This window comes from Micrococcus sp. KRD128, assembly GCF_017168395.1.
In the GTDB taxonomy this organism is placed as follows: Bacteria; Actinomycetota; Actinomycetes; order Actinomycetales; family Micrococcaceae; genus Micrococcus; species Micrococcus luteus.
Window position 1 is genome coordinate 25,790 of the sequence record NZ_JABFAX010000003.1, and the last position, 42,907, is coordinate 68,696.

Sequence of the window (42,907 nt, forward strand, 5' to 3'; positions counted from 1 at the left end):
AGATTTGTATAAGAGACAGGACCAGCGCCGCATCCTCACCGCGCTGCTCATGCCGCTCTTCCTCGCTCTGATGAGCGTGTCCGTGGTGAACGTGGCGCTGCCGGCCATCGAGTCGGGCCTGGACGCCACGAGCGCGGATCTGCAGTGGGTGCTGGCGGGGTACACGCTGACGTTCGGCACCGTGCTCGTGGCCGCGGGCCGCGCCGGCGACCTGTGGGGCCGCAAGAGCCTGTTCCTGGCGGGCATCACGCTGTACATGCTCGGCTCCCTGCTCTCCGGCCTGGCCGGGGACACCCTGCTGCTCAACGCGGGGCGCCTGCTCACGGGCCTGGGCGCGGGTGTGTTCAACCCCCAGGTCATCGGGTTCATCCAGTCGAACTTCCACGGCCGCGCCCGCGGGCGGGCCTACGGGCTCTTCGGCACCGTGGTGGGCCTCGGCGTGGCCGTGGGACCCCTGCTCGGCGGGCTGTTCCTCGGCGCGTTCGGCCCCGAGTGGGGCTGGCGCTCCACGTTCCTCATGAACGTGCCCGTGGGCCTGGCCGCCGTCGCGATGGGCGCCCTCTGGCTGCCGCCGCCCACCCGCGTGCACGGCCTGCCCGCCGCCCCCGGACCGCGCGGGATCGCCGCGCTCGACCCGGTGGGCGCCCTGCTGCTCGGCGCCGGCGGGGTGAGCCTCATGGTGCCGTTCATCGTCCCGGGCACCGCCTGGCTGCTGGTGCTCGCCGCCGCGCTCGTGACGGCGTGGTGGCTGTGGGAGAAGCACGTGAAGGCCCGGGCGTCGGCCACCGGCGTGCAGCCCATGGTGGACCCGGCCCTGTTCCGGCGGCCGTCCTTCACGATCGGCGCGCTCGAGTCCACCATCTACCTGGCCACGATGCCGGCGGTGTTCGCGATCGTGGCGATCTTCCTGCAGCGCGGCATGGGGTTCACGCCGCTCGAGGCCGGCCTCGTGGGCCTGCCCGGCGCCGTCGTCGTGGCCTCCCTGTCCCCGTGGGTGGGCTCGATGGTGCAGCGGCGCGGGCCCGTGCTCGTGCTGCTCGGCGCCCTCGTGGGCCTCGTGTCGCTGGGGGTGCTGGCGCTCGCGTTCGAGCGCAGCGCGGCCGGCGCGTGGTCGCCGTGGATCGTGGGGGTGGGGTTGATCGTGCAGTCGGCCTCGCAGGCCCTGCTGCTCACCAGCACGCAGGTGCTGATGATGGACGACGTCGCCGGCCACGAGGCGGGGGCGGCTGGCGGCGTCGCCCAGACGGCGCAGCGCCTCGGCACCGCCCTGGGCCTGTCCGTGGTGACGGGCGCGTTCTTCGCGGCCCTGGCCGGCGCCGCAGCCCAGAGCGCCGGGCCGCCGTCGGCCGCGGCGTACGCGCACGCGGCCTCGACCGCCATGGGCATGGTGGCCGTGTGCTGGGCGCTCACCGCCGTGGTCGCGGCCCTGGACGTGGTCCGGCGGCGCCGCGCGGTGCGCGCGGCCTGACCGGCCCGCGGGGGCCTCAGCGCAGGAACAGCGCGCCGAGCCGGCGGGCGGCCAGCCACACCCCGACGCCGGCCATCACCACGAAGTAGAGGACGTGGCCGGCGGTCGCCCAGCTCAGCACGCCCACCGCGAGCGCGCGCATCATCTCCACCGCATGCCACAGCGGGAACACGCGGATCACCCACTGGATCGGCTCCGGGTAGACCGCGAGCGGGAAGAACGTGGCTGAGAACAGGAACATGGGCATCAGCACGATCTGGACCCAGTCCATGTGCTGGAACGTCTTCATCCAGCTCGTCACCGCCATGCCGAGGGAGGCGAAGCCCAGCGCCACGAGCAGGGCGCCAGGGATCATGAGCAGCGCCGTCCACGAGGTGACGAGCCCGGCCACGGTCATGACGATCAGGAAGCCGACCGCGTAGATCAGCCCGCGCAGCAGCGCCATCGCGATCTCCCCGAGTGCCACGTCCAGCGGGCCCAGCCGCGTGGAGAGCATGGTCTGGTACGTCTTCGCGTAGCGCAGCTTGAAGAACACGTTCCACGTGGAGTCGTAGATGGCGCCGTTCATCGCCGAGACCGCCAGCAGTGCGGGGGCGAGGTACATGCCGTACGGGACGGGGGTGCCGTCCGGGCCGGCCACGTCGCCGACCAGCGCACCGAGCCCCAGCCCCAGGGAGGCCAGGTAGAGCACGGGCTCGAAGAACCCGGAGAAGAACACCACCCAGTTGTTGGACTTCAGGGACAGGAACGCCCGCTCCATCACCGCGCGCACGTTGCCCGAGTACGCGCCGGCCAGCGGGCCGCGGCGCACGGGGATCTCGGGCAGGGGCGGCACGGCGACGGCGTGTTCCCGCGCCACCGAGGACGACGGCGCGGCAGGCTCCGCCTGCGCGGCGGCGGGTGCGACGTCGGCGCGGGCGGCCCCGGTGCGCGCGGCACGGCGGCCCAGGCGCGGGGCACGGTCCCGGCGGGCGGCCGTGACGGCGTCGCGGTCCGGGGTGCCGCGGACCCAGCCGAGGCGGCGCGTGTAGATCCGCACCGCGAGCCAGGCCCCGCCGAGCGCGAGGGACAGCAGGAACGCCACGTGCACCACGGTGAGCCAGGCCGGCTCGGCCATCCCGTAGGAGAGAATGCGGCCGAGCTGGGCGGCATGCCACTGCGGGGAGAGCCAGCCGATCCAGCGCAGCCACACCGGCAGCGCCTCGAGCGGGTAGAAGGTGGCGGAGAACAGGAACAGGGGCATGACCACGAGCCGCTGCAGGGTGGCGAACTGGCCCTTGTCCTCCTGCAGGGAGGCCGCGAACGCCATGATCGGCGCGCCGACGGCGAGCCCGCCGAGCGTGGCGGTGAGGACCTGCACCCACGCCCACGGGCTCGAGACCACGCCGAACGCCAGCATCACCAGCAGGAACACGGCGGCCTGGAACACGAACCGCAGGCTCACCGCCACGAGGTGGCCCAGGGCGATCTGCGCCGGAGACAGCGGGGTGGCCTGCGCCGCGTAGTACGTGCGTTGCCACTGGAACCCGCCCATCACCGGGTAGGAGAACTCGACGGACGCGGTCATCAGCGCGCCCGAGGCCAGCAGCGCCGGGGCGATGAACGCGACGTAGGAGACCCCGCCCAGGGCGTCCTGCGGCATCCCGCCGCCCATGAGCTGGGCTAGGCCCAGACCCATGGCCAGCAGGTAGAGCACGGGCTCACCGAGCGCCCCGACGAGCAGCACCGCGCCGTAGCGACGCATGGACCGCAGCTGGTGCTCGGCGTAGAGCAGGACGCCGCGGCGCTTCACGCGCTCCGCGGACGCCGCCGCGGTGACCGGCGGGCGCAGCGGCTCGGCGGGCGTGGTGGGGGACGGCACGGGTCAGTCCACCAGGGTGCGGCCGGTGAGGATGAGGAACACGTCCTCGAGGCTCGCGCGGCGGGTCAGCGTGGTGACGGGGGCGGGCAGGGCGCCCTCGTCGACGAGGCGCTGCACGACGTCGTGCAGGTCGTCCGCGCGTCGGGCGTAGACGAGGACGCGGTCCGGGAGGACCTCGACGCGGTGCACCACGCCGTCACCCGCGTGGGCCTGGACGGTGCGGGCCGCGGCCTCGTTGCGGTCCGCGCCGAAGCGCGCCTCGAGGACCTCGCGGGAGGCATGCTCGCGGATGAGCTCGGCGGGGGTGCCGGCGGCCATGATCTCGCCGCCGTCGACCACGACGAGCCGGTCGCACAGCTGCTCCGCCTCGTCCATGTGGTGCGTGGTCAGCAGCAGCGTGGTGCCGCGTTCCTTGAGCCGGTAGAGGCGGTCCCACAGGATGTGGCGGGCCTGCGGGTCCAGGCCCGTGGTGGGCTCGTCGAGGAGGAAGAGGGCCGGCTCGTTGACCAGGGCGCGGGCGATCACGAGCCGGCGCTTCATGCCGCCGGAGAGGTCGGTGACCTTGGCGTCCGCCTTCTCGGTGAGCTGGGCGAAGGCCAGCAGCTCCTCGGCCTTGGGCCGCAGGTACGAGTAGGGCAGGCCGAAGTAGCGGCCGTAGATCAGGATGTTCTCCCGGGCGGTGAGCTCCTCGTCCAGGTTGTCCTGCTGCGGCACCACGCCCAGGCGCGCACGGACGGCCGGCCCGTCCTCCTCCGGGTCGATGCCCAGGATGGTCAGCTCGCCCGCGGTGCGCTGCGAGGTGCCCGCGAGCATGCGCATGGTGGTGGACTTGCCCGCGCCGTTGGGGCCGAGCAGGCCGAAGCACTCCCCGGGGCGCACGTCCAGGTCGATGCCCTTCACGGCGTGGAACTCGCCGTACTGCTTGCGCAGCCCACGGGCACGGATGACGGAGGCGGAGGCCGGGGCGGCGGGCAGAGTGGTGTGACTCACAAGCCGACAGCATAGGCGCACCACCCGCCCGCACGCGTCCCGCCCCCTCGGCGGCGAACCCTGCGATATGGCCCCCATCCGGGGTGGATGGGGGCCATATCGCAGGGTTGGTCGCGGAAGTGGGAGAGGTCAGGCTCCGGCCCGCTCCCCCGCCCAGTCCTCGCCGTCGGCGGCGCGCTCGGCGGCCTCGACGACGTTCGCCAGCAGCATGACGCGGGTCATCGGACCGACGCCGCCCGGGTTCGGCGCCATCCAGGACGCCTTCTCCTTCACGGCCGGGTCCACGTCGCCCAGGACGCGGGACTTCCCGTCCTCCCCGGTCACGCGGGAGACGCCCACGTCCAGGACGATCACGCCCTCCTTGACCTGCTCCGGCTTCACCATGTGGGCGGAGCCGGCGGCGGCGATCACGACGTCGGCGCTCGCCAGCAGCTCGTCGAGGTTCGTGGTGCCGGTGTGGGCCAGGGTCACGGTGGCGTTGACCTCGCGGCGGGTGAGCACGAGGCCGGCGGGCCGGCCGATGGTCACGCCGCGGCCGATCACGAGCACGTGCTTGCCGGCCAGCTCCACACCGTGGTGGCCCAGCAGCTCGACGCAGCCGGCCGGGGTGCACGGCAGCGGCGAGTCCAGCTCGCCGCCGACCGAGGCCACGAGCCGCCCCAGGTTCATGGGGTGCAGGCCGTCCGCGTCCTTGTCCGGGTCGATGGCCTCGAGCACCTTCTGGGTGTCCACGTGCTTCGGCAGCGGCAGCTGGACGATGTAGCCCGTGCAGGCCGGGTCCTCGTTCAGCTCGCGCACGACGTCGAGGATCTGCTCCTGTGTCGCGTCCGCGGGCAGCTCACGCTGGATGGACTCGATGCCCACCTCGGCGCAGTCGCGGTGCTTGCCCGCCACGTACTTCTGCGAGCCGGCGTCCTCGCCGACGAGCAGGGTGCCGAGGCCCGGGGTGTGCCCGCGCTCGGCGAGGGCGGCCACGCGGCCGCGCAGCTCCTCCTTGATCGCGGCGGCGGTGGCCTTGCCGTCCAGGACCTTCGCGGTCATCGGCGGCTCACCAGCCCTCGAGGCCGTCGTACAGCGGGAAGTCCTCGGTGAGCTTCACGACGCGCGCGCGCAGCGCCTCCACGTCCGGGCTCGGCTTGAGGGCCTCGGCGATGACGTCGGACACCTCGCGGAACTCGGCCTCGCCGAATCCGCGGGAGGCCAGCGCGGGGGTGCCGATGCGCAGGCCGGAGGTGGTCATCGGCGGACGCGGGTCCCACGGCACCGAGTTGCGGTTCACGGTGATGCCGACCTCGTGCAGGATGTCCTCGCCCTGCCTGCCGTCCAGCTGGGACTCGCGCAGGTCCACCAGGACCAGGTGCACGTCCGTGCCGCCGGTGAGCACCGAGATGCCGTGCTCGGCCATGTCCGGGGCGGTCAGGCGCTCGGCCAGGATCTGCGCGCCGGCCAGGGTGCGCTCCTGCTTCTCCTTGAAGTCCGCGGAGCCGGCGATCTTGAAGGCCACGGCCTTGCCCGCGATCGCATGCATCAGCGGGCCGCCCTGCTGACCCGGGAACACGGCGGAGTCGATCTTCTTCTTCAGCTCCTCGGTGGAGAGGATGAAGCCCGAACGGGGGCCGGCGAGGGTCTTGTGCACGGTGGAGGAGACGACGTCGGCGTGCGGCACCGGGTTCGGGTGCAGGCCGGCGGCCACGAGGCCGGCGAAGTGGGCCATGTCCACCCAGAGCCGGGCGCCGACCTCGTCCGCGATCGAGCGGAAGGCGGCGAAGTCGAGCTGACGGGGATAGGCGGACCAGCCGGCCACGATCACCTTCGGCCGGGCCTCGAGGGCCTTCTCGCGCACCTTGTCCATGTCGATGCGGTGGGTGTCCGGCTCCACCTCGTACGCGGCGATGCTGTAGTTCTTGCCGGAGAAGTTCAGCTTCATGCCGTGCGTCAGGTGGCCGCCGTGCGCCAGGGACAGGCCCATCATCGTGTCCCCGTGGTCCAACAGCGAGGTCATCACGGCCACGTTGGCCTGGGCGCCGGCGTGCGGCTGGACGTTGGCGTGCTCGGCGCCGAACAGGTCCTTGGCGCGCTGGATGGCCAAGTTCTCGGCCACGTCCACGAACTCGCAGCCGCCGTAGTAGCGGCGGCCGGGGTAGCCCTCCGCGTACTTGTTGGTCAGCACCGAGCCCTGCGTCTCGAGGATGGCGCGCGGCACGAAGTTCTCCGAGGCGATCATCTCGAGCGTGCCCCGCTGGCGGCCGAGCTCGTCCGCGAGCGCCGCGGCGATCTCCGGGTCCACCTCGGCGAGGGGCTGGGTGTTGATGTCGGGCGTCTGCGTCACGGGGGTTCCCTTCGAACGGGGGTCTGTGCGGCCGGAAGGCTCCGGTGCCCTCCATCCTAGTGACCGGGCGCCGTCGTCCGGCCTGCGCGACGGCGGCCCGCGGCCCCGGCGGCCGACCCCGGCACACGGTTCTTTTGACTGATTCAGAAATATGCCAAGATCGGGGGTGACGCCGCCCACCGCGCCGATCGGTGCGCGGCCGACGTCGATCGACGAAGGAGAGTTCCATGACGGAGTACCAGAAGACGACCCCGCACGCGACCGGTTCCACCCGCCAGAACGGCGCCCCGGCCGTCAGCGACCGCCAGTCCCTGACCGTGGGCAGCGAGGGGCCCATCGTCCTGCACGACACCCACCTGCTGGAGACCCACCAGCACTTCAACCGCATGAACATCCCGGAGCGCCGCCCGCACGCCAAGGGCTCCGGCGCGTTCGGCGAGTTCGAGGTGACCGAGGACGTGTCGAAGTACACCAAGGCCCTCGTGTTCCAGCCCGGCACGAAGACCGAGACCCTCCTGCGCTTCTCCACCGTGGCCGGCGAGCTCGGCTCCCCGGACACCTGGCGCGACGTGCGCGGCTTCGCGCTGCGCTTCTACAGCGAGGAGGGCAACTACGACATCGTCGGCAACAACACCCCGGTCTTCTTCCTGCGTGACCCGATGAAGTTCACCCACTTCATCCGCTCGCAGAAGCGTCTGCCGGACTCCGGCCTGCGCGATGCCACCATGCAGTGGGACTTCTGGACCAACAACCCCGAGTCCGCCCACCAGGTCACCTACCTGATGGGCCCGCGCGGCCTGCCCCGCACCTGGCGTGAGATGAACGGCTACGGCTCCCACACCTACCTGTGGGTCAACGCCCAGGGCGAGAAGCACTGGGTGAAGTACCACTTCATCTCCCAGCAGGGCGTGCACGGCCTCTCGAACGACGAGGCCACCAAGATCGCCGGCGAGAACGCCGACTTCCACCGCCAGGACCTGTTCGAGTCCATCGCCAAGGGCGACCACCCCAAGTGGGACCTCTACATCCAGGCGATCCCCTACGAGGAGGGCAAGACCTACCGGTTCAACCCCTTCGACCTGACGAAGACGATCTCCAAGAAGGACTACCCGCGCATCAAGGTCGGCACGCTGACCCTGAACCGCAACCCGGAGAACCACTTCGCGCAGATCGAGTCCGCCGCGTTCAGCCCGAGCAACACCGTGCCGGGCATCGGCCTCTCCCCGGACCGCATGCTCCTGGGCCGCGCCTTCGCGTACCACGACGCGCAGCTGTACCGCGTGGGCGCCCACGTGAACCAGCTGCCGGTGAACCGTCCCAAGAACGCGGTGCACAACTACGCCTTCGACGGCCAGATGTGGTACGACCACACCGGCGACCGCTCCACCTACGCGCCGAACTCCAACGGCGACTCCTGGTCGGACGAGACCGGCCCGGTGGACGACGGCTGGGAGGCCGACGGCACCCTGACCCGCGAGGCCCAGGCCCTGCGCGCGGACGACGACGACTTCGGCCAGGCCGGCACCCTCGTCCGGGAGGTCTTCTCGGCCCAGGAGCGCGAGGACTTCGTGGAGACCGTGGCCGGCGCGCTGAAGGGCGTCCGCCAGGACGTCCAGGCCCGCGCCTTCGAGTACTGGAAGAACGTGGACGCCACGATCGGCCAGCGCATCGAGGACGAGGTCAAGCGCCACGAGGGCGACGGCATCCCGGGCGTCGAGGCCGGCGGCGAGGCCCGTATCTGACGGCTCCCTCCCCCGGCGGGCGCCCGCGCGCGCTCCGCTGAACGCACGGCGGCCGCTCCCTCACACGAGGGGGCGGCCGCCGTCGTCGTGGGGCGGTTGTTCAGGTCAGCGCTTGCCCCAGCGGCGCTCCTGCGCCTGGGCCAGCTTGTCCTTGATCACCTTCACGGCCTTGTCCTTGGCGGGCACGGCCACGTTGTCCCGCAGCGGGACGGCGACCTTGTCACGCACGGTCTCGAACGCGGAGGCCGCCACGGCCCCGGCCTGGGCCAGCTTCGACTCGCCCTCGGCGTCCGAGCCTCGGGTCTCGTCGCGGTCCGCCCGCAGGTCCGGGAGGGCGGCGCCCTCGGTGTCGTCCTCGGCGGGCTCCTCATCCGTGGGGGCGGAGGAGGTGGAGGTGTCCGGGGCCACGGTCGTGGGCGTCGACGACGTCGGCGCGGCGGTCTCAGCGGTCCCGGCGGTCCCGGCAGTCCCGGCGGTCCCAGCAGTCCCGGCGGTCCCAGCGGCTGCCGCCGACTGGGCGGCGCGGGCCTCACGGCGGGTCGCCGGGGTGGCGTCCTCCGCACGGCCGGACGGGGCCGCGGTCGGATCCAGCTCCGGGGCGCCGCCCAGGGGCGTGGCCGGCGTGGTGCCGGCGTGGGTCTCCGGGGCCTCGGCCCGTCGGGTGGCCGGGGCGGCCTCGAGGGACGGGCGCTCGGCCGCGGGCTCGACCGCCGCCGGCTGCGCGGCGTCCGCGCGGTGGTCCTCGGTGCGCGTCGACTCGCGGCCCGCCTCGACCACGCGACCGGGCACGCCGGGCGTGCCGTCGATGCGCAGGGATCCGGCGGCCGAGCGCTCAGCGCCGTCGGCGTCGTTCTGCTGGGTCTGGTCCGACTCGGCGGCCACGACCGTGACCGAGCCGTGCGCGGTGGTGGCGACCGTGTGCGTCTCGAGGTGCTCGCCCTGCGGGACGGGGATGGCGTCCGTGGCGAAGTCCTTGGTGGGGGTGTGCTCGGTGGCGACCTCGTCGGCGGGGACGGTCCCGTGCACGTGCTCGGGAGCCGGGGTGAGGTGGCTCCTGTGCTGCGGGGCCGCAGGGGCCGGTGCCGCCGGGGCGGTCGTCTCGGTCTCCGGGGACGGGGAGGCCGGGGTCGCCGGGACGTCGGCCGCGGGCGTCTGCTCGTCCAGGGTGACGCCGGAGCCGCCGGCCACACCGGCCGCGCCCAGGCCCACGGTGTTCGCCTCGCGCGCCGTGCTCGGCGCCGCCGCGGCGGGGCGCAGCGTGCCCCGGGTGGCCGGAGCCGCGGCATCGCGACGGTGGGTCTCAGCGGCGGTGGCGTCGGTGCGCGGGGCGTCCTGCTGGTCCACGGTCACCCCCGCACCGCCGGCCACGCCGGCGACGGACTCGTCGGTCTCGCGGTCCGCCGCGGCGGTGTCGAACGCAGCCAGACCCCTGGCGGGCTTCTCCGCGGCTGCGGGGCGCGCGTCCTCCTCGGCCGCCACCTCGTCCAGGCGGGAGAGGCGGGTCGGGGCCGCGGGGGCGGCCGCCTGCTCACCCGCGGTGTCCGCGGTGACGCCCCGGCGCTCGAGCCGGGTCTCGGCGGCCTCGGCCTCGCGACGACGGCGGGAGGCGATCACCGAGAGGATGATCAGGATCAGCAGCACGACGATGATCGCCGCGATGATCCAGTAGAGGGTGAACTGTGCCATGGGGTGCTCCTCGGTCGTCTGGGGCGACCGGCCGGGCCGGGCGCCGCGTCTTGCTTCCCGCGCCGCCGCGCGGCGGGGAACCTGATCTTGAGGATGACACGGGGCCCGGCCCCCCGACCAGGGATCAGCCCCGTCATCCCGCGGTTCCGTGCGGCCGGCACCGCCTACCATCGACGCCATGGACACGGCAGCCCTCTCCCCCAGCCCCTCCCCCGCCTCCGGCGCGGAGCACGCCCACGTGCTCACGCTGGCCTGCACGAACCGCAAGGGCATCGTGCACGCCGTGACGGGCGCCCTGCTGGGCGTGGAGGCGGACATCACCGAGTCGCAGCAGTACGGCTCCCCGGACACCGGCGACTTCTTCATGCGCGTGGAGTTCGTGACCCCGGCCGTGCGGGAGGACATCGAGCAGGCGCTCGCGCCGGTGCGCGAGGAGTTCGGCATGCGCATGGGCCTGTGGGACGCGGCGCACCGCATGCGCACCCTCGTGATGTGCTCCAAGGACGGGCACACCCTCAACGACCTGCTCTTCCAGCAGCGCGCCGGCACCCTGCCCATCGAGATCCCCGTGGTGGTCTCGAACCACCTGGACCTGCAGCCGCTCGCCTCCTTCTACGGCGTGCCCTTCATCCACGTGCCCGTCTCCAAGGACCCCGCGAGCCGGGACTCCAAGGAGGCCGCGGAGGACCGGCTGCGCGACCTGATCGCCCAGTTCGACATCGAGCTGGTGGTGCTGGCCCGCTACATGCAGATCCTCTCGGACGAGCTGTGCCGGGACCTGGCCGGGATGGCCATCAACATCCACCACTCGTTCCTGCCCTCCTTCAAGGGCGCCCGCCCCTACCACCAGGCGCACGAACGCGGCGTGAAGCTCATCGGCGCCACCGCCCACTACGTGACCGCCGACCTGGACGAGGGCCCGATCATCGCGCAGTCCGTGCAGCCGGTGACCCACGCCCAGACCGCCGCCGACTTCGTGGCCCGCGGCCGCGACGTCGAGGGCTCCACGCTCGCGCAGGCCGTGCGCTGGCACGCCCAGCACCGCGTCCTCACGGACGGCCGGCGGACCGTCGTCTTCAGCTGAGCCAGGGACGACGGCGCCACGCGGCGCCGTCGTCCTCCACACCTAGGCTGGTGGCATGGCCCACATCATCACCGTCGCGGGTGCCACCCCGCGCATCCACGAGTCCGTCTTCCTCGCCCCGACCGCCGCGATCACCGGCGACGTCGAGATGGCCGAGCGCTCCTCCGCCTTCTACGGCGCCTCCGCCCGCGGCGACTCCGCCCCCATCCGGGTCGGCGCGGGCACCAACCTGCAGGACAACGTGGTGCTGCACGCGGACGAGGGCTTCCCGTGCACCCTCGGCGCCGGCGTCTCCGTAGGCCACTCCGCCGTGGTGCACGGGGCCACCGTGGAGGACGACTGCCTGATCGGCATGTCCGCCACGGTGATGAACGGCGCGGTGATCGGCACCGGCTCACTCGTGGCCGCCGGCGCCCTGGTGCTCGAGGGGACGCAGGTCCCGGCCGGCTCGCTCGTGGCGGGCGTCCCCGCGAAGGTCCGCCGCCCCCTCACGGACGAGGAGCGGGAGGGCCTGAAGAAGAACGCGGCCACCTACCTGCGGCTCTCCGCCGCGCACCGGGACGCCGTCGCCGGCTGAACTCGGCCCGGAGGATGTGGGACGGTGGGCACCATGCCCACCTCTTCCGCTCTCCCCCGCACCACGCCCGACGACGTCCCCGAGCGTCTGCTCATCCTCCCCGCGGCGCAGGACGTCGCCGGCACCCCCTACGCCCACGCCCGTCGGCTGGCCGAGCAGGCCGTGGCCGACGTCGGCGGCGCCGCCGTGGCCGAGGGCGACGCCTCCGCCACAGCCCTGCTGATGGTCCGCCCGATCCCGGTCGATGCGCTCGCCGCGGCCCTGGCCGCCCACCCCCGGGTGAGCTGGGTGCAGTTCCCGTTCGCCGGGATCGAGCCGTTCGTCCCCCTCGTGCGCAGCCACCCGGACATCGTGTGGACGTCCGCCAAGGGGACGTACGCGCCGCCGGTGGCCGAACACGCGCTGCTGCTCACCCTGGCCCTGCTGCGGGACCTGCCCGCGCGCGTCCGCGCCACCACGTGGGGCCCCTCCTCCGGCCGCACCCTGAACGGCCTGAACGCCGTGGTCGTGGGCGGCGGCGGGATCGCACAGGAGTACATCCGCCTGCTCAAGACCTGGGACGTGCACGTCACCGCGGTCCGCCGACGCGCGGGAGACGTGCCCGGCGCGGACCGCACCGTCACGACCGACCGCCTCGACGAGGTCCTGCCCGGTGCGCAGGTCGTGATGATCGCCGCGGCCGCCACGGACGAGACCCGCGGCCTGTTCGACGCCGACCGCCTCGCCCTCCTGGACGAGGACGCCGTGCTCGTGAACATCGCCCGCGGGACGCTGGTGGACACGGACGCCGTCGTCGAGGCCCTCGCGGCGGGCCGGCTGCACGGCTACGGCACGGACGTCACCGACCCCGAGCCGCTGCCGGAGGGCCACCCGCTCTGGACGGAGGAGCGTGCGCTCATCACGCCGCACACGGCGGACACCCCGGAGATGTGCGTCCCGCTGCTCCACGCGCGGGTCGAGCGGAACGTGCGGGCCCGCGCGGCCGGGACGGAGCTGGAGGGCCTGGTGGACGCCGAGGGCGGGTACTGACCCGCCCCCGGCGTCCGCGGTGCCGGCTCAGCGGCGCGGCGCGTCCGCCTCGCGTTCGGCGGCATCGCGCTCGGTGGCCATCTCGATCTGGCGGCGGCGCTCCTCGGCGGCCCGGCGGGTCAGCTCCGCGCCGACCTCGGGGTCGCGGGTGAGGTTCTCACCGGTGGTCGGGTCGAACAGGTGCACGCGGGTGGTGTCCACCCACAGGCGGGTCGGCGTGCCCGGCCGGGCGCGGGACTCGCCGGAGAGGGTGGCCACGACGACGGGGCGCAGCTCGTCCGCGTCCAGGTCCTTGGCCAGCGAGGAGAGCATCTCGGCCACGGCCGGGTCCGGATCGAACTCGATGTAGCCGTACTGCTCGTGGCCGAGCCACTCCAGGTGCGTGAGCGTCGCGTCGAAGGTGGAGCCCTGGTCGCGGCGGCTGTCCTCCACCAGCTCGGCGTCCTCGAAGAACTCCGGCCGCAGGCCGAGGAACACGATGTCCCGCCCCTCGGCGGCGCGGGCCTTCTCGGGCGGCACCGGGATGTCACCGATCGGCGAGGACAGCACGTGGCCGCCCTCCTTCTGCTTCAGCGAGGCGGGCAGGAAGTTCATCGACGGCGAGCCGATGAAGCCGGCCACGAACAGGTTGAGCGGCTGCTCGTAGAGCTCGCGCGGGCTGGCCACCTGCTGCAGCTCGCCCTTCTTGAGCACGGCCACCCGGTCGCCCAGGGTCATGGCCTCGGTCTGGTCGTGCGTCACGTAGACGGAGGTGGTGGCCAGGCGGCGCTGCAGCTGCGAGATCTCCGCGCGCATCTGCCCACGCAGCTTGGCGTCCAGGTTGGACAGCGGCTCGTCGAAGAGGAACGCGTCCGCCTCGCGCACGATCGCCCGGCCCATGGCCACGCGCTGACGCTGGCCGCCGGAGAGGTTGCCGGGCTTGCGCTCGAGGTGGTCCTCGAGCTCGAGCACGCGGGCGGCGTCGCGCACCTTGCGGTCGATCTCCTCCTCGGAGGGCTTGTTCTCCTTGATCAGCCGCAGCGGGAAGGCGATGTTCTCGTACACCGTCAGGTGCGGGTACAGCGCGTAGTTCTGGAACACCATCGCGAGGTTGCGGTCCTTGGGGGCCGCCTCGTTCACGCGGCGGCCGTCGATCAGCATCTCGCCGTCCGTGATGTCCTCGAGGCCCACGATCATGCGCAGCAGCGTGGACTTGCCGGAGCCGGAGGGGCCCACGAGGATGACGAACTCGCCGTCCTCGATCTCCAGGTTCACGTCCTTGATGGCGTGGAAGCCGTCGTCGTAGGTCTTGTCGATGTGGTTCAGGGTGATGGAGGCCATCGGGGGGTCCTTTCGGGAGGTCTCGTGCGCGGGCCTCAGCCCTTCACCGCGCCGTTGGTCAGGCCGGCCACGATCTGCCGCTGGAACGCCAGCACCAGGATCACGATCGGGATGGTCACGATGATCGCGGCCGCCGAGATGGCCCCGGTCGGCGACTCGAACTGCGAGGCGCCGGTGAAGAAGGCCAGGGCGGCGGGCACGGTGCGCGCGGTCTCGGTGGAGGTCAGGGAGATGCCGAACACGAAGTCGTTCCAGGCGATGAAGAAGGCGATGATCGCCGTCGTGAAGACGCCGGGGGCGGCCAGCGGGACGATCACCTTGCGGAACGCCTCGAGCGGGGTCGCGCCGTCCACCTGCGCGGCCTGGTCGAGCTCCCACGGGATCTGGCGGAAGAACGCGGCCAGGGTCCAGATGGAGATCGGCAGGGTCAGGGACAGGTAGGGGATGATCAGGCCGATCCACGTGTCGTACAGCCCGAGGGTGCGCCACATGTTGAACAGCGGCGTCACCAGGGAGATGACGGGGAACATCGAGACCATCAGGGACACCGTGAGCACGAGCCGCTTGCCCGGGAAGTCCAGGCGGGCGATCGCGTAGGCGCACAGCGTGGCCAGGATGACGGCGATGATCGTGGCGATCACGGTGATGCCGATCGAGTTGCGCAGCGCGGTGAGGAACAGCTCGCGCGAGCCGCCCACGAAGATCTCCTCGTAGTTCACCGTGGACCACTGGGTGGGCAACAGCTTGCCGTTGGCGAGGTCGGCGGGCGTCTTGAAGCTGGTCGCGAAGATCGAGAACAGCGGGAAGAGGCACCACACGCCGATCACGACGGTGAGGATCCACCACAGCGCGGTGGCCTTCCCGGTGCCGCGACGGTGGGGCGCGCGGGCCTCGGGTCCGCGGCCCTCGGGGGCGCGGCCCTCGGGGGCGGGAGCGGATGCGGCGGTGCTCACTTGGAACCTCCTCGGTCGGCCAGGTCCACCTTGAAGCCCTTGACGGCGATGACCGCCATGAGGGCCACGCACAGGAACAGGATCACGGAGACCGCCGAACCCATGCCGATCTCGAGCCGGCCGATGGACGTGCGGTAGGCCAGCAGCGAGAGGACCTCGGTGCCGTAGGCGCCGTTGGTCATGATGTAGATGGAGTCGAAGATGCGGAACGCGTCCATCGCGCGGAACAGGACGGCCACCATGATCGAGGCCTTCATGTTCGGCAGGATGACCAGCTTCATCCGCTGCCACCACGAGGCGCCGTCGACGGCGGCGGCCTCCGTGAGGTCGCCCGGCACCTGGGCCAGGCCGGCCAGCAGGAGCAGGGAGATGAACGGCGTGGTCTTCCAGATCTCGGAGAGCATGATCACGAACAGCGCGGTGCTGCTCTGCGCGAACCAGTTCAGGTCCGCGTCGACGCCCGGCAGCCACTCGAACCAGGCGTTGATGTAGCCCGAGTCGATCGAGAACATGTAGAACCACGCGAACGCGGAGACCACGGTGATGATGCCGTACGGCACCAGGATGATCGTGCGGATCAGGCCGCGGGTCTGCTTGATGGCGTGGTGCATGGCCAGGGCCAGCAGGAAGCCGAGGATGAGCTCGACCACCACGGTCACCACGGTGATCAGCAGGGTCACCCCGAGGTCCTTCCAGAACACGGGGTCCGTGAGGATCACGCCGTAGTTGCCCAGGCCCACGAACTCGCGGTCGCCCGGCGCGGTGAGCCGGTACTTGAACAGCGAGTCGTAGAGGGCCTGCAGGATCGGGTACAGAACCACGAACAGCATCACGAAGAACGCGGGGCCGGCCAGGAGCCAGCCGAGACGCGCCTCGGACTTCGCGCGCTGGGACTTCACCCGGCGGGGGCGGCGACCCTTTACGGCGCGCGGGGTGGATGCGGCGGGTGCGGTGTCGACGTGGCTCACAGCAGACGCTCCCCTCTCAGGACTTCCTGGATGAAGTCGTCGGTCTCGGCGGGGGTGGACTCGGAGACGCCCGACGGCGGCGCGTAGCGCTGCTGGATCGCGGTGGAGACCTCGTTGTAGTACGGGGTCTGCGGACGCGGGGCGCCGAGCTCGAGGGACTCCCGGATGGTGTCCGCCATGGGGAACTTCTCAGTCACCTCGGGGGCGTCGTAGGCCGCCGGGTCGGCGGGCGGGTTGCCGTTCTCGACGAAGTACTGGCTCTGGTGCTCGGTGGTGGTGATGCAGGAGATCGCGTCCCAGGCGAGGTCCTGGTGCTCGGACTTCGCCCCCACCCCCAGGTTGATGCCGCCCACGGGCGGCGCGGCGTCCTTGTCCTCGGCGGTGCGGGGGTAGACGGCCCAGCCGATGTCCTCGGGCAGGTCCTCCGGCAGCGTGCCCTCCTCCACGGAGCCGAGGGTGGCCGGCCAGACGAACGGCCAGTTGACCATGAACGAGCCGTTCTTGCCCTGGAAGAGCAGCATGGAGGCGTTCTCGTCCTGGGTCGGCAGGCCCGCGCTGCCGAGGCCCTCCTTGCCGATCGTGGAGATGATCCGGGCGGCCGTGCGGCCGGCCTCGGAGTCGAGGTTGGTGGTGACCTCGTCCGTGGGCGCCTCGGCGTTGGGGATGATCTGCTCCCCGCCGCCCTCGATGAGCGCGTTGAGCCACACGGTCATGGACTCGGCGCGGGCACCCTGGACGGCCAGGTCCTTGTCCTGGCTGCGGGCGGCCTCGATCAGCTGGTCCCACGTGACGGGCTGGGACATGTCCAGCCCCGCGGCCTCGGCGACCGACTTGCGGTACCAGAGCAGCTGCGTGTTGGCCCAGAACGGGACCGTGACGAGCTCGTCCTTCCAGCTGGCGGCCGCGAGGGCGCCCTCCAGGGCGTTGTCCTTCGCGTACGCCTGCATCTCCTCCGGCACGGGGGCCAGGAAGCCGGGCTCGGCGAGCTCGGGGACGAACGGCGGGTCGAGGGACATGATGTCCATCGACGTGTCGCCCGCGGCGAGGCGGCGGGTCAGCTGCTCGCGCTGGGAGCCGGCGTCCGTCGGAAGCATGGACGTCTCGATCCTGTACCGCCCGTTCGCGGCGTCGGTGCATTGGGCGGCGATCTTCGCCTGCCCGCCGTCGTCGGGGTTGGTGTACCAGGTCAGGGTGGGCGTCTGCTCGGCCGGGGCACACCCGGCCAGGATGAGCGCGCCCGCAGCGACGGCGCCGGCCAGCGTGGCCCGGCGCCGTTGACGTGCCCGCGTGTCGTGTCTCACAAGTGGAACCTCATTCGATGCGAGTCGGATGTGACGGCCATCATCACGCATCGGAGCGATTCCTGCACGTTTCGCGGGCCCCTTCCTCAGCGGGCGCGGCGGTTCGTCCGGGCGGTCGGCTCCGCGGCGGCGGGATCCTCGGGCCACGGGTGCTTGGGGTATCGCCCGCGGTTCTCGGCGCGGACCTGCGCGTAGGGGCCGGCCCAGAAGGACGGCAGGTCGGCGGTCACGGCGAGTGGGCGGCCTGCCGGGGAGAGCAGGTGCAGGACCACCGGCTCACGACCGTCCGCCACGGCGGGGGTGACACGCGCCCCGAAGAACTCCTGCAGCTTGGCGGCGACCACGGGCGGGGTGTCCTCGTGGACGGCCGGGTAGTCCACGACGACGCCGCGCCCGCTCGGCACGGGCAGGCGCTCGGGGGCGAGCTCGTCCAGCCGGCCCGCCTCCGGCCAGGGCAGGGCGCCGCGCAGCAGCGCCTCGGCGTCCAGGCGAGCGAGGGGCCGTCCCGCGGCCAGGTCGGCGGCGAGCCCGTCGACCAGCGCGTCCAGGCCGGGCAGCGCCGTGTCCGAGAGGTCCGGCCACGGGGCGCCGAGGACGCGGTGGAGCAGGTGCACTCGGCGGCGCAGGTGTTCGGCCCGGCCGCGCGGGTCGAACCGGGCGAGGCCGTCGGCGGCGAGCGCGTCGCGCACGGCCTGCGCGGCGGCGTCGGGGGAGACGGGTGCCGGCGTCTCCGCCAGCACGAGCGCGCCCAGCCGGTCCACGCGGCGGCCGGTGAGCCGGTCCCCGCGCCAGTCGGCGGTGTCCTCGGTGCGCCGCAGGCCTGCGCCGGCGAGTTCCGCCAGCGGCCGGTCGATCGGCGCGGCCGCGCGGATCGCGGCACCGGTGCCAGCCGCGTCCCCGGCCACGCGGGCGACCTCGGCCACGGCCAGCCACTCCTGCCCCGCCAGGCCGCCGCCGGCGGCGTCGCGGGGCAGGGCCGCGCGGGTGCCGGAGGCAAGCAGGTATGCCCCCTCCTCCCCCGCGCGTCGGGCGATCCACGCGGGGAAGGCCAGGGCGGCCACGAAACCGGCGGGGTGCCGCCGCGCGGTCGCCGCCTCGGGCCCGGGCCCGTCCGGCCCCCGCGGCCCCGGGGAGTGCTGCGCGTGCCGACGGGCCAGGCGCTCGAGCCGATCCGCCTCCCGGCGCCACCGCCCGGCCTCCGGGTGCCGGCCGTCCCGCAGGGCCGCGACCAGCGCCTCGAGGTCGGCGCCGGGGGCGCGCAGGTCCAGGGCGAGGGCCGCCGTCGCCTCGGCCGCGGGGCGGGGCCCCGTCAGCGGTGCCGCCCGCAGGAGGGCGTGGCCGAGCGACGGGTCCAGGGGCAGCTCGGCCAGGACGGCGCCGTGCGGGGTGATGCGCCCGTCCGCGTCCACCGCGCCGAGGGAGGCGAGCGTCCGCTCGGCGGCGGCCATCGCGTCGGCCGGCGGGTCCTCGGGCAGGGTCAGCCCACGGCCGCCCGGGGCGCCCCACGCCGCGAACGCCAGGGCCACCGGCGCGAGGTCGACGACGGCGAGGGCCGGCGTCGGTGCTGCGGGCGCGGCGCCCAGGGCCGCGGCGGTGTGGCAGCGGACCACCGTGCCGGGGCCGAGGCGGGCGGCGCGGCCCGCACGCTGGCCGGCGGCGGCGCGCGAGGCCTGGACGGTGACGAGCCCGGCCATGCCCCGCCCCCGGTCCCGGCGCGGCTCGCGGGCCAGGCCCGAGTCGATGACGAGGCGCACCCCTGGCACGGTCAGCGAGGACTCGGCGACCGCCGTCGCGACGACGACGCGCGGCACGGTGGGGTCGGCGCGGCCGGCGAGCGCGGCGTCCTGGTCGGCGGGTTCCTGGCGGCCGTGCAGGACGCGGACCTCGGTGTCCGGGGCGAGCGCGGCGACGCGGCCCGCGACGGCCTCGACCTCGGCCACGCCGGGCAGGAAGACGAGGGCGTCCACGGTCGGGTCGGCGTCGAGCGCCGCGGCGTGGGCGCGCGCGGCCGTGGCCGCGACGTGGTCGAGGAACGCCCGGTCCACGCAGCCCTCGGCGGTGAGGCGGTGGCCGCGGAACGGGGCGTGCTCCTCGCGCAGCGGGTGCAGCACGGCCGGGGTGGAGACCACGGGCAGGGGCGCCTCCTCCCCCATGCCGCGGGCCCAGCGGGCCGCCAGGGCCGCCGCGTCCACGGTGGCGGACATGGCCACGAGCGCGAGTTCGGGACGCAGCTGCCGCAGGTCGGCGAGGAGGGCGAAGAGCACGTCCGTGTCCAGGTCCCGCTCGTGGACCTCGTCCAGGACCACCGCGCCCACGCCGTCGAGCCCGGGGTCGGCCAGGAGGCGGCGCAGCAGCAGGCCCGGGGTCACGAACTCGACGGCCGAGGCACCGCCGCCCGCCGCGTCGCCGCGCACGGCGTACCCGACGGCGGCGTCCGCGAGCCGAGCCCGCGCGTCGGGGCCGGCGCCGGGCTGCGCGTCGGCCGCGGCGGTCAGGACCGCCGTGCGCAGCCGCCGCCAGGCCGCGCGCACCGCGACCCGCCGCGGCTGCGTGACCAGGACGCGCCCGCCGCCGTGGTCCGAGAGCCGGACCGCGAGCGCGGGCGGGACCACGGTGGTCTTGCCCGTGCCCGGGGGCGCCTCGACGACGGCCGCCCCGCGCGCGTCCAGCGCCGCCTCGAGGTCGGGCAGGGCGGCGGTGAACGTCAACCCGGCACCGAGGCGGTCCAGGGCGGCGGCGAGGGCCGCGAGCGCGGCCGGCAGCCGCTCCTGGACGGCGACGGGATCGGCGGGGGTGGGCATCGGGTCCATTGTGCCCGCGCTTAGACTTCAGGAATGGCCCAGAGCATCTCTTTCACCGAGTTCGATCTTTCCCAGGCCGGTCACGTCAGCTGCACCGTGACGCGAGAAGGAGTGGAGGACGAGCTGTGGTTCGACCTGCCGTTCGCCGGCACGGTCGCACCTGATCTCCTCGCGGCCGGGCTGGCCACGCTCTGCGGGACGGTTTTCGACCGGGTCGAGATGGACCTGCCGCTGGGTCCCGACACCGCAGAAGTGATTCGGGTTGCCACGCGCTCCGAGCTCGTGCACAGGCCCGGTAGAGACATCGTTCGTCGAAAAGGCCGGCAGCATGCCCTGAACTTTTCAGGCGGATTCGACTCTTTGGCGGCGCGAGCCGTATTGCCGGACTGTGAACTCATCTCATTGGATTTTGGAGGTCGATTCTCTCGGGAGCGGCCCCTTTTTGAACGTTTCAGCCCCCACATCGTCAAGACGAATCTGGTCGATCTTAAACTAAACAGGAACGGCTGGTCTTTCATGGGCATTGGCAGCATCCTGTTACGTGACGAATTGGACCTGGGAGTGGTGTCCTTCGGCTCCATTCAGGCCGGATCGCTGCCTCGACTTTTCACAGGTCCCTCGAGCCCATCCACCCAGGCCATGCCATCCGCCCCCTTCCTCCAAGTCGTTAACCCTGTCAGCGGGGTGTCAGAGGTAGGGGCGATGATGATTACGGCGCGAGCTCATCCCGATGCTCTAGATGACATCCTCGCTTCCGTGGCTCACCCCGGGGAAATGAAGCATTACCGCAAGAGATTGATGCTCGAAGCCGTAAGCTCTCGCTTGGGATTGACTCCGAACCTTTCGACCGAACGTTTACCCACCTCCCGCCCCACATGGGGATCCCAGTTCGCAGATGACCTGTCGGCGCTGTATGTGATGAAAGTCCTCGGTACTGCCCGCGTGGTGGATGTGTACGACGGAGGGGTGCCTGACACCGTCTTGACCATGGTGGAAAAGACTGAGCTGACGTTCTTTGAGCGGTTCAACCCCCATGCTTTCTCGAGCTTGCACCTGGAACAGAACGCCATGCTGAGCTCCCGTTTAATCCAACTTGGCATCGTCCCTTACGAGCGGACAGATTGGCACGCCGCCAGCCTTGCAATGAAGGCAATCCGTGGCCAACTGTGATCTTGTTTATCTGAGTCAAAATATCTTTATTTAGGGACATGGAGTCTTTATGCGTAGGGCAATCGCGTTCACGGACGTGGACGTCTCGAACGACGGTGTCATCACCTGCGCCGTCCATCGCGACGGGGAGGCCCAGGAGCTCTGGTTCCGTCTGCCCTACGCCTTCACCCCGGCGCCCGACCTGATCGCCGCAGTGTTCGCCGGTCTGTGCGGTGAGGTGTTCGACGAGGTCCAGATCGACCTGCCGATCGGTCCGCGGCTGAGCGCCGCCATCGAGGAGATGACGGGCGCCCGCGTGGAGCACGCTCCGGGCACGGACCGCAGCCGCGAGCCTGGCACGGCGCAGGCGTTGAACTTCTCCGGCGGTTTCGACTCGCTGGCGGCCCGGCTCATCATGCCGGAGGCCCATCTCGTCTCCCTGGACTTCGGCGGACGGTTCGCCCGGGAGCGCCCCGTGTACTCACGGTTCCCCACGCACATCGTGGAGACCAACCTGGTGGATCTCGGCCTGAACCTGCACGGCACCGAGGCGTTCATGTCCTCGGCCGGCATCCTGCTGCGGGACGAACTGGACCTGGCCGTGCTGGGCTCCGGCGACATCCAGGCCTCGTCCCTTCCCTCGGCGTTCACCGGACCGGTACCCCAACGGGCGACCCCGGTGGCCGAGGTCCTGGGGCTCGGGCCGGCCTCCCCCGTGGCCGGCGTCTCGGAGGCGGGCACGATGCTCGTCTGCGCGCGGCGCCGCCCGGAACTGCTGCTGGACGTGCTGGCCTCCGTGGCCCACCGCGGAGAAGTGAAATACCACCGCAAGCGGCTGCTCCTCGAGGCAGTCGCGCGGCGCGCAGGGCTCGATCTCGCCCTGCCGGACCTGCCTGTGCTGGGGCAGCCGCGGCAGTGGGGCGCCGTGTTCGCCGACGACCTCGCGGCCCTGTATGTGCTGCGCGTCCTCGGGCCGGAGGCCGCATCCCTCCTCTACAACGAGGAAGGCATCCCCGGTCCCGTGCTGGAGCGCATCCCGGCCACGTCTCTGGCCTTCATGGAGCGGTGCAATCCGCAGGCCTACGCGGGACTGCCCCCGGAGCTGCTCGGCGAGTGGTACGCGCGGCTGCTCCGCCTCGGCGTGCCGCCCTACGAGCGTCAGGACTGGTTCGACGCGGCCACGGCCATGAAGGCCGTGCGCAACCAGCTCTGAGGCCGCCGTCGACGCCTCCGCCACGCTGTCCCGGACCTGTCCCACTGACTAGGCTGTGACCCATGACCACACCCGTCCAGGAGCACCTCGATCGCCTCACGTCGGCCCACGCGGGCGAGGGGGAGGTCCCGGACGGGCTGGGCGTCGCGATGCTCATGGTGGACGGGCACCGCTATGTCTCCGGATCCATGACGTCCGTGCCCCTGGCCACGCTCGCCTCGCCCCTGTTCCATGCGCAGGCCCTCGAGGACCTCGGCGCGGTGCGGGTGGGCGAGCGCGTCGGCGCCGCTCCCGTGCGCGACCTGGACCATCGGGTCGAGGTGGACGCCGTGACGGGTCTGCCGCACAACCCGCTGCAGAACGCGGGCGCGGTGGCCACCGCCTCCCTCGTGAAGGGCCGCGGCGGCCGCGACCGCACCGCACGCATGATGCAGCTGCTCTCCGCGCTGTTCGACCGCGAGGTCACCGTCACGGAGTCGGCCGCCCGCGCGGAGAACCGCGCCCAGCACCACACCCGGTCCGCTGCGTGGCTGATGAAGTCCCTCGACACCCTGGACGCCGACCCCGAGACGTTGCTCGAGGACATCGCCACGGTGCGTGCCGCCGCCGTGACCGTGGAGGACCTCGCCCTGCTCGCCGGCACCCTCGCGCACGGCGGTGTCCACCCCGTCACCGGGGACCGCGTGCTGAGCGAGGAGACGGTCCGTGGTGTGCTCTCCGCGATGGACTCCTGCGGCATGGACACCCGGGATTCCCGGTGGGCGTACGACGTCGGCCAGCCCGGCTGGGCGTCCACGCGCGGCGGCACCGTGCTCGTGGTGGTGCCGGGCCACCTCGGTCTGGCGCTGCAGTCGGACACGACGGACGAGAACGGCCTCGGCGCCGCGGCGATGGCCGCCCTGCGCACGATCGTCGAGGACTTCGAGCTGCACCCGTCGGTGGTCACCGGCTCCCCGCGCGCGGCCCTGCGCACCCACTACCGGATCGATCAGGCGCCCTCGGGCACGGTGCGCAGCGCCGCCGTCCTGGAGGCGCTCGGGCGGTTCGCGGACACCGTGCACGTGATGGAGCTGGGCGGTCACCTCGGCTTCAGCCAGGTGGATGCGATCGCCCGCGTCAGCCGCGGTCTGCCGGAGGCCCTCGAGACGCTCGTGGTGGACATGCGCTCGGTCAGCTCCATCTCCCGTCCGGCCCGGCTGCTGGTGGCCCAGTGGTTCGCCCGCGCGCTGGGCAACGGGCTCGACGTCGTCGTCGTGGACCGGGACGCCACGGAGATGAAGGAGCTGATGGCGGCCGTTGAGGAGTCCGTGGAGGTGGACCTGCCCGAGCCGCTGCAGGATGAGGTCGAGGGGGTGGACCCCGCCGCCGAGGGCGCACAGTTCGTGTTCTTCGACTCCCGCTCGCGTGCCGCCCAGTGGGCCGAGCAGCGACTGCTCTCCCGGCACGCCCCCCACCTGCTGCCGCGGGACGCGCAGGAGGCGGCCGTGGCACCCCTGCTGCAGCACCTCTCCGCGGACGACGCGCGCCTGCTCGAGTCCATGATGGACGAGCGGGTCTACTCGGACGGCCAGATCATCCGTCGTGCCGGCCAGCCGTTCGGCGGCATCTACGTGATCGTCTCCGGCACCGTGGAGCTCTCCGGGCAGGGCACGGGCAACCGCCGCGTGCGCCGCACCCTGCTCACCCCGGGCATGACGTTCGGCGAGATGGCCCTGGGCCAGCCCGGCCGCCAGCCCTCCACCGTCCGCGCGCGCGGGCCGGTCACGGCGCGCGTCCTCACCGCGCAGGTGATGGTCGCGCTCCAGGAGGGCTTCCCGCAGTTGGCCCTGGCCCTCTGGGAGGCGCTGGCCCGCGACGCGTTCACCGCGCTGAGCCAGCTCATCCGCGAGACCGGCGCGCTGCAGGATTGAGGCGCCGGTTGTCCCGCTGACATGGACGCCTCGAGTGCGGGGCCTAGGATGTCGAGGGTCTGTCACGTGACCGAAATGAGAGCCGCATGAGCCCCCAGTCTTCGCGCCCGTCGCCGTCCCCGGTGGACGTACAACCCCTCATCCGTCGGGCTCACGATCGAGGTCTCACTCTGACGGTCGCCCCGGAGGTCCCGGCAGGAGAGATCGTGAACGATCGGGTCCAGCCAGCCCAGGACGCCGCCGCGGTGTGGGTGGCCGCCACCGAAGCAGGCGAGGCGGTGCTCGCCGATGACGCGGTCGCGGCTCTCCGGGAGTTCTTGCACGGACCGGCTGACATGCGGCGTGCCGTCAGCGATCATGTATTGCTGGTGCCGGGGGCTGAGCAGCTCCCGTGGCAGGACATGATCCCTGAGGCCCAGGGTCTCGCCCTGCTGTACAACTTCTCCCCTTTCCAGGACACAGGCTCCACCGTGGCCTCTAAACGATTGCGCCAATTCGGCGCGTCCGTGGACGTGATCGCCTGCTCGTTCCTGCATCACAAGAAGGCCGACCCCACAATCGAGCGGATCTCCGCCCCGTACGTGAAGTCCAAGCACTTCCTGCCCTTCGCGCCGAACTGGGGCCACTGGACCGCCCACGCCGCCTTCGCCACCCGTGCCGCCGACATGGCGGAGCGGTACATGGCCGCCCGGCAGGACCCATATGAGTTCCTCTATACGCGCGCCATGTGGTCCCCCTCCCTGATCGCGGGCGCCCTGGTCAAGCTGCGTCATCCAGAACTGCACTGGGTGGCCGAGTTCTCAGATCCACTCTCCCAGGATGTGGAGGGCAAGCACCGCGGCGGGCCGGTGCTGGAGGACGCCTGCTCCAGAATGCTGATCACGGCGCTGGAGGAACGCCATGGTGCGCTGACCGAACAGGAGCAGACCGTCTTCGCATTGGCCGAGTTGGTGGCGTTCGCCTTCGCGGACGAGATCATCTTCACGAACGCCCTCCAAATGAAGACCATGCTGGACGGACTGGAGCGCCAGGATCTGCGGGAACGCGTCCGTGCCGTGGCCACGGTGAGCCACCACCCCGCGCTGCCACGGCCCTTTTACCGGATGGCCCACCCCGCTGTCGAGGTGAGCTCTGAATTCCTGAACATCGCCTATTTCGGCGAGTTCTACTCCTCCCGAGGACTGATCGAGGTCACCTCCGCCATGCGGAGCCTCCCCGAATACCTCCGTGAGCGCACCCGACTCCACGTGTTCACCAACTACGTACCTGCGGCGGAAGGCGGACAGCGGCCACGGAATTTCTCCCCGGCCCAGTACGACTCCCTCGTGCGCCGTGCCCTCGACGGAGTGGGGGCCCACGGAATCGAGCACCTGGTGTCCTTCCACCCCTCCCTCCCGTTCTTGGAGTTCCTCGCCGCCACGGATGCGTTCGACCTCCTCGTGGTCCGAGACGCGGCTACCAGTGAGCACCACGCAGTGAACCCCTACCTGCCGTCCAAGTGGAGCGACTACTCGGGTTCGTCCGCGGCCACGTGGGCGATCGTGGAGGAGGGGAGCTCGATGTGGGTGATGGCCCCGGCCCTGCAGTCGCCACTGGATAACGTGGGGGCGGCGCGCGAGGTCCTCTGGACCGCCGTGGAGGACAAATTCGGATCGATGGAGGCCCACGCGTGAACGACGCACCCGACGCACCCCGCACCGCGCTGGACGAGGCATTGGCTCCGACTCCGGCCGAAGACGCAGGGAGCGCCGCTGAGGGGGTGGACCTCGGCCCATGGCTACGTCTGTCCGCCGTCCACCATCACGTGGAGACCATCGTCGTCGGCGCCGTGGACGTGCTCGAAACCGTGCGGAGGGTGAGCCCCGCCACGCCCGGCATCCCGGGCGCCCTGCTACACCAGGTGTCCCTTCCGCGTGTGGACACCCTTGTCGTCGACTGGCATGCGTTCTCCTCGGGCCCCTGGATGGGCACCCTCGACACCGGTGCCACGGTGCTTCATCGTGAACTCCTTGAGGCGGCGTCGCACGTCCAGGCCAACGGCGGCAGGGTTCTGGCCCTGACCTGCGGCACGCCTCAATCCTCAGCGGAGACCGCCCTGTACGACGCATGCACCGCGGACCTTGCCGAGTCGCGGAAACCGGGCCACGGGGACGACACCGCCCACACCCCTGTGTGGGCTGCCGTACACGGCGTCGGTCTGGCCCGCGGCCGTTCACACACACCCCACGAGACGGAGGTCCGCTGACATGGCGTTGGTCCTGTTCGCCCCCGACGTACCCGTACGTCGCAGCCCTGCCGCCCGATCGTGGGTCCTCGGAATGTGTTACTCACTCCGGGAAGCTGGTCACGATGTGCTTCTGCATCCCCGCGAAGAGAATCTCGGCGGTCTCGAACGGGAGGTGGTCGACCTCGGCGTCGAGCTCCTCCCCCACGACCCAGCAGAACCGGACCACGTCAACGAACATGTGCATCTACCCCGCTTCCGAGCCCGGCGGGTTGTGGCCCATGCCCGGGCTCGCAGGGTGGACTTCGCAGTCGTGCAGGGCTGCGAGTTGTCCCTGACCGTTGCCGGCGGTGGGGCCATCAAGGAACGCCTGATCTCGATCCCGGTGGACGAGCCCCACCTTTCCGGCCCGCTTTCCCCGGCAGTGGCGCGGCGATTTGAATCGTTTGTCGAAGGCAGCCGTCGCATCCTGGTGGTGTCCGACGTCCAGCGTGCAGACCTGGAGTCTCGCTTCCCCCCCTCAGCGGCACGCGTCGGAGTGCTGCCCACGCCGGCCGAACCCGCTGCGGCCCTGTCCGTCTGGAGGGACGCATCGACCGGACCCGCCGACGTGGAAGTCTGCCTTGACTACTTCGTCTCCGGTGGGCTTCCCGACCTCGGTTCCTACGTGGACGCGACCCGCTCACTGCGACACGTCCCCCGAGTGCGGCTCACAGGCGCCTCTCCCCTCTCGGATGAGGACGCCGTGCAGTGGCGTGACATCCCAGGGTTAGTCCTCGGAGTCGGTGCTGCCCCCACAGCCGCGCCGTGGGGGCTTGTCCCGGAGCCACAAGACCGCCTGGCGCACTCCTTGGCTGTGGCATACCATCTCGCCCGCGGGGCTCGGCCGGTCCTGGTCACGCGCGCTCTTCCGCCTGGACTCGACCCGCGGGTCACCGTCGTGACCTCGGCGGCCGACCTGCTGCACCAGCCCAATCCCTTGGAACCGAGCGAAAAGACCGCTCCCGTTCGCAGCGGTATGCCCGCCGCCGGGCAGTGGACGTTGCCGAGTCCGTCCGTGTCCCTCCGGACGGAGGATGACGTCGCCCCGGTTCGATTGCTGTTCATCGGTCAGGACCTCTCATCCCTCGCGTCTGAGGCGCGGGCCCTGGCAGAGCACTCAGACCTCGAGGTGCGCGCGGTGCGGGCCGCCGAGCCAGCGCAGGACGCCCCGCGCACCCCACTGCCCGCCGAGGTGGGTGACGCGGATCTGATCGTCACCGCCTCCGCTGGCCCACTTCTGCAGGCAGTCACACGGGCTCTGCGGCCGGACCAGCGCCTCATCGCTCATGTGCCAGACGGGGTCTTCGACGACCACACTCCGGCGCTCGCCTGGGAACGCTGTGACGCCGTGGTCGTACACTCTCCGATGAGTCGGCAGCGCCTGCTCGAGGTCGAAGGCACCTCGGCGGACCGCGTACACGTCGTACCCCCTGCTCTTGACCTGGAGGGCATGACTCGCCCGAAGGCACACGAAGCGCGCTTCCACCTTGGTCTGGAGACCGCGGACCTGAGCCCTGCCGACGTGGGTGCCGCTTTGCGCCTGCTCCGTCGGCTGCGCGCCGACGACGAACGGCACGTACTTCACCTGCGCGGCCCCTTCCCGTGGGCGGCCGCCGAAACGGCAGGGGACGCGGCCACGGCAGACCAATGGCGCCGCCTGTTCGCGGACATCGGTCTCGAGGAGGCCCTGTACGGCGGCCTGGTCGTGGAGCCTGCTGTTGGCCCGTACGCCGACTGGCTACGACGCGTGGGGTGGCTGTTGAATCCCGGGCTGGAGCGCGATCCTGGTTTCTCATTCGTCCCTGCACGGGCGGCGGGCACCGTGCCCGTCCCCCTCGAGGACGAGGACGCGGCCTACGACCTGATCCGCGCCGGGGCATCAGAGGCCGACACCTTCGCCACCCGCTCAGCGGTGGCCCGCCAAGATGCACTCCGCTATGACCCCGACATCGTCGCCGACGCCTGGTTGACCGTCTTCGCTGATGTACGGCAACGCCCCGAAGGCCCTGCTGCGGCCGGCGTGGACGCTCAGGTCATTCCCGCCACCGAGGACGAAGTGCTGGCAGTCGTCGAAGATGCACTACGCCAGGGGTCCTACGAACGCGCCCTGGAGCTCTTGGACGCCGCGGTCACGATCACATCCCGTACGACGGGCCCGGTGAAGGACGCGGAACTGTGGGTCCGCGGAATCACCGCTCTGGACACGCGCCGTCTTACCCACTACCTCCCCCGCACAGACGCCGAGTTCCGCGTGACCCGGCCCCCGTTGCTGATCAGCTCCACGGATGATCACGGCACCGTCAACGCTCCCTACACCTTGGAGCTCGCGCCCTACCCATTCCGTGACCCGAGGGACGACGGGCCCGCTGGGGTATCGGCCTCTCCTGCCGGAGGCGCAAGCGCAGACGGCGCGGCGTCCCCCGGCCGAGGCCCCGTCTCTGCCCTGGGGCGTCTCGTCCGCGCCGACCGTTGGCTCGAGGCCCACGCAGGGGCCATCACCCGCCATGTGCAGAAGCTTGGGTTCGACCACATCGTGGCCCGGGGGCCCTGGTGGGTCGGTTTTGCGGCCGCCCTCGCAGCGGACCGCCTGCGCCTCCCGGCCACATGGGTGGTGACGCAGGCAGAGGACGTGCGCCGAGCCGAAAGCGCCCTCGCAACGCCCTACGGTGCGGATGTCCTGGAGCACACTGTGCTGCGCACCTTCGAGGGGATGAGCACTGTCGTCGATGAGACCGGGCTCGTAGAGAACAGCACGCTGGCGAGCCGCGTGCCCGTGGTCAAGGGGGCTTTCCCGACCCTCCCGGCCGTTCTCGGAGGCGAGAGGCAAGCCCCCATGCCGGACTATGGCGGTGTCGCAGAGGCAGTCGAGCGCAACATCACCGATCTCACCGCGCTCGTGCTGGGCGCGGAGGACTTCATTGCGTCCTGGGTGGCCACAGGGATGCAGGTGATCGCTCTGGACCCAACCGACCTCCCCTCCGCGATCGGTTTCGACGTGGACCTCGTCGTCGTCGACGGCGCACTCGCCACAGACCCTGCCTCGGCGCCTCTATTCACAGCACCTTCCGCGCGCGAGCGCAGTCGACTCGCCGTCCTCTTCGACACCGCTCGCAGCGTCGGCGCGTCGTCTCTCGTTGTCGGGCATCGGTTGCACGGGTGGCCGAACGAACTGATCCCCACGGTCCGCAAGGCGGACTTTCTGACCGTCGCCGGCCTCGACCACGCCGAGCCCGTGCTGCGACTGAACCCGCTGGCCGTGGTCCGCGTCCTCCCGTGTGTGGCGGACCGGCCATGGGAAGACACGCCCGAGCTCTTCCTGCGCGCCCTCGGATTTGCAGTGCGCGGCGCACAGTCGCCGCAAGCCACGGCACTGCAGGGGGGATCCGACACGGTACGCCCCGGCGTCAGTCTGATCCTCGCCACGCATCGCGGGGCAGAGCGCATCGGCGGGATGCTGGACTCTATCTCCGCTCAGACACTGCCCGCCCACTTGATCGAACTCGTGGTGGTGGAGAACGGTGGTGAGCCCGAGAGCCGGGCTGCCGTCGAAGAGTTCGAGGCCCGAACCGGGTTCGACGTGGTCTACCGCTTCCGGGACGAGCCGGGGGTGGGGGGCGCCCGCAACCTCGGACTGGACCTCGCGACGCGCAGCCATGTCACATTCGTGGACGATGACGACTTGCTGGGCCAAAACTTCCTGCTAGCCGCGTGGCTCGCTTCTTCGACCACCAGGGTCGTGCTCAGCAGGCTCTACGACCTGACTCCGGCCGGCGAAATCGTCCAGGAGACGCCGCAATCGAAGAACGTGGACTCCTTGCACGGCGCCTCCCAACCCCTCGAGCTTCGTCCATGGGCCCTGGGCCAGAATGCATGCAAACTCATCCCGACAGACATCGCCCGGGCATGCCGCTACCCCGAAGATCTACACTCGGGCGAGGACATCGTGTTCATGGCGCAGCTCATGGGACATGATCTGGACTTTGCGCCCGCACTGGAACTGCCCGACCCGGCCTACCTGCGGATCCGACGCGAGAACTCGGTGTCGCGGAGGGCCCTGACCTTCGACTTCGCAGTGACGGAGCGATTGGCGGTCATGGCTGCCCTCCGTCAAGTGGCTTCCGGCCTCAGCTCGGAAGAAGAGCATCAGGCCATCACCGCGCTGAGTGGAGCACAAGCCGGCTTCGTGCTGCGCTATCGCGACTCGCACCCTGACCAGGCGGACAAGGTGGACGCGGCAATCTTGACAGCGGGTCTACGTTGGCTTTTCGACCACCTACGACCCAGCTCTGCCACATGAGTAGTTCAAGATGCCCCCATCACCGCCCGAGGACGTGGCGCAACGCGCCCTCCAGTTCGGGGTCGCGCATCTCGTAGCCGGAGGCGACCAGCCGGTCCGCCACGACCTTCTGGTCCGCCGCCACGGTCTCGGCCCGGCCCTCCTCGCCCAACAGCAGACGCGGGCCGGCGTCGGGCACCGGGACGACCGCGGGCCGGCGCAGCACCCGCCCGAGCACGGTGGCGAACTCCTTTGCCGTGACCGGCTCCGGCGCCACCGCGTTCACCGGGCCGGTGACGCCGTCGTCGAGCACCGCGTGGGCGAAGGCCCCCGCGATGTCGTCCACGCCGATCCAGCTCAGCCACGGGCTGCCGTCGTGGCTCTCCCCGCCCGAGGTCGCGACCGGGCCGCCGAGACCCGCGAGGTACAGCGGCAGCACCTGCTGCAGCATGCCCCCGGCCGGGCTCAGGACCACGCCAGTCCGCAGCATCGCGACCCGGATCCCGGCCGCCTCGGCGCGCCGGGCCTCGGCCTCCCAGTCCGCGACGACCTCGGCGAGGAAGTCGTCCCCGGGCTCCAGATCCTCGACGAGGCCGCTGCCGAACGGGCCCGTGCCCGCGTCCGCCCCGTAGTACCCGATCGCCGAGCCGTTCACGAGCGCCCGCGCCCGCACGTCGTCCCCCTCCCGCGCGGCGATCCGGGCGAGCGCGTCCACGAGGGTGCGCGTGCCGCGTACGCGCGAGTCGTGCACGGCCTCCTTGTGCGCGTCCGAGAACCGGCCGGCGATGGGCTCGCCCGCCAGGTTCACGACGACGTCGGCCTCGGCCAGGGCGTCCTCGTCCACGGTCTCCCGGCCGGGGTCCCACAGCGCCGCGTCCAGCGCGCCGGCCTTCTTCGGGCTCCGCACGAGCCGGATGACGCGGTGGCCGCCGGTGGTGAGCAGGGCACAGAGCTGCCGGCCGATCAGTCCGCCGGACCCCGTCACGGCGACCGTGCGAGCCGGCCCGCCGACGAGGGGGCCGGGATGGGCGGCGTGGAAGTCCAGGTCATCGGCCATCACGCGGGCCCGATAGGCGAACTGGCGGCCCAGCTCCGCCTCGAAGGCCTCGTGGGTGCGGCGCGAGGCCGCGGCGCCCAGACCGGGCACGCGGGACACCAGGGACTCCCCCGGCAGGGCGTACTCGATGTGGTCCGTCACGACCGTGCCCCGCCGGCCGTCCGCCGTGTCCGCCTCACCGGGCGCAGCGTCGTCGAGCAGGTGCGTGTGCCGCCAGGAGGCGAGAGGGCCGGAGACCATCTCGTCCCGGAACATGCGGCCCTCCTCGTAGGCCGTGTGGCGGGCCCGCCACGGCACCGCGGGCGCGGCCCCGCCGGGCAGGCGGGAGGCGACGGCGTCCGGCAGCAGGCCGGTGAGCATCCCGTGGGCCGCGCCGGCGAACAGGCCGGCCGCCCCGGGGGCCTGGATGCGCAGCCGCGACTCGGAGCCCACGCGGAGGCCGTCCGTGGGTCCCTGGACCACCTCGCCCGCGAAGGGCGGGGTGAGCCGCTCCAGCGCGCCGGGGTTCTCCAGCCAGCGGAAGACCACCTCACGCGGGTGGCGCAGGAGGGTGCGATGCTCGAAGACGCGGATCTCGGTCATGGACGCCAGCCTGACACAGGGAGGGGACGCGCGAACACCTGTCCGGGCCGGGCCGTGCAGGACAATGAGGGGATGGACCTGCTTCCCGAGCTGCGCTGGACCGCCGCCGCCCTGCCCGCCACCGAGCTCACCCTCGTGGCCGTCTTCTCCCCCGAGGACCAGACGGTGCGCGCCTCCGGCGTGGCCGTGCCGGGGGACTCGCAGCCCCCCGCCGCCGCGATCGGGCGCCTCCTCGAGACGCTCATGGACCGGCTCGTGGCCCTGGACCCGGAGACCGCCGACCGCGAGATGAACCCGCGCCCCGTGGAGCCGCGCCCGGGCGTGTCCCAGCCCGTCGCCGACGCCCTGGCCGCCTACGCCGCGGGGGACGTGGCCGCGCTCGACGCCCTGGAGGTCACCCAGCCGGGCACCGCGTTCCGGCAGCGGGCGTGGCGGGAGCTGCGCGGCATCGCCCCCGGCTCCCCCGCGACCTACGGCGGCCTGGCCGAGCGGTGCGGGACCCCGCGGGCCGTGCGCGCCGCCGGCGGGGCGTGCGCCGCCAACCTGGTGGCCGTCGTCGTGCCGTGCCACCGGGTGGTGCGCGCCGACGGCGCCGCCGGCCACTACCTCTACGGCACCGCCGCGAAGCAGGCCCTGCTGGCCCACGAAGCGGCCCACGCGAGGCCATGAGACTACAAGCGAAATTATTGCCACAAAGCGACCAGCGCGCGGCCCTCCTGGGGTTACATTTGTAAAATTGCCGATCTGCCCGGGTGTTGGTCGCGCATACGAGAACGAGACTGATTGTGGAGGATTCGATTGAATACGCCGTACGCCGCGGTCAAGAACTTCATTCAACAAGATGTGCTCGATGCAGGCGCGGAGCTTAACCGTCTCGACATTACTCGCTCTGCAATCAAATCGATTACCGATAAGTTCGCCTCCCTTGGGTGGTCGATCGAAGATACGTCGAGGGAAAGTGAGAATTTCTCACGCCACCTCATAACGTCTCCAGATGGACGGGAAACTTTAAAAATGACTGGGGGCAAGGTGTTTCGCCATCCCATGGCGACCGAAGTTATCTGCCGCCAAAAGCTTTTGACCAAACAACTGATGTCGTTAGCCCACATCCCTCATCCTGTTGGTATTTCTTTCAGCTCGTCTGAGAGGGCGATTGCAAACGCCATTTTCCCAAGCATACCCAAGCCGGTTGTTGTTAAGCCTAGCAACGAAGGTGCGTCTAGAGGGGTGACCGTTGGCGTCACTTCCCCTGAGGAATTTTCTGCCGCATGGAATGCCGCCACGCAGAGTAAGCACGCGGATACCCGCGTGATCATCGAAGAGCTCGTGGATGGGGTTGAACTCCGCGCCTTTGTGGTCGGCGAGGATGTGGTGAGCACCCTTGTGCGGCTGCAGCCGTTTGTGGTCGGAGATGGCCAGGCCACTGTGAATGAGCTCGTGGGCCAGCTCCGCCAGGAACGCGAAATTCATTATCGGGCACGAGTCGCAAATAATGAAATTGACCCTGATTTTTTACGATCTCAGGGCGAGTCTGAGCAGTCTGTTCCCAGGCAGGGGAAAATCGTTTTATTGAACCGATTTACCCTCTCATACCGTGGGGCATTTGTCGTGGATGTAACATCCAATGTGTCCCCCGGGATCATGGACATGGCCCGCCGGGCGAAGAATGCGATCCCCGGCCTTGAGATCGCGGGTGTAGACCTCTTGGTGGGGGATATCCGCGACGCGTCCACTGCTAAAGTTGTCGAGGTGAACACTGGCGCTGCCCTCGATCTCCATCGTTATCCGACTCACGGTCCGGCGCGAAATGTCGATGAAGACATCGTCCAACATTTTCACAACGACTTTATTAGCCGGGCCAGAGTAAGTTCCGAGAAGCGCGCATTCATTTCCCGCGAGGATAACCGAAAAGGATGAGCACGTCGGCACCCCTCAGACCGCACCGCAGTCCAAGGTCTCTAACGAATAGCGGTATCACGGGAAACGTTTCTGCAGGTTCTCGCACAACTCATGCCAACCCGGTGGCCGTCGTCGTGCCCTGCCACCGGGTGGTGCGCGCCGACGGCGCCGCCGGCCACTACCTCTACGGCACCGCCGCGAAGCAGGCCCTGCTGGCCCACGAGGCGGCCCACGCGGGCTGACCGCCGCCCACGCCCCCGGCAACGCCGGTTGAGTTATCACGGGTCCGTGGGCCGAATACCCGTGATGACTCAACCCCCGTTGCGGGCACGAGAAGGGGCCGGGCCGCGCGCTCCACGCACGCGACCCGGCCCCCAGGCGCTCAGACGCTCAGACGGAGAGCTTGTCCACGATCGCGTTGAGCGTCGCGGACGGGCGCATCACCGAGGTGACCTTCTCCAGCTCCGGCGCGTAGTAGCCGCCCAGGTCCACCGGGGAGCCCTGCACGCCGTTGAGCTCGGCCAGGATGGTCTCCTCCTGGGCCTCCAGCTCCTCGGCGATCGGCTTCGCCGCGGCCGCCAGCTCGGCGTCCTCGGTCTGCTTCGCCAGCTCGCGGGCCCAGTACAGCGCCAGGTAGAAGTGGCTGCCGCGGTTGTCCAGCTCGCCGACCTTGCGCTGCGGGGACTTGCCCTCGATCAGCAGGGTGCCGGTCGCGGCGTCCAGGGTGTCCGCCAGGACTTGCGCGCGGTGGTTCTCGTTCGCGACCGCCTCGTGCTCGAAGGACACGGCCAGCGCGAGGAACTCACCGAGGGAGTCCCAGCGCAGGTGGTTCTCCTCCACCAGCTGCTGCACGTGCTTCGGGGCGGAGCCGCCCGCACCGGTCTCGAACAGGCCGCCGCCGTTGAGCAGTGGGACGATCGAGAGCATCTTCGCCGAGGTGCCCAGCTCGAGGATCGGGAACAGGTCCGTGTTGTAGTCACGCAGCACGTTGCCGGTCACGGAGATGGTGTCCTCGCCGCGGCGGATGCGCTCCACCGAGAGCTTGGCGGCCTCCACCGGGGAGAGGATGCGGATGTCCAGGCCCTCGGTGTCGTGCTCCTTGAGGTACTCCTCGACCTTCTTGATGAGCTCGCGGTCGTGGGCGCGGGTCTCATCGAGCCAGAACACGGCCGGGGTCTGGGACGCGCGGGCGCGGGTCACGGCCAGCTTCACCCAGTCGCGCACCGGGACGTCCTTGGTCTGGCAGGCGCGCCAGATGTCGCCGGCCTCGACGTCGTGGGAGAGCAGGGTCTCCCCGGCGGAGTTCTTCACGGCCACGGTGCCCGCGGCGTCCATGATGAACGTCTTGTCGTGCGAGCCGTACTCCTCGGCCTTCTGCGCCATGAGGCCCACGTTCGGGACGGTGCCCATGGTGGTGGGGTCGTAGGCGCCGTTGGCCCTGCAGTCGTCGATCACGGCCTGGTAGACGCCGGCGTAGGAGGAGTCCGGGATGACGGCCAGGGTGTCCTGGGTCTGGTCGTCCTTGTTCCACATGCGGCCGGAGGTGCGGATCATGGCGGGCATGGAGGCGTCCACGATCACGTCGGAGGGCACGTGGAGGTTGGTGATGCCCTTGGCGGAGTTCACCATGGCCACGTCCGGGCCGTTCTCGTAGGCGGCGGCAATGGCCGCGCGCACACCCTCGGCGGTCTCGGCGTCGAGCTTGTCCAGGCCGCCCTCGATCGCGGCGAGACCGTTGTTCGCGGACAGGCCGGCGGCGGCCAGCTGCTCGCCGTACTTCTCGAACAGCTCGGAGAAGTAGGCCTTCACGACGTGGCCGAAGATCACCGGGTCGGAGACCTTCATCATGGTGGCCTTCAGGTGCGCGGAGAAGAGGATGCCCTCCTCCTTGGCGCGCTTGACCTGCTCGGCAAGGAACGCGTCCAGGGCCTTGGCGGACATGAACGTGCCGTCCACGACCTCGCCCTTGAGGACCTTCAGGCCCTCCTTGAGCACGGTGGTCTTCCCGTCCTCGCCGGTGAACTCGATCGTCAGCACGTCGGCGGCCGGCAGGGTCACGGACTGCTCGTTGGCGCGGAAGTCGTCCGCGCCCATGGTGGCGACGGCGGTCTTGGAGTCCGGGGTCCACTCGCCCATCGAGTGGGGGAAGCGCTTGGCGTACGCCTTCACGGCCTTCGGGGCGCGGCGGTCCGAGTTGCCCTCGCGCAGCACCGGGTTCACGGCGGAGCCCTTGACCGAGTCGTAGCGCGCCTTCGCGTCCATCTCCTCGTCGGTCTTCGGCTCGTCCGGGTACTCCGGCAGCGCGTAGCCGTCCGCCTGCAGCTCCTTGATCGCGGCGCGCAGCTGCGGCACGGAGGCGGAGATGTTCGGCAGCTTGATGACGTTCGCCTCGGGGGACTTCACGAGCTCGCCGAGCTCGGCGAGGGCGTCCGCGGTGCGCTGATCCTCGGGCAGGACGTCCTTGAACGCGGCGAGGATGCGGCCGGCCAGCGAGATGTCACGGGTCTCCAGCTCCACGCCGGCGGTGCCCGCGTAGGCACGCACGATCGGCAGCAGCGACGCGGTGGCCAGCATGGGGGCCTCGTCCGTGAGCGTGTAGATGATCTTCGACATGCGGATGATCTCTCCTTCTGGCCGCACTCGAGACGCGGCCCTCGTCGGCAGGGAACGGGTGACTCCCCGCCAATCTACCCGGCGCCTCGGACGCGCCACACCGTGTGTGGCTCGGCGTCAGCGTCCCCGGCCGTCGCCGGTGCCCTCGCCGGGCCGGGCGGGGTCGCCCGGGTACCAGGGGGGGCGTCGGGTCGGCGGGGGCGCCCCCCGACGACGGCGGCACGGCCGGTCCGGCGGGCCCGCCCCGGAACGCCTCGCCGAGGCGGGCCGCATGCCGCACCTGCTCGGCCTCGCGCCGGCGTCGCCGCTCCCCCTCGGTGAACGACTGCCAGGCGCCGAGGGCGGTGACCGCGGCGAAGGCAATCCCCATGAACCCGAAGAACGTGCCCCACGCGGCCAGGGCCACCACGACCGCCCCGGGGACGGCCCACGGCTGCCCCTCGGCCCGTCGCTCGCCGGCCGCGCGCAGAGGGACGCGCGCGAAGCCCCCGAGCACGAGGCACGCCAGCAGCGCCAGCCAGCCGCTGCCGACCATGAGTTCACCCATCATGCCGCCCATGCCACCCCAGGGCCCGTCGTGCATCATGCGGCCCGTGTAGGCAGGGCGTCGTGGATCGGGGCCGGCTCAGATGCCGAGCACGGCCTGGGCGATGAAGAAGTAGACGACCAGGCCAAGGGCGTCCACGAGCGTCGAGATGAACGGGTTCGAGAACACGGCGGGGTCGGCGCCGATCGTGCGGGCCGCCAACGGCATGAGACCGCCGACGGTGGCGGCGAAGGCGCACACGGTGAACAGCGTCGCCCCGATCACGAGACCGACGGGCCACGAGAACACGAGCCCGGCGATCACGAGGCCCAGCAGGCCGATGCACCCGCCCAGGGCCATGCCGACGCGCAGCTCGCGGAACATCACGCGCGGCGCATCGCGGGGCCGGACGTCGTCGAGGGCGAGCGCCCGGGTGACCGTGGTGGCCGCCTGGTTGCCCGTGTTGCCGCCCGTGCCGATGATCAGCGGGATGAACAGGGAGAGGACGACCATCTCCTCGAGCGTGTCCTCGAAGACGCCGAGCACCTGCACGGTGAGGGTGGCGCCGATCGCGAGCACGAGCAGCCACGTGATGCGCGAGCGCATCAGCGCCAGCACGGAGGTCGCCAGATAGGGCCGGCCGAGGGGCTCCACACCACCGGCGCGCGCCGCGTCCTCCGTCGACTCCTCGTCGAGGACCTCGAGGGCGTCGGCCACGGTGAACACGCCGATCAGGCGCCCCTCCGAGTCCGTCACGGGGACCGTCCACAGGCGCCGGTCCGCACAGAGCCGGGCCACCTCCTCGGCGTCCTCGGTGGCGACCGCGGACACCGGTTCCCGCATGATCTCCGAGACCCGCGCGTCGAGCGGCTGCGTGACCAGGACGGAGACGTCGACGACGCCGGTCAGGCGCGCCTGCGGGCTCACCACCGGCACGGACACGATGGCGGCCTGCTCCCGGCCGCCGTGGTCCCGGAGGTTCTCCAGGGCCACGGCCACGGTCCAGTCCTCGCGCAGACGCACCGGCGCCATGCGCAGCCGGCGGCCCACCGAGTCCGCCGGGTAGCCCAGGAGCCGGCCGACCTCGCCGCGCGCCCCGGCGTCGAGTCCGGCGAGCATCTTCCGGGCCACGGTCGCCGGCATCTCGTCGAGCAGCCGGGCCTGGCCCGAGACCCGCAGCTCGGCGAAGAGGTCCTGGACCTGACCGTCCTGGAGCTGGCGCACCAGGTCGGACTGCTGGCCCGTCTCCATCGCCGCGAAGACCTGGACCGCCGTCGACTTGTCCAGGAGCCGGAACAGCACGGGGACCATGCGCGGCTCGGAGCGGTCGAGCAGTTCGAGCGCGTCGCCCGGGGACAGCGCGCGCAGCAGCTCGACCGCGCTGTTGAGGTCGTCCCTGCGCAGGTGCTCGCGGATGCGATCCTCGACGCTCTCGACCTCGCGGCGGGTCATCACCTCGTCACCTCCTGGGGATCGCGGGGGCCCGGTCCGGGCCCCCGTCCGGCGGCGGCGCGCCGCGCTCAGCCGTGGAAGAAGTGGCGCGCCCCGGTCAGGTACAGCGTAACGCCGGCGGCCTCGGCCGCGGCCACGACCTCCTCGTCCCGCACAGAGCCGCCGGGCTGCACCACGGCGCGCACGCCGGCGTCGAGGAGGATCTGCAGGCCGTCCGCGAACGGGAAGAACGCGTCGGAGGCGGCCACGGCCCCGCGGGCGCGCTCGGGCGCACCGTCGCCGGAGACGTTCTCGGCGCCGCCGGCGGTGGACACGTCCTGGCCGCCGGTCTGCGCGGCGCCCAGGGTGTTGGCCCGCTCCACGGCCAGGCGGCACGAGTCGAGCCGGTTGACCTGGCCCATGCCGACCCCCACCGTGGCGCCGTCGTGGGCCAGGAGCACCGCGTTGGACTTGGCGGCGCGCACCGCCCGCCACGCGAAGGCCAGGTCGGCGAGGGTGGCCTCGTCCGCGGCGGGTCTGGCGGCGAGGGTCCACGTGGCGGGGTCGTCGCCGTCGGCGTCCACGGCGTCCGCGATCTGCAGGAGCATGCCGCCCGAGACCTGCTTGGCCTCCACGGCGTCCCGGACGAAGCCCTCGGGCAGGCTCAGCAGGCGCAGGTTCTTCTTCGCGGTGAGGATCTCGAGGGCCTCCGGCTCGAAGGACGGGGCCACCACGACCTCCGTGAACACGTCCTTGACCTGGCGTGCCATCGCCGCGGTGACCGGACGGTTGGCGGCGATGACGCCGCCGAACGCGGAGACGGGGTCGCATGCGTGCGCCTTGGCGTGCGCCTGCGCGATGTCCGTGCCCTCGTCCGTGACGGCCACGCCGCACGGGTTGGCGTGCTTGACGATCGCCACGGCCGGGACCGGGTGGTCGAAGGCGGCGCGCACCGCGGCGTCGGCGTCCACGTAGTTGTTGTAGCTCATCGGCTTGCCGTGCAGCAGCTCGGCCTGCGCGATGCCGGGGGCCGCCGAGGAGTCCAGGTACAGTGCCGCGGGCTGGTGCGGGTTCTCGCCGTAGCGCAGGATCTGCGCGCGCTCGAGGGAGAAGCCGGCATAGGGCGGGAACACGGGGATCTCGTCGGCGTGCGTGTCCTCGCCGAAGTGGGCGGCGGTCCAGGCGGCCACGGCGTTGTCGTACGCCGCGGTGTGGGCGAATGCCAGGGCGGCCAGGCGCCGGCGGGCGCGCAGGTCGAAGCCGCCGGACTGCGCGGCCTGGACGACCTCGCCGTAGCGGGCCGGGTCCACGACGATCGCCACGGACGCGTGGTTCTTCGCGGCCGCGCGCACCATGGACGGCCCGCCGATGTCGATCTGCTCGACGACGGCGTCCTCCGCGGCGCCCGAGTTCACGGTGTCCACGAACGGGTAGAGGTTCACGACGACGAGGTCGAACGGCTCCACCTCGAGCTCGCGCAGCTGGGTCACGTGGTCCTCGCGACGACGGTCCGCCAGAATGCCCGCGTGCACGCGCGGGTGCAGCGTCTTCACGCGGCCGTCCAGGCACTCCTGGAACCCGGTGACCTCGGCGACCTCGGTGACGGGCACACCGGCGGCGGCGATGCGCTGGGCGGTGGAGCCGGTCGAGACGATCTGCACGCCCGCGGCGTGGAGCCCGGTGGCGAGCTCCTCGAGGCCGGTCTTGTCGTACACGGAGATCAGGGCCCGCTGCAGGGGCACCGTGTCCAGGACGGTGGTGGTGGGCTGGGCAGAGGTCACGAGGGGGCGCTCCTTCGAGGGGGTCCGGGTGTCCTCCAGCATAGGCCGGGCCGCATAATGGCCCAGGCGTCCGCGTGACGGACCGCCCCCCACTCCACCCGACGAACGGGAGCCGACCATGTCCCCCCGGGCCCGCGCCCGACGTCGTCGCCCCCGACGCCGCCCTGCCCACCGGTGAGGCGGTCGTCCAGGAGCTGCCCTGGCGCTGGTCCGTGCAGGGCCGGATCTTCCTGATCGGCGGCCTCGGGTTCATGTTCGACGCGTGGGACGTCACGCTCAACGGCGTGATGATCCCGCTGCTGCGCGAGGAGTGGTCCCTGGCGCCGGCGGACGCCGCGTGGATCGGCACGGCCAACCTGATCGGCATGGCCGTGGGCGCGTTCCTGTGGGGCACCATCGCGGACCGGATCGGCCGCAAGGCGGCCTTCGCCTGGACGCTCGCGATCTTCTCCGTGTTCACGCTGGCCGGCGCCCTGACGGACTCGCTGCTGTGGTTCGCCGTCTTCCGCTTCGTGGCCGGCATCGGCCTGGGTGGCACCATCCCCGTGGACTACGCGCTCGTGGGCGAGTTCACCCCCCGCCGGCTGCGCGGCCGCGTCCTGGCCGCGATGGACGGCTGGTGGCCCGTGGGCGCCGCGCTGTGCGGCCTCGTCTCGGCGTGGCTCGTCGGCACGTGGGGCGACTGGCGGCTGCCGCTGCTGGCCATGGCGCTGCCCGCCCTGCTCGTGTTCGTGGTGCGCCTGGGCATCCCCGAGTCGCCCCTGTTCCTCATGAGCCGGGGCCGAGAGGCCGAGGCCCGCAGGGTCATCGACCGCATGGTGGAGGCCACCGGCGCGCCGCGCCGCGCCTACACGATGCCTCCGGTGGAGCGGGAGCGCGCCGGCGGCGTCCTGGCCCAGCTCGTCGCGGTCTGGCGGTTCTCGCCGCGCGTCACCGCGGTCGCCTGGGCCCTGTTCGTGGCCATCATGCTCGTCTACTACATCGCGTTGCAGTGGCTGCCGACGTTCCTCATCGACGCCGGCTACGCGGAGGGCCGCGCCTTCATCATGACCTCCGGCATGGCCGCGGCCGGCTTGCTCGGCGTGGTCGTGGCCACCGTGCTGATCGAGGTCACCGGCCGCCGCTGGCTGCTGGCCGTCAGCGCCGTCGTCGCGAGCGCCCTGACCGTCTGGCTGGCGAGCGTGCTGGACGTGCCCGCCGCGGTGCTGCCGCTCGTGCTGGCGTTCGGCTTCGTGGTGCAGGTCGCGATCCCGGTGCTCTACACGTACGTCTCCGAGCTGTACCCGACGACGCTGCGCGCCTCCGGCTTCGGCTGGGCGTCGGCGGCCTCGCGGGTGGGCGCGGGCCTGGGTCCGCTGCTCTTCGTGGGCACGCTGGTCCCCGCCCTCGGGCTGCCGGGGGCGTTCGCCGTCACCGGCGGGCTCGTGGTCCTGGCCTGCGCGGCGATGCTGGCGCTGGCCCCGGAGACCCGCGGCCGCGCCCTCGAGGTCAGCGCCGACTGAGCTCGCCGAGCACGCGCAGCAGCAGGGCCCGCTCCTGGACCTTGATGCGCTCGTGCAGCTCGGCCTCGGTGTCCGTGTCCAGCACGGGCACCGCGGCCTGGGCGAGGATCGGGCCGGTGTCCACGCCCGCGTCCACCACGTGCACGGTGCAGCCGGTGACCTTCACCCCGTGCGCCAGCGCGTCCCGGACGCCGTGGGCCCCCGGGAAGGAGGGCAGCAGGGCGGGGTGGGTGTTGAGGATGCGGCCGTCGAACCGCTCGAGCAGCGGGGCGCCCAGGATCCGCATGAACCCGGAGCACACCACCCAGTCCGGCGCGTAGGCGGCGACGGCGTCCGCGAGCGCCTCGTCCCACGCGCGCCGGTCCGCGTGGTCCGTCGGGGACACCACGAACGTCTCGATCCCGTGGGCGCGGGCACGGTCGAGTCCGCCGGCGTCGGCGACGTCGGCGCCCACCGCGGCGATCTCCACGTCCAGGGCGCCGGAGGCGACGGCGTCGAGGACGGCCTGCAGGTTGGTGCCGGAACCGGAGACGAGGGCAACGATGCGCATGCGCCCATCGTAGGGTGAGGGGGTGTCCGCCCCCGTTCCCTCC

At 71.6% G+C, this 42,907-nt stretch carries 31 protein-coding genes; 15 read left to right on the top strand and 16 right to left on the bottom strand.

The features are described 5' to 3' along the window. Window positions 1–1,468 (top strand): MFS transporter (locus J1M44_RS01230; RefSeq protein WP_241252680.1); only part of this gene is annotated, 1,468 nt, incomplete at its 5' end. 16 nt (window positions 1,469–1,484) lie between these two features. On the opposite strand, the gene J1M44_RS11920 is transcribed toward J1M44_RS01230, so the two are convergent. From J1M44_RS11920 to glyA, 4 genes are all read right to left on the bottom strand, one after another. Next, a complete protein-coding gene (locus tag J1M44_RS11920; RefSeq protein ID WP_206480401.1) occupies window positions 1,485–3,329 on the bottom strand; it encodes an ABC transporter permease in 1,845 nt (614 codons plus the stop codon). A gap of 3 nt (window positions 3,330–3,332) precedes the next feature. Beyond that, window positions 3,333–4,319, bottom strand: coding sequence for an ABC transporter ATP-binding protein (locus J1M44_RS01240; protein ID WP_126860606.1), 987 nt, complete (start codon window positions 4,317–4,319; stop codon window positions 3,333–3,335). Window positions 4,320–4,448: 129 nt separating this feature from the next. Beyond that, window positions 4,449–5,360, bottom strand: a complete 912-nt coding sequence (locus J1M44_RS01245; protein WP_206480402.1) for a bifunctional methylenetetrahydrofolate dehydrogenase/methenyltetrahydrofolate cyclohydrolase — start codon at window positions 5,358–5,360, stop codon at window positions 4,449–4,451. 7 nt (window positions 5,361–5,367) lie between these two features. Continuing rightward, window positions 5,368–6,648 (bottom strand): serine hydroxymethyltransferase, encoded by a 1,281-nt coding sequence (gene glyA, locus J1M44_RS01250; RefSeq protein WP_010079361.1) that lies wholly within the window; start codon window positions 6,646–6,648, stop codon window positions 5,368–5,370. 227 nt (window positions 6,649–6,875) lie between these two features. Between glyA and J1M44_RS01255 the strand changes: the two genes are divergently transcribed. Then, window positions 6,876–8,390, top strand: a complete 1,515-nt coding sequence (locus tag J1M44_RS01255) for a catalase (RefSeq protein WP_060974379.1) — start codon at window positions 6,876–6,878, stop codon at window positions 8,388–8,390. 105 nt (window positions 8,391–8,495) lie between these two features. On the opposite strand, the gene J1M44_RS01260 is transcribed toward J1M44_RS01255, so the two are convergent. Further along, window positions 8,496–10,076: a hypothetical protein gene (locus J1M44_RS01260; RefSeq protein ID WP_206480403.1), complete on the bottom strand. Its 1,581-nt coding sequence runs from the start codon at window positions 10,074–10,076 to the stop codon at window positions 8,496–8,498. A gap of 178 nt (window positions 10,077–10,254) precedes the next feature. On the opposite strand from J1M44_RS01260, the gene J1M44_RS01265 reads away from it, so the two are divergent. From J1M44_RS01265 to J1M44_RS01275, 3 genes are read left to right on the top strand one after another with little or no spacing between them, the layout of a single operon-like run. Further along, a complete protein-coding gene (locus J1M44_RS01265; RefSeq protein ID WP_206480404.1) occupies window positions 10,255–11,160 on the top strand; it encodes a formyltetrahydrofolate deformylase in 906 nt (301 codons plus the stop codon). A 55-nt stretch (window positions 11,161–11,215) separates the two neighbouring features. Continuing rightward, window positions 11,216–11,737: a gamma carbonic anhydrase family protein gene (locus tag J1M44_RS01270; RefSeq protein ID WP_002856610.1), complete on the top strand. Its 522-nt coding sequence runs from the start codon at window positions 11,216–11,218 to the stop codon at window positions 11,735–11,737. Window positions 11,738–11,761: 24 nt separating this feature from the next. After that, complete coding sequence (locus tag J1M44_RS01275) at window positions 11,762–12,766, top strand: NAD(P)-dependent oxidoreductase (RefSeq protein ID WP_206480405.1); 1,005 nt, start codon at window positions 11,762–11,764, stop codon at window positions 12,764–12,766. Window positions 12,767–12,793: 27 nt separating this feature from the next. Here the strand turns inward: J1M44_RS01275 and J1M44_RS01280 are convergent, their stop codons facing one another. The 5 genes from J1M44_RS01280 to J1M44_RS01300 form a co-directional block, all read right to left on the bottom strand. Then, a complete protein-coding gene (locus J1M44_RS01280) occupies window positions 12,794–14,086 on the bottom strand; it encodes an ABC transporter ATP-binding protein (protein WP_002856613.1) in 1,293 nt (430 codons plus the stop codon). Between the two features lie 35 nt (window positions 14,087–14,121). After that, window positions 14,122–15,039, bottom strand: coding sequence for a carbohydrate ABC transporter permease (locus J1M44_RS01285; protein WP_136940702.1), 918 nt, complete (start codon window positions 15,037–15,039; stop codon window positions 14,122–14,124). Further along, window positions 15,036–16,007, bottom strand: coding sequence for a carbohydrate ABC transporter permease (locus tag J1M44_RS01290; RefSeq protein WP_136940703.1), 972 nt, complete (start codon window positions 16,005–16,007; stop codon window positions 15,036–15,038). The genes J1M44_RS01285 and J1M44_RS01290 overlap by 4 nt, the downstream gene beginning before the upstream one ends. Beyond that, window positions 16,004–17,308, bottom strand: coding sequence for an extracellular solute-binding protein (locus J1M44_RS01295; RefSeq protein ID WP_206480406.1), 1,305 nt, complete (start codon window positions 17,306–17,308; stop codon window positions 16,004–16,006). Before J1M44_RS01295 ends, J1M44_RS01290 begins: the two co-directional genes overlap by 4 nt. Window positions 17,309–17,394: 86 nt before the next feature. Continuing rightward, window positions 17,395–20,109: an ATP-dependent RNA helicase gene (locus J1M44_RS01300; RefSeq protein ID WP_206480407.1), complete on the bottom strand. Its 2,715-nt coding sequence runs from the start codon at window positions 20,107–20,109 to the stop codon at window positions 17,395–17,397. A 33-nt stretch (window positions 20,110–20,142) separates the two neighbouring features. Between J1M44_RS01300 and J1M44_RS01305 the strand changes: the two genes are divergently transcribed. The 5 genes from J1M44_RS01305 (at window position 20,143) to J1M44_RS01325 (ending at window position 26,626) form a co-directional block, all read left to right on the top strand. Beyond that, complete coding sequence (locus J1M44_RS01305; RefSeq protein WP_206480408.1) at window positions 20,143–21,279, top strand: hypothetical protein; 1,137 nt, start codon at window positions 20,143–20,145, stop codon at window positions 21,277–21,279. Between the two features lie 49 nt (window positions 21,280–21,328). Then, complete coding sequence (locus J1M44_RS01310) at window positions 21,329–22,471, top strand: hypothetical protein (RefSeq protein ID WP_206480409.1); 1,143 nt, start codon at window positions 21,329–21,331, stop codon at window positions 22,469–22,471. A gap of 62 nt (window positions 22,472–22,533) precedes the next feature. Beyond that, window positions 22,534–24,381, top strand: a complete 1,848-nt coding sequence (locus J1M44_RS01315; RefSeq protein ID WP_206480410.1) for a glutaminase — start codon at window positions 22,534–22,536, stop codon at window positions 24,379–24,381. 206 nt (window positions 24,382–24,587) lie between these two features. Beyond that, entirely contained in the window at window positions 24,588–26,054 is a 1,467-nt protein-coding gene (locus J1M44_RS01320; RefSeq protein ID WP_206480411.1) for a hypothetical protein, read from the top strand. Between the two features lie 131 nt (window positions 26,055–26,185). Beyond that, a complete protein-coding gene (locus J1M44_RS01325) occupies window positions 26,186–26,626 on the top strand; it encodes a hypothetical protein (RefSeq protein ID WP_206480412.1) in 441 nt (146 codons plus the stop codon). An 82-nt stretch (window positions 26,627–26,708) separates the two neighbouring features. On the opposite strand, the gene J1M44_RS01330 is transcribed toward J1M44_RS01325, so the two are convergent. After that, window positions 26,709–26,846, bottom strand: coding sequence for a hypothetical protein (locus J1M44_RS01330; RefSeq protein WP_206480413.1), 138 nt, complete (start codon window positions 26,844–26,846; stop codon window positions 26,709–26,711). Window positions 26,847–26,903: 57 nt separating this feature from the next. Here J1M44_RS01330 and J1M44_RS11925 point away from each other — a divergent pair, with 57 nt between their 5' ends. Then, on the top strand, window positions 26,904–30,944 hold the full coding sequence (locus tag J1M44_RS11925; protein ID WP_206480414.1) for a glycosyltransferase: 4,041 nt from the start codon (window positions 26,904–26,906) through the stop codon (window positions 30,942–30,944). Between the two features lie 19 nt (window positions 30,945–30,963). Here the strand turns inward: J1M44_RS11925 and J1M44_RS01340 are convergent, their stop codons facing one another. Continuing rightward, the gene (locus J1M44_RS01340; RefSeq protein ID WP_206480415.1) at window positions 30,964–32,562 is read right to left on the bottom strand and encodes a TIGR01777 family oxidoreductase; all 1,599 of its coding nucleotides are present in this window, start codon (window positions 32,560–32,562) and stop codon (window positions 30,964–30,966) included. A 72-nt stretch (window positions 32,563–32,634) separates the two neighbouring features. On the opposite strand from J1M44_RS01340, the gene J1M44_RS01345 reads away from it, so the two are divergent. The 3 genes from J1M44_RS01345 to J1M44_RS11835 all read left to right on the top strand — a co-directional run bounded on the left by J1M44_RS01345 (window position 32,635) and on the right by J1M44_RS11835 (window position 34,703). After that, window positions 32,635–33,231 carry a methylated-DNA--[protein]-cysteine S-methyltransferase gene (locus J1M44_RS01345; RefSeq protein ID WP_206480416.1) on the top strand — a complete coding sequence of 199 codons (597 nt, stop codon included), beginning with the start codon at window positions 32,635–32,637 and terminating at the stop codon, window positions 33,229–33,231. Window positions 33,232–33,360: 129 nt separating this feature from the next. Continuing rightward, window positions 33,361–34,479, top strand: a complete 1,119-nt coding sequence (locus tag J1M44_RS01350) for a hypothetical protein (RefSeq protein WP_206480417.1) — start codon at window positions 33,361–33,363, stop codon at window positions 34,477–34,479. Continuing rightward, entirely contained in the window at window positions 34,476–34,703 is a 228-nt protein-coding gene (locus tag J1M44_RS11835) for a methylated-DNA--[protein]-cysteine S-methyltransferase (protein ID WP_274607850.1), read from the top strand. The genes J1M44_RS01350 and J1M44_RS11835 overlap by 4 nt, the downstream gene beginning before the upstream one ends. A gap of 148 nt (window positions 34,704–34,851) precedes the next feature. Here the strand turns inward: J1M44_RS11835 and J1M44_RS01360 are convergent, their stop codons facing one another. The 3 genes from J1M44_RS01360 to purH form a co-directional block, all read right to left on the bottom strand. Next, a complete protein-coding gene (locus J1M44_RS01360; protein ID WP_206480418.1) occupies window positions 34,852–37,074 on the bottom strand; it encodes an NADP-dependent isocitrate dehydrogenase in 2,223 nt (740 codons plus the stop codon). A 625-nt stretch (window positions 37,075–37,699) separates the two neighbouring features. Continuing rightward, the gene (mgtE, locus tag J1M44_RS01365) at window positions 37,700–39,052 is read right to left on the bottom strand and encodes a magnesium transporter (RefSeq protein WP_087115259.1); all 1,353 of its coding nucleotides are present in this window, start codon (window positions 39,050–39,052) and stop codon (window positions 37,700–37,702) included. A gap of 68 nt (window positions 39,053–39,120) precedes the next feature. After that, on the bottom strand, window positions 39,121–40,812 hold the full coding sequence (purH, locus tag J1M44_RS01370; RefSeq protein ID WP_206480419.1) for a bifunctional phosphoribosylaminoimidazolecarboxamide formyltransferase/IMP cyclohydrolase: 1,692 nt from the start codon (window positions 40,810–40,812) through the stop codon (window positions 39,121–39,123). A 74-nt stretch (window positions 40,813–40,886) separates the two neighbouring features. Here purH and J1M44_RS01375 point away from each other — a divergent pair, with 74 nt between their 5' ends. After that, window positions 40,887–42,314, top strand: a complete 1,428-nt coding sequence (locus tag J1M44_RS01375) for an MFS transporter (protein WP_206480420.1) — start codon at window positions 40,887–40,889, stop codon at window positions 42,312–42,314. Here J1M44_RS01375 and purN read toward each other — a convergent pair. Further along, window positions 42,301–42,864, bottom strand: coding sequence for a phosphoribosylglycinamide formyltransferase (gene purN / locus J1M44_RS01380; protein ID WP_010079383.1), 564 nt, complete (start codon window positions 42,862–42,864; stop codon window positions 42,301–42,303). The genes J1M44_RS01375 and purN overlap by 14 nt on opposite strands. Window positions 42,865–42,907: the final 43 nt, after the last annotated feature.

What these genes read in the sequence shown, in the direction of transcription:
- J1M44_RS01245 (WP_206480402.1), bottom strand. Translation starts at nt 5,360, where the DNA reads ATGACCGCGAAGGTCCTGGACGGCAAGGCCACCGCCGCCGCGATCAAG.
- J1M44_RS01255 (WP_060974379.1), top strand. Translation starts at nt 6,876, where the DNA reads ATGACGGAGTACCAGAAGACGACCCCGCACGCGACCGGTTCCACCCGC.
- J1M44_RS01260 (WP_206480403.1), bottom strand. Translation starts at nt 10,076, where the DNA reads ATGGCACAGTTCACCCTCTACTGGATCATCGCGGCGATCATCGTCGTG.
- J1M44_RS01265 (WP_206480404.1), top strand. Translation starts at nt 10,255, where the DNA reads ATGGACACGGCAGCCCTCTCCCCCAGCCCCTCCCCCGCCTCCGGCGCG.
- J1M44_RS01270 (WP_002856610.1), top strand. Translation starts at nt 11,216, where the DNA reads ATGGCCCACATCATCACCGTCGCGGGTGCCACCCCGCGCATCCACGAG.
- J1M44_RS01280 (WP_002856613.1), bottom strand. Translation starts at nt 14,086, where the DNA reads ATGGCCTCCATCACCCTGAACCACATCGACAAGACCTACGACGACGGC.
- J1M44_RS01300 (WP_206480407.1), bottom strand. Translation starts at nt 20,109, where the DNA reads ATGCCCACCCCCGCCGATCCCGTCGCCGTCCAGGAGCGGCTGCCGGCC.
- J1M44_RS01305 (WP_206480408.1), top strand. Translation starts at nt 20,143, where the DNA reads ATGGCCCAGAGCATCTCTTTCACCGAGTTCGATCTTTCCCAGGCCGGT.
- J1M44_RS01310 (WP_206480409.1), top strand. Translation starts at nt 21,329, where the DNA reads ATGCGTAGGGCAATCGCGTTCACGGACGTGGACGTCTCGAACGACGGT.
- J1M44_RS01315 (WP_206480410.1), top strand. Translation starts at nt 22,534, where the DNA reads ATGACCACACCCGTCCAGGAGCACCTCGATCGCCTCACGTCGGCCCAC.
- J1M44_RS01330 (WP_206480413.1), bottom strand. Translation starts at nt 26,846, where the DNA reads ATGTTCGTTGACGTGGTCCGGTTCTGCTGGGTCGTGGGGGAGGAGCTC.
- J1M44_RS01340 (WP_206480415.1), bottom strand. Translation starts at nt 32,562, where the DNA reads ATGACCGAGATCCGCGTCTTCGAGCATCGCACCCTCCTGCGCCACCCG.
- J1M44_RS01345 (WP_206480416.1), top strand. Translation starts at nt 32,635, where the DNA reads ATGGACCTGCTTCCCGAGCTGCGCTGGACCGCCGCCGCCCTGCCCGCC.
- J1M44_RS11835 (WP_274607850.1), top strand. Translation starts at nt 34,476, where the DNA reads ATGAGCACGTCGGCACCCCTCAGACCGCACCGCAGTCCAAGGTCTCTA.
- J1M44_RS01360 (WP_206480418.1), bottom strand. Translation starts at nt 37,074, where the DNA reads ATGTCGAAGATCATCTACACGCTCACGGACGAGGCCCCCATGCTGGCC.
- mgtE (WP_087115259.1), bottom strand. Translation starts at nt 39,052, where the DNA reads ATGACCCGCCGCGAGGTCGAGAGCGTCGAGGATCGCATCCGCGAGCAC.
- purN (WP_010079383.1), bottom strand. Translation starts at nt 42,864, where the DNA reads ATGCGCATCGTTGCCCTCGTCTCCGGTTCCGGCACCAACCTGCAGGCC.